Genomic DNA, 57,671 nt, shown 5'->3' on the forward strand with positions numbered 1-57,671 from the left:
CTTGGATTGTTGTACTTTGGCATTGAACACCTCATCTTTAGTTAGATTTTGGTGTCCGTTAAAGCGGGGTAAGATCAGGGACCGGTTCAATAGCTTTGTTAGTAACCGCAGTATGCAACGTATTTTAACCGAGCCAAGTCTTAACAAACACTTTATCCAAGTATTACGTGGGGAAAGTGATACTTTTGGCAATGATGATGTCTTGGTTTTTACGCTAAATGATCGCCGTTATTACTCAAAAGGCATTGAAACTAAGTTAACTTGGGATACCAGCATTGCTGCTGCGGAAGTGATTGTCGATAGTGGTATTCGTCTGCATCAAGACAATGTTAGGCGTAAACATACGGCCCGCTATTATGATATGACATCAGCAATTATGGTGCTTAACGGCAGGCCAAGTGAGGTTATTACCCATAACGATGATACGGCGACTGCCGTTGCTGCCTTTACCAATGTTAATGCGGTGATTGATAAGTTTCATCTTACCCTTGGCTTGCGTGTTGAGCACATTGAAGGTGAGGCCATTGATTATTTGCAAAATACCAACAAAGAAAATTCTAATACGGTTTTTTTACCTGGCGCGGGTTTGTTTTATCAGTTAACCGCAGAGCATGGTTTACTGGTTGGGGTTAATAAAGGTTATGTGCCGAATAGCCCAGGTCAAGCAGGTGATGTTGACCCAGAAGAAAGTTGGAATTATGAATTTGGCTGGCGTTACAGTACCGATGATATTCAAGGTGAAGTGATAGGTTTTTATAATGATTATAGTAACCTAAAAGGTGCGTGTACTTTTTCAAGCGGTTGTACTGAAAAACTTGATCAAGAGTTCAATGGCGGCGAAGTTGATGTTTACGGTATTGAAGCATCGACCAGCATTCGTTGGCAATTAACAAATAGCTTAACCGTGCCGGTAAAAATTGCTTATACCTATAGTCAGTCGGAATTTCAAAATAGCTTTGATTCAACTTTTTCCCAATGGGGCAGTGTTAAGGTCGGCGATGAATTACCGTATTTACCTGAGCAACAATTATCAATAGAAATGGGCTTACAAGCTGAGCATTGGCAAGCCTCATTGTTATTTAAGTATGTCACTGAGATGAGTGAAGCGGCTGGTAGTAATACTGAACTTGAAGGGTTGATGACCGATGAATTAGTGCAAGTAGACTTCTCTGCTTGGTATCAGCTTAATAACCAGATAAAACTATACGGTAAAATAGATAATATAACCGATGAAGAAGTGGTTGTTTCACGTCGTCCATTTGGCGCACGTCCAGGTAAGCCTAGGCAAGTAATCGTCGGTGTTAAATATAGTTTTTAGGGTGTAAGTTTAAATGCTTCTTGCGTTTTTTATCAAAAGTGAGGACGAGGGGGTTATCTAGTCAAGCTATGATATTTTCCACGCGCCTCGCTCAAAACGTATTTTAATAAACAAGAGCTTAATTCAAACAAGCGCTTAATTTGCAGTAAAAGAAGATAAGCATATGATCAGTCGTCGAAAATTTTTATTAGGCCTAGGTGCTGTCGGGGCTGTTAGCGCCATTGGCACTATGAGTGCGCTCAATACTTTAGCTTTTCCTTCATGGTTAAATGGCCAAAAAAATTGGCTAGTGAGTGGCTGTAGTGATAATAAAGGTAATTTTTTTGCTGCCGCTTTTGACTTAACAGGGCGATTAATTAGTAAAGTTGCCCTGCCTGCTCGTGGTCATGAGGTGATTGCCATAAAAAGCAAACCTGGCCATGGGTTGGTGTTTGCTCGTCGCCCGGGAAACTATGTGCTGGAGATAGACTTTAATCGTGGTGAAGTGATTAGTCAAATAGCCGTTAGTGCCGGTCGACGTTTTTATGGCCATGGTGTCTTGATAGCAAACGATAGTATTTTATTAACGACGGAAAATGATTACCACAGTGGCAAGGGGCTAATTGTTTTACGCGAGATAAAAACTCAACAAGTTATTGAACAATATGATTCGGGTGGTATTGGCCCGCATCAGTTAGCGATTATGCCACATTCCAATGAACAGCAGATTGTCATTGCCAATGGTGGTATTCAAACCCATCCAGAGCAAGCGCGTAAAAAATTAAACCTTAGCTCGATGGCACCCAACCTTGCTTATATGGCGTTAGGATCAGGTCACATTGACGGCAAGTTTGAGTTGGACAATAAGCAGCTCAGTATTCGTCATTTAGCGGTTAGTTCACAAGGTAAAGTGGTCGCAGGATTGCAATACCAAGGGGCTTCAACCGATGAAGTACCCCTTGCCCTGTCACATCATGGCGAAGAACAGTTAACCTTACTCAAGGCGGATATTAATACTTGGCGTAGCATGAAGCAATATACTGCCAGTGTCTGCATCAACAGTGACAGTAATACCGTGCTCATTACTTGCCCTAAAGCAGACTTACTGACGTTTTGGCAACTCGACTGCAATGAGTTTATTGCTAGCCATAAATTGAAAGATGCCGCAGGAGCGACCTTAATCGCCGATAATTTTATTGCCTCAACTGGGCGAGGCCGTGTTATTTCACAAAGCGAGCCACTCAAACCCTATCAAGTAAGCGGCGATTTTAACGATCTACGTTGGGATAATCATATGACGGCAATTGCAGCCTCAAGTTAGTGCTAAAGCTAACTTGAGGCTAAGCCTAAGGTAAGGCTAAGGTAAGGCTTAAAATAAAGCGTCACTAAGTGAATAAGTATTCACTTAGTGAGTAGCTATAGTGTAGAATCGACAAATACAATAATTATATGAAGAAGCTAAATGACTAGCAGCCGCAAAGAGAGAGAATCCTTATTAGTTCAGGCATTTAAACGTTTATTAAAAGAACAATGTTATGGCTCTCAAAGTCAGTTAGCACAAGCTCTTGCCCTACAGGGTTTTGATGATATGTCACAAGCGAAAATCTCGCGCTTATTATCTAAGCTTGGCGCAGTAAAAACGCGTAATACCAATAACGAAATGATTTATATTCTGCCCGATGAGCTAGCAGTACCTAAGTCTAAGCAATCCATTGAATCAGTGGTGTTGAGTGTTAAGCATAATAATATGCAAATCATTTTAAAGACCGGCATTGGCGCAGCGCCCTTAATTTCTCGTATGCTCGATAGTATGGGCGAGTCTGCCGGGATATTAGGCACACTTGCCGGCGATGACACTATTTTCATTGCTCCGGTTGATATTGCTAATATTGAACAAATAACCATTTCAATTCGTAATCTTTTAGCGGTAAAAGATTAGCCGTTAACTAATAGCTCTTACCTATGCAAGTTAAGTTATCCTCGCCCGTTATTACTAGTTTCGACGAGGATATCATAGCCAGGCGAGTATCATTCACGGCTTAGCTTTTAATTTCTTCTTTAGAATACGTGGTTGTATTGTGCTGAAACAAGGTAAGCATCGCCTTGTGACTCAAAGGTCCAATCTTGGTTAAAATCGTCAGTTTCAGTAAAGGTCTGAGTTTCACCTTTAACAATACTGACACCAAAATCTAATGATGATTTATTAGTGAAAGTGTAATTTAAACCACCACTTAACCAGATACGGTTGGTATCAGGAATTGAGATAGATAAGTGATTTGCATCGGCTGGTGATTGGTCATAAGCAATACCCGTTCTTAGCTTGAGATTACTGCTCAGTTGGTAGGTAGCACCTAGGGCATAACGCATGGAATTGGAAAAGTTCTCTTCTTTTGCAAAAACTGCTTCATCTTGTCCTTCAACATAACCCGCTAGTTCATCAAAACTACTCCAGCCGGTCCACATAGCAGAGTAATGCACAGCAACGGTATCACTCACTTGATGAAGACCAGAAATTTCCATAATAGCTGGTAAGGTAATATCCATAGCACCCGCAACAACTTTTCCAGCTAAACCACCAAGGTCAGCAGGTAAACCATTGCTATAGTCACCTGAAAGTGCCAGTTTTACTTCACTACGGTAACTAAAACCTAAACGATGGTTTTCATTAAAATCATATGATAGGCCCATATTCCAACCATAAGAGATATCATCACCGACTAAATTTGCCACCTCGGTATGAGCTGGTATATCAAAAGGGTTCTCACCAGCATTACGTATTAATGAGGCTTCGCCATAAATAACATTTACACCACCAGCAATGACAAAGTTATCATTCACTTTGTAAGAAAGGCTAGTATTAAAGTTAACTGTGGTAATTGATGTTTCCCCCGCCAGTTGCCCAGCAGCATAATCGTTATCAAATTCAGTGGCTAAACCAAAGTTAGAGAAGGTGGCAAAACCAAGAGCAAACTTGTCATTTAAGGGCACCACTAAATAGACTGCGGGAATAAAGGCGCTTGGCGCTATGCTGTTATTGTTTAATGCCGCAGGATCTGTACCGTTTGACGTTGCAATACCGGTTAAGCTGACGTCAGGCATAACATAAGTGCCGGTAACTGAGAATTCCATTTTATCAAATTGAGCCATCAGCGCAGGGTTACGGGCGACAACGGAAGCATCGTCGGCAATGGCTGCTTCACCAGCAAAGGCTCGACCTAAACCGGCGGCACTATGCTCAGCTAGCTGAAAAGCCGCGCCAACACTATAAAAAGATGAGCAGGTTAATGATAGTGCTAATAAAGTTTTCTTGAAAATCATAACTTTTGGACCATTTATAAAAGAATGAACTACTGAGCCTACCGTAAAGGTCAGACCAGAACTGTTATCAATGGTAAAAACTAGTAACTAACTTGTGCAGCAAATTATTATGCCACTGTTATTTGATCGTTAATGATAAAATCGACTTGTCCCATAGCGCGTAACTGATTATCATACCCGTAACCATTCAAGAGGCATGTTTCAGAGTGCTTGATCAATTTCAATTCAAGGCGCTGTGATGAAATAATGGTTGTTCAGGAGAATATTCTCAGGATAATTGCTCCTGCATTATCCGTATAAGGTACTTCCTGTACCGTCTGCATTCTCTAATAAGCTGCATCCATGCAGCGTCATTATGAGTTACAGCAACGATGAAGTGATGTTGCTCAAACGCTTCTTCGATGGGTTTAAAATGACTTTATACCGCGTTAAATAATTTAACCATAGAGTGACTATGCTTCCATTATTTCCCTTGCCTAAAGCCCTTTTAATTCCCACTGAAATTGAGCACTTTGAATGGTGACGGGTATATGCCCGCTAATACCCCCTAGTAAGCTCAATAGGTCTTTTATGAATACTGTTACCTTAGTTTCACTGGATAAATCATTACAACAGATAACACCCTCAAAAGTGCTTTGTATAGGTCGTAATTATGTCGATCATATTAAAGAGCTTGCTAATGAAGTACCGGATGAAATGCTGGTGTTTTTCAAGCCCAATTCCGCCATTAGTGCCACGCTTCATGCTATGCATAATGAAGACGCCTTACACTATGAAGCTGAACTCAGTTTTTTGTATCAAGGTGGCCAGTTTACTGCGGTGGCCCTAGGTCTAGATTTAACTAAACGTGTAATACAAGGCAAGTTGAAAAATAAAGGCCTGCCTTGGGAGCGCGCCAAGGCTTTTGATGGCTCGGTGGTATTTAGTGACTTTGTTGCTATACCTGCCGCAGGGGTTAGCCAGTTAAGTCTGTCTTTAACTATTAATAATGAATTAAAACAACAAGGTGGTGTAGCTTTGATGCTGGTTAAACCGGATGAAATATTAACAGAATTGCAGCGCTTTATTAGCCTAGAAGATGGTGATATTGTTATGACAGGCACACCTAAAGGTGTTGGTGTTATTGGTAAAAACGATAATTTTATTGGCCAAGTTTACTTGCGCCAAGAAGATAGTTTAGTTACTGACCGTGTCTTACTTGAATGCCAGTGGCAAGCGCAATAAGTTCTTTTAATTTCACTGAATTTGTCGCGAAAGCTAAGTAAAGCTTTGCTACACTTAATATAGGCTCTTTATACTGCCATTGATAGGAAATGCTATGGAATATGAATTTGTACACGACGCCATCACAGGCGAAGCCAGAGCGCTCTTTTCCTTAGAGCATGAGGTTATAGGTCCATGGATGGAAGTTGAAGTTGGACATGACGTCGCCAAACTTACCGAGTTACTCACCGCGATAGACAATATTGAAACCGGTAAGTCGCAAGAAATACTTATTACAGGCAGTGAATACTCGGTTACCTTAAATAGCGAAGATATCTCGATTCAAACCAATGTAAGTATGAATGGTTCATTAAATGGCAGTGGTGAGGGTTTACCTGAGATGTTAACAGATGAACATATTCACTTAGATCAAAATGAAATAGCGGCTTGTGGTTTAGATGATTTTAGAGCCTTACTTCTTTCTTGGGGCCAGTTCACTAACGGCTTGTCTTAACGCTAATGACCCTCAAAGCTAGCCTAAGGTGCTGATCGCTTTAGTCGTTAAGCTGAACTCGGGCTGCGGTACTTGCTCAACCTCCCCCCTTTATTCCATTCTCTGCGTTACAATGTCGATAAATAGCGGCACTTAGCGCAATAGCATTAACTAATAGTGTAAACATTTGTCTGTATTAGTCTATGACGCAAGGTAATGACTTTTTAATGAACAGTGTGTTGCTTAGCTTAAGTGTCACACTGTGTCGTTAACTCAGTGAGTTACATAAATCATCATCACGAAGAATCCAATAATGATAGTATTGAAGGCAATAATGTAGCTAAAACCCTTGATGCCTTGCCTTAAGGAAAAGTCATTAGCGTTAAGATACCAAGTCCAAATGGCGCACATAATAATGGGCATTAAAAAGAAAAATTTCATCATATAAATAACCTCTGCTGGGTTTAATAAATACTGCTATAGCGATCATTTTTACTGACTTCATCGTTAAGTTTTTGCAATAGGTTAACTATTGACAGATAAACTTGCCTTGAATTAAGCAAAAACACCTCACTATAAGCAGTTAAAGATAAATCATTGTATTTCAATTAGCCAACCATTGCTAAAACCGAGTTGAGGTTCATTAACTTGTACTCGATTTAATGGCGGTTTCATGCCACGGGGCAACTTTCACTAGCATTAACATGCCAGGGATAGCTAACGCCGTGCAAAGAAAATAGAAATTTGTCCAACCAATCTGCTCGATAATAACCCCAGTAGTTGCGTTGGCAAAAGTGCGCGGTACTACTGCCAACGCGGTAAATAAGGCAATTTGAGTCGCGGCAAAAGCTGGGTTTGTTGTTTTGGCAATAAATGCGGTAAAAGCCGCAGTGCCTAAACCAACACCTAAATACTCAAAACCCATGGCTACCGCTAAAGCATAGTTGTTATGTCCTATTTCAGCTAGAGCGGCAAAGCCTAAAATACTGAATATCTGCACAAAACCAAATAACCATAAGGCACGATTAATACTGAGCTTAATCATAACTAAGCCACCAACAACTATACCTATGGTCATGGCTATTAATGAGGACGTTTTGGCAATAACACCGATTTCAGTCATGCTAAAGCCCATATCAATGAAAAAGGGTGTTTGTAATGCCGTCGCCATATTGTCCCCTAACTTATAAAGCACCAGGAATAATAGCGTGTAAGCTGCGGACTTAAGCCCTTTGCGGGCAATAAAATCTTTAAAGGGTAAGACAATGGCTTCTTTTAGGGTTCTTGGCGCACTATGCTTGGACTCTAATTCCTTAATGAATAGTGTTAACAATACGCCTATTAACATGAACGCCGCGACTATGATAAAGACGGATTGCCAGCTCATCTGATCGGCCAAAATAAAGCCCAGTGAGCCAGGTACCAGTCCCGACAGTCGGTAGGCTTGTACATGAATGGAGTTGCCTAAGCCCAGTTCATTGTCGGGTAATAATTCTCGTCGATAGGCATCAAGCACTATATCTTGGCTAGCGCTAAAAAAGGCCACTGCTGCCGCTAAATAGGCAACAGACCATATATCCATTATTGGGTTAACGAAGCCAAAGCCGGCAATAGAGCCTAGCAGTAGTATTTGTGTTGTTAACATCCAGCTTCGGCGTCTACCAAGTATGCCGAGAGAGTAGCGGTCCATGAGCGGCGACCAGAGGAACTTCCACACATAAGGGATGCCGATGAGTGAAAATAGACCGATTTCAGCTAGGCTAACACCTTCATTACGTAGCCAGCCAGGTACCAGCTGATACAAAACAAACAGCGGTAAACCTGAACTAAAACCGGTAAAAATACAAATAAGCATACGCTTATTTAAAATGGCTTCTTTAAAAGTGCTGGTCTTTGCTGGATAGGTCGTTGGCATTAACAAGTAATTCAGGTGATAAAAGGTAATACTTTCAAGTCTATCAGAGGCTTGTCATTTGCAGAAGAGGCTGACGCTATTTGAGTGATTATTTAATCATTAGTTGTGCTTAGTTAAGCGATGGGACGCCAACCGATACAGTCAATAGGGTAACTACCTGAGCCGTTGAAAAAATCCAAACAGGTATTCATTTCACTTTTGAAAAAAAGATCTTGGTTTAGTGCTTGCGCGCCATGCAAGCTAACTTCATGCATCAAGTGCCAAAATACCCGCTCTTTAGCGCTATGCGGGGTTTCATCTACAACACTTAATAAGGTCCACTCTGACATGGTATCTAAAATAAAACGGTCTAACTCGGTATAATGAAGCTTTTGTTCGATGACTGCATTTACATAGGCATGCATTGCTAATATTTTTTGATCGATAAACTGCTCAATTATCATGACGTCCCCTTAAAGCACATACTACTTGGCACTACAAATGGCGGTGTTTAGCTAGGGTTATATTTATCACCGACAATGAATTAGCGCCTTATTATTGATTCACTTTTTTAATTTTTATTGGTGATTTTTTATTGGCTATCTTATTTATCGGTGATAATTGAATTTTTGTCAAAAAATAGTGCTATGTTTTTTGTTACTTTTTTGTAAAAAAACTGTTTAGTTAAGAGAAAACAAACTTGATCTAGTTATCCATGGGTAAAAGTGTTGCTTTGATTAACATGACTGGCTTTACCGGTACATCATTCCAAGCCATAGCTTCGTGGTAAGCTGTCGGCACCTTAGCAATGGCTTCTAGTACTTCCTCACCTTCAATAATAGCGCCAAAAACAGCGTAGCCCCATTTTCTACCAGGGTCTAATGTGGTGTTATCTGCTAGGTTAAAAAAGAATTGACGATTGGCAGTATGAGGTCGATTTTCTTTCGCCATGGCAATGGTACCCACTTCATTTTTTAAGCCATTGCCCGACTCATTAACAATGTTCTTACCTAACTTTTTGGCGGTAAACTCAGCGTCATAACCACCACCTTGCACAATAAAGTCATCAATAATACGGTGAAAAATGGTGTTGTTATACTCACCTTTTACTACATATTCTAGAAAATTATCCACGGTAATTGGGGCTTTAACTCTATCAAGTTCAACAATAATGACCCCCATAGAGGTTTGCAACTTTACTTTAGGATATATGTTAGTTGGATCAACCGCATAGCTAAAAGCACTACTGATTAGCAAGGTGGTGATGATGATATATGGCCATAGTTTTTTCAAAATTAGCTACCATTCATTGGTGGAAGCAACGTGGTACGCTGCTATAAAAAAGTTTTAATATCGTTACTGGATAAAATTTGTTTTAACAAGCTGCTTAAATGCTGATTAAACTCACGCTCTAACACCGCGATATCCGCATTAAGGGCACCTTCGCTATGGCCACGGGTTTTAAAGCGGCTGGTCAGGGTTTGTTTGCCATTGTCTATGCTAACCTTGATAATAATTTCACTTTGGGTGTTATAGCTAACAGTTTCCTGCTCAACACTGATAACCGCTTTTTCTATAGTGACCGTCATCTTGTTTTTTGCGCTATTGTTAAAAGCTAAACCTTGCTGTTGCCACTGTTTAGCTAAAAGAGCTTCAATAATTTCTTCAAGACGCTGTTTCGATGAAAGAATTATTGCTGCTTCATCTTGCTCGAGTATTTGAATGATATGGGTGCTGGTACGCATATCAATAACCGTGAGTTGTGCTTGTTTATGAGATAACTGGTTCGAGGGCGAAAGATACACTTGGGGTGAGACAATTAAATGAGTAGGCGCGGCACTACAGCCGACAATAGCTATAAGTAATGATGCTAGGGCGATAGACTTTAATTTGTTTTGGTTCATTGTTTTATCAAGCCTTTTTATTTTTTAATTGCTGAGTGCGTGACAAACTTATTATTACTGGCGATTAAGGTTTCATTACCAAAAAGGCGCTGTAATTTAATATGATAAGCTAACTGTCGGTTGCCAATAATCCGTAATTCTCCGCCTTTTTTGAGTACTCTGTGGCTATCTCTAAACATCTGCCAAGCAATATGATCTGTGGTAGCGGTATTTTGATGAAAAGGTGGATTACACAAAATTAAATCAACACTACCACCTTCTATATCGGTTAAAGAGTCGTTAAGGATAAACTGACAATTTTCAATCGATTCAGGTAGATTTGTTTTTATATTCTGTTCAGCAGAAGCGATGGCCATGGTTGATTCATCAATAAACTGAACATGCGCTTCAGGTTGGTTAGCCAATACGGTTAGCCCAATCACGCCATTACCACAGCCTAAATCAATTACTTTGCTGTTAGCGGCCACTTTAGGTAGATTTTCAATAAAGTAGCGAGCGCCAATATCTAACTTTTCTCTGGCATAAACATTGGCATGATTACTAACACTAAGTTCACGTGACGGCGAGTCATTGGTAGATTTATGCGTTATGGTCCATACCGTTGGAAAAGGCGAGTGATTTACTTGTTTATTGTTTATATGACAGTCAAACTGGCAAAATACTAAACGCGCTTTTTTTACCGCTAAAGAGGTCTTTGTGGTGCCTAAATATTTTTCAAACACTTTTAACGTTGCGCTGTGTATTTCTTTAGCGCGATCTGCGGCGATAAAAATACAGTTATCGCTAACCGATTGCTTAATTTGAATAAGCTGTTCAATTAACATTGCTTTGCTTTTTGGGATTTTATATAAAATGACATCAATGTCATTAGGTAAGGCATCAAGCGAGTTTAGCTGGGTAATATTGCTATCATCGAGGGAATTTTGCTCAATGTTATAGCTTATTCCTTGGCTACTGATATAAGAGTCATTAATACAAACCACTTCAGCATTCTCACTACCAGAATGGCAAAAATTCGTCGTCAATGCGCCAAAGGCATCATTAAAAATAGCCACCTTGGTATTAGCGTTAATTAAACCTTGTTCTTCAATATGGTTTATCAGGTATTCATCGGCTGAGTCCCATGCTTGTAAGCTACGGTTTACTTGCGCAGCAGGGAAGCGGCTGAGGAATAAGTTTCTATCATTAACAATAAAGGGGCTGATCATAAAAATGGCTAAAAGGGCAGGGAAAATTTGCCCGCTATTGTGGCATAATTGACAAGATATTGTTGGTCTATCCACTTAAATCGGCTAAAATATTTGCCAATATAAATACTTAATAAATTTACCTTCAGCGAGAGAATAATGACTGTAGCCTCTGTTATTGAACAAAAACTACGTGATGCCTTTCAGCCATCACACCTAGATGTGATCAATGAAAGCAATAACCATAATGTACCACCGGGCAGTGAGTCACACTTTAAAGTAGTGATAGTTGCTAAAGCGTTTGAAAATGAACGTTTAATAAAACGCCACCGTTTAGTGAATGCTGTGCTCTCAGAGGAGTTAGCCGAAAAAATTCATGCGCTGGCATTACATACTTATACAGAAAAAGAATGGCAAGAGCAGTACGCTAACAATACACCAAGCTCACCAAACTGCTTAGGTGGCGGAAAATAAACGAGAAAAAATCGCCTTCTGGTCGTACCTCTTTATGCCTAAGGCAGGGTACAATAGTAACAATTTTTTGAAAATGTCTTTCAAACCTTAGCTATGATTTATGCAAAATGGCATCACTCTAGCTGAGTCACTAATATAAATAAAAAGGTTTACTTATGGTTATCAAACCAAAAATTCGTGGTTTTATCTGTACTAATGCTCACCCAGTAGGTTGTGAAGCCCATGTAAATGAGCAAATTTCTTACGTTAAAGCGCAAACATCAGCGACTTCTGGTCCTAAAAATGTTTTAGTTATTGGTGCTTCTACTGGTTATGGTTTAGCTTCACGTATCACCGCTACTTTTGCTTATGATGCACAAACCTTAGGCATTTTCTTTGAAAAACCGCCGTCAGAAAGAAAAACAGCATCTGCTGGTTGGTATAACACAGTAGCATTTCAAAAAGCAGCTGATGCAGCCGGCATTTACTCTAAAAATATTAATGGTGATGCTTTCTCTCATGAAATAAAAGCCAAAGCGATTGCAGCCATTAAAGCTGATATGGGTAAAGTTGATTTAGTGGTTTATTCATTGGCATCGCCACGTAGAACTGATCCAGATACCGGTGAAGTATATGTATCAACGTTAAAGCCAATAGGTCAAAGTGTTACCACTAAGAACCTAAATACCTCAAAGCGTACTATTGATGAAATCTCTGTTGAAGCAGCAAATGAGGCTGAAATTCAAGGTACTATTGATGTCATGGGCGGCGCTGATTGGGAACTGTGGATGAACGCGCTTGCTGATGCCGGTGTCTTAGCCGAAGGTGTTAAAACCGTCGCTTACACCTACATTGGTAAAGAGTTAACGTGGCCAATTTACGGTAAAGCGACTATTGGTAAAGCGAAAGAAGATTTAGACCGAGCAGCAACGGCAATTAATGCCGCAACCGCTGATTTAAACGGTAAAGCCCGTGTTACTTCATTAAACGCTGTGGTGACTCAAGCAAGCTCAGCTATTCCAATTATGCCGCTATATATTTCAGCTATGTTCAAAGTGATGAAAGCTGATGGTACATATGAAGGTTGTATCGAACAAATTTCGAACTTATTCAAAGAGAATATTTATAGTGACTCTCCTCGTCTAGATGAGCAAGGTCGTTTCCGTCAAAACTATAAAGAATTAGAAGATAGTGTTCAGCAACGTGTTACCGATATTTGGAATCGTGTTGATACTGATAGCATTGATGAATTAACCGATTACGTCGCTTATCATCAAGAATTCTTAAAACTGTTTGGTTTTGGTATTGCTGGTGTTGATTATGACGCTGACGTGAATCAAGAAATAGCTATTAATAACTTAGTCTAGTTAAGTCTAGCTTAAATAAACTTTAGCTAAGTGTCATTGTTATTGCCTGGGGGCATTAACAGCTAAACATTAAAAAGCCGCACTCTTTATTACTAGTAATAAAGAGTGCGGCTTTTTTGTGATCTAGTGACCTTCCAAATAATATAAAACACTATTCAGATGAATAGTGTTCACTGCGTGCGCTAAGTGGAAACTAGCACTCGAAATAACAAAAATATCCAATCACGCTATTAACTAAATTACTCAGAAATTAACAACGCTAATAGGGCATAAAACTGAGAACCTTAGGTTGAAAGCAATTAATGGTTATATATCTATAAATTACAAGTAAGTATACTCAGGCTTGTCGCTAAAAAGACTACTTGATCGTGGTAATGTGTTTTATGAATTTAATTAGGTAATTCATATTTAAGTGTCAAGTATTTTTACACATTACTTTATAACAAAACACCTTCAATTTTCAGTACGTTGAAATACAACAGGTTTACTTCTTTGGTGTATAAATTGCTTAAATTAAATACACCCCTATTTTTAAAGGGTGTATTTAACTTTATTTCTAATGAAAACTATCAAAAGGAATATATTATGAAAAACAATGGCTTATTGTTTGTGTTGTTGTCTTCTGTGACGTTTATGTCTGTGCAAGCAAATGCAACTTTAATTACATTTGATGGTCAACTAGCCTCAGATGGTTCAGGTTTAACCAGTCAGCTTATCGACTCCTCAAATCAATTAGATTTATCGAGTGGTTTTTTCATTGAAACTTTCGATGCAAGCACTCAAATGACAGGTTTCCCTTTCCCTCCAAACCAAGATACAAGTTACAATTACAATAACGCGGCTACCAATAATGGTGGCTGTGGTATTAATACCTTGGGGGCACCAGGCATTGTAATATCAGAAACGGGTGGTGGTTTAGGTGTTATGAAGGGTAGTGTTAGCAATGTAGCAGCGCAACCTGGTGGCACAGATACTACAATAGGAGACACTACTTGTTATGGCTTTACCCCTAAAACAGGTAGCAGCGGTACAATAACCGTTGATTATTTTAATTTCCTCCCACAGGGAGTCACTCTTGATTATTTTGGTTTTTATTGGGGCTCAGTTGACACGTATAACGATTTTGAATTTTTTTTAGATAATCAAAGTATATTTCAAATTACAGGCTCTACATTGTTAAGCGAACTTCTTGGCTCTTCTGGCAATCAAAATAGTACTATGTCGAATACTTATGTAAATATATTCTTTGAGAACGGTGAAAGCTTTAATAAATTTACTGTAACCAGCAACGGAATTGCTGGCGAGTTTGATAACGTTGTGGTTCGTTCAAAAATACCCGAACCAATGTCGTTAACCATATTTGCTCTTGGTTTAATAGGTCTAGCCTATAGAACAAAAAAACATCAACTCTAATCTTTTGCCACTAACAGAAAGCGACGAGACCATTGGCCTATGCCAATGGTCATTTTATTTGTTGTTCTAAAAAATCAACAAATACTATTGATGAATAAACTTAATCTTTTAAAATATAGTGTATCTTCCTGTCTTATTTTGCATGGATATCCTTTACCATGTTAATGAATAAAGAAAAGTTGGGAAGTCGTTCTAACGGCTATTGTATTCAGTATGGAATCAGTTAGCATTATCAAATGATATCATTCAATCTCTTAGCGGAGGTTTATAATTAAAAACTAGTAGCTTTATTAATGAACGGATAACTTTTAGTTTTTAACCTGTAATATCAGCTTTTGTATCTATGCCAAAACCACATGGAGATGCAAATTTTAGCTAAATTTAGAAACGCCTTTACGCAAGGCATTGATTGGGGGAGTTGTTAAGGTGAATATTCCTCCTGTATTAATCTAAGTAAGCTACATCATTAAAGTGACCTTGTCGAAATTAATTGCGTAATTTAAAGTGTTTCTACCCCCCCCTACGGGGACTCTTGAGCAGTTTCAAGTGGCTTGGGTAATAATTGACCTAAATCAGATGGTTTTCAACAACAAATCCTGACCCCATACTCTCCCAGTGGAAACTGTCAAAAAATATGACGCTATCAAATGATTATTTTCGTTTAGCAAATACGTATCCTAAATTTAAACTCTGTAAAGTCCACTTTTATATCAAAAGTGAATGTTCGCTCGGGGATTTGGCTCGGAAGATAAGGGCGTTTTATTACAAAATTTAGTATTTGAAATGACGCCTCGTTAAATGCCTAATAGTTCCAAGGTAACTCGATTCATATGGTTGGATATTTTCTTTTTAATTAAACATACCAATAAATCATCAAAAAGTGACAGGTAGCGCCACCTAGAACAAAAAGATGCCAAATAGCATGAGTGTAAGCCACTGTTTTTTTGACATAGAAAAATACGCCCAGACAATAAATCAGCCCACCTAAGGCTAACAAATTAACGGCCTGCTCAGGTAATGCCTGATATAATTCAGCTAAAACTCCTAAGGAAATAAAGCCCATGGCTAAATAAGTGCATAAGGATACTTTCTTGTACTTATTGCCAAATTTTATTTTAAAAATAATCCCTGCAAGCGCAAATAGCCAAATCAATGCTAATAAGGTATAGCCAAGTGGGCCTGCTAAAGTGATGGCGAACAGTGGTGTATAGGTGCCAGCAATGAGTAAATAAATTGCGCAGTGATCGAGTAGTTTGAAGACACTTTTAGCGCGTTCATTGGTTAAACTATGGTAAAGGGTTGATGCTAAAAAGAGTAAAATACCACTGCTAGCAAAGACACTGAAGCTGATGATGCGGTTAATATCACCCTGACTGTTTTTTAATAATAAAAACAGTGCTAAGCAACTGAGTATTAGGCCAAAGGCATGGCTGATGGCATTTAGAGCTTCTTCACGACGGCTATAGGACGTGGGCTGACAATTGTCTGTAGGACTGTTTTTCTGGGAAGGCATAGTTAATCGCTGCAATTAATTGAGTGTACAAGTGTACGCTCAATTATAAAGCAAAGAAAGAGTTTTGTTTGAAGAGTAAGTTTAAGGCTAAAGCTCGTTTAGCCATGCAGTGCCAGCGCTATTTATTACAGGGCTAACTCAATAACCATGTCTCTTAATTCATCTTTAGAGATAGAGTTACTGTGATTTTTATCAAAGCGATTAAAGATGGTCTCACACATGCGAATACCTTTGTCTTGCAGTAATACATCAATCAACTCAACAAACTCAGTACGATTAATTACGCCATCTTTATCTTCATCAAACACTTCAAATAATTCATCTACCCACTGATTTAAGTCCATATGTAATCCTTAGCACCAATTTAAATAAGAGATGACTAAACCATATCCCTTATTTAGGTGTTTGGGAATGGCTATTTAATCTTTTTTATCCTTATGATGGATAAAGACACAATTTACTTGCTTGTTGTTAACTTTCGGGGGGATTAAGCATTAACTGGTCGGATTTCTTTATTGTTGATTTCATCTCTATAGCTAGCGATAAATACTCAATAGTGGTGTTTCTTGTTAGTTATTCTTTATATTTTATCTTGATGTTATCTTTATTTTGAGATTTTTTTATATTTTTTGTAATAAATTTGAAAAGGTGAAGACTAACTGTTGGATGCTTTATTAAGGAAAGATAAAATGAAAACGATGTGGGAAAGAACGTGGAAAAAACTTTTTACTCTCGGCTTGTTATCCATTAGCGCAACAAGCTGGGCGAGTGATAATAAATTAACATTAGAGAATTGCCATTTAGGCGAAATACGCTCACAAGTGAAATGTGGGACATTGCAAGTACCTGAAAATTACCAAAAACCGCAAGGTAGACAAATCTCAGTAAACTTTTCAATACTGCCAGCCATTAATAATAGTGATAATAAAGTTCCGTTAATGTTTCTTGCTGGTGGGCCAGGCCAAGGCGCAGTTGAGTTATCAGCGCATATATTTAGAAATTTCAATGAAATACGTAAATCTCGCGATATTATTTTAGTTGACCAACGCGGTACAGGTGCTTCTAGCCCCTTACAGTGTCAAGATAAGGTTGGCATTAACCCTTACACTAGCTTGATTGAAGACTTTACTAACGAAGAAGTAAAAGATTGTTTAGCGCAGTTAACCGCAGACGACAAGCTTGACTTAGCGCAGTTTACTTCTGAAAACGCTGTTCGTGATTTTGACGCGGTGCGCGCGGCTTTGGGTCATGAAAAAATTAATATTTACGGCGGCTCTTACGGTACTCGTGCAGCACTAGTGTATATGCGTTTGTTTCCACAATCGCTCAATAGTGTGGTACTAGACAGCGTTGCACCGGTAGAAGTGCCTATTGGTCTTTTTGGTCAAAGCGCCGCGAGATCGTTCAAACTGTTATTAGAAAATTGCCAAAAAGATAAAGCATGCCAGCAAGCCTACCCCAATTTAGCACAAGAATTTAAAAATGTGGTTGCCAAGTTAGCGCAAAGCCCTGCTAAGGTGATTATTAGCCATCCAAGGCTTGGCACGGCAACGGAATTTATTATTAACGACACTAAGTTTATTTCTACCTTGCAAATGCAGCTTTATTCGTTAACAGGTCGCTCACTGGTACCTTTAATCATTCATCAAGCCAGTATTGGCGATTTTAAACCACTCGCAGGGTTAATTGCGCAAACTGATACCGATGAAGGTATGGGTATTTATATTGGTTTGCATCTGAATATTGTTTGTAATGAAGACATGCCAAGAATGTCTGAGCAGATGCTTAAAGATGATGCCATTAATGATTTTGCTAAAGATCTTAGCAACAAAATTATGCAAGATGCTTGTGCAGTGTGGCCAACGTACTCGGTAAGTGATGATTTTTATATGCCGATAACGGCTAATATTCCAACGCTTATTTTATCAGGTGAGTTAGACCCTGTTACCCCGCCAAGCAATGGTGAAAAGTCAGCGGCAACCTTGCCCAATAGCCATCATATTGTTGTTAAAAATACTGCGCACATTGTGGCATCAACAAAATGTGCGGTTGGCCTTGTTAATGAATTTTTAAGCAGTTTAATGCCGAAGACATTAGATGAAAGTTGTTTAAGTGAATTGCCTGAGGAGTCCTTTATGACCGGCTTAAATGGCAGCGTGATTGTCACACCTCAGGCTGATAAGGAGTAATTGCCATGATTGAAGTAAAGAATTTACATAAAAGTTTTGTCTCAAAAAAGACTACAGTAAAAGCCTTAGACGGTTTATCTTTTACCGCTAAAGATGGTGAAATTACTGGCATACTCGGACCCAATGGCGCGGGTAAAACCACTTGTTTGCGTACCTTGTATGGTTTATTAAAAGCCGATGAAGGCTCAGTAATTGTTGATGGCATTAATGTTGCGGAAGATCCATTAGCAGTGCGAAAAAGTTTGGGCATATTCCCTGATAAATTTGGTTTGTACGAGCGCTTAACGGCGTATGAGCAAGTGGACTATTTTGCCAGTATTCATGGTATGCACGGCGCAGCTAAGCATCAGGCTATCGAAACCGTTTTTAAAGAATTAGAAATGACTGAACTAGCGCACCGTAGAACTACAGGTTTCTCACAAGGTCAACGTATGAAAGTTACTCTGGCACAAGCCTTGGTACATCAACCAAAAAACTTTGTCTTGGATGAGCCGACCCGTGGTTTAGATGTAATGAGTACCCGTATTTTGCGTAACTATTTAGCAGCGCATAAAGAAAAAGGCCACTGCATTTTATTTTCATCACATGTAATGCAAGAAGTAGCTGCTTTATGTGATCGGGTCATTATTGTTGCTAACGGCAAGTTGGCCGCAGAAGGTACACCACAAGAGCTGTGTGATTTAGCCGGTGAAAAATTATTAGAAGATGCCTTTGTTAAGTTAATTGGCTCAGATGAAGGAGTAGCAGCATAATGAATGCGAGCATAAGACAATTTAATGCCTTGTTAATAAAAGAATTTAAAGAAGCATATCGTGATAAACGTGCCTTGATGGTTGCGTTAAGTATGGCCTTTTTTGTACCCGTGCTGATGGTAATAGTGGTTAACATTCTGATCGCAAAGAATGTTGACAACCCAGCGATTTATGTACACTTTACTGGCACTGAATACGCGCCGAAGTTAATTAAATCACTACAAGATAAAAATATATTAGCATTTGCCGATGTGCCGAACGAGGATAAACGTCAGTGGCAACAGCAAAGCATTGAGCTGATCATCCCTGAGCATTACAGTGAACGCATGGCGCAGGGTAAAGTGATTGATATTATTTTACGAGCTGATTTTACCGAGCAATCATTAGCGCCGCCACTAAGGCGTATTGATGGTGTTATACAAAAGCATTCACTAGAAATTGGTTATAAACGTTTATTGGTGCGCGGTATTGATACCAAGTTATTACAGCCTATTGCGCTGCAAATACAAGATACTGCTCTGCCTAGCTCTAATGCTATGATGATCTCTATAATGTTAGGTATTTCCCTTTTACTGGTCGCTTTTATGTCAGGTTTATCTATTGCTATTGACTCAAGTGCCGGTGAACGTGAACGTAATATTTTAGAAATGTTACTTTGCCAACCGGTAAGCACCTTAAAAATAGTGTTAGCTAAAATGACCTGTGTTAGTTCTGTTAGTGTTTTGTCTATCGCTATTATGCTCAGCTTGACGTCGTTCGCCACGAACTTTATTGATTTAAGCAAACTAGGTATGTCTTTTAATATAGATTTAGCAACATTTTCTGTATTGATGTTATTGCTTATTCCAATATGTTTTTTCGCGGCAATTTTACAGTTGTTTTTTGCTTTTCAAGCCAAAAGCTTTAAAGAAGCGCAAGCAACGGTGAGCATGTTAATTGTGGTACCAACCACTATTCCTTACGCAATGATGTTTATGGACAGTAAACCTGCTTGGTTAAATTACGCACCGATCGCGGGGCATTCATTATTAATGGAAGATATCTTTAAAGGTTTACCTATTGACTGGTTTGCCTTTGCTGCAACAACTGCAATTACTGTCGCGCTTATCGCTGCGTTAGTTGTTATTTTGTCTGTGCGCTTGAAATCAGAAAAAGTGGTGATGGCGTTAAGCTAGTATTAGTATTGATGATTAAATGCAAGTAACTGAATAAGAGCTGAGCCAAAAGCAATTAATGTGTTAAATTCTAGTAAATTAATATTATCTAAAGCTCAATTCTCTTCCGCTACGGCTGAGGGGATTGAATACAAGGAAAGTAGTTTGGAATGCTCTTATTCAGAGGTTAAATATGTAGATAATCAAGCTGTATTTACCGAGTGGATGACGGAGCATGAAAAGCTGCTTCGTCATATTATTACCGGTTTTGAAGCAAAACTTGCTATACAAGATGAACTTTTTCAAGAGATAGCGTTAAACATTTGGCGTGCCTTGCCTAAGTTTCGTCAAGACGCTGCGGTTAAAACCTTTGTCGCGCGTATCGCTCATAATGTTTTAGCTACCCATGTTGCCAAAGCGGTGAAAACAGTTAAAACCTCGGATATAGAAAGTTGTGCTGAAGTTGAAAATATAGCAACAACACAGAAAACGCCTTATCAATCACTTAACCAGAGTCAGCGACAACAAAAATTAGCTAATGCAATTCGTCAGTTAAAACTTGAGCAACAACAAGTGATAACCCTGGCTTTAGAAGGTATGAGTTATCAAGAAATAGCGGATATTTTAGTGATAACTACCAATTTAGTGGGTGTGAGGTTACAACGTGCTAAAACATTATTAGCACAGTTGTTGGAGGGAGCAGAAAATGGATAAATCAGTATTGGAAAATGAAGATACATCATCGGTAGAGCCCAATAAACTAGAAACTACTGATGGAGTTATTGTTAAAACAAACCAGATTGATGTACTTTCATTACCTCGCCAAAAAAATGTACCTCGTTCAGAAAAAGATAAAAAATCTCCGCCAGCAGATGAGCCAGCATTAGATGAAAACTGGCTATTACTTGCTCGAGACTGGCAAAGTCAGCCTTATGAAAAAACTGATATTCAAGCTTTGCTTAAGCAAACAAAAAAGCGCACTTTTTGGGCTAAGTTTTTGTTAGGGCTTAATGTTGTTGCAACATTAGGGCTTAATGTTGTTGCAACATTAGGGCTTATTGGCTTTTTTCTTGTCGGCTTACTTCAAGGTGCGTTTGATAAAGCAACGATTATTTATTTAGGTGTAGGTAGTCTTTTATCGCCAGTGTTTGTTTATTATGAAATAAAAATTCGATTACGAACTTGGCAGCAAAGCTGTGATAGTCCTGATAGAGCTGTAAGTAATGCAATTGCAGCCTGTGAATCATCAATAAAATATTATCAGTTGAGTAAATATTCTGGAGTATTTAGCGTACCTTTTGTTAATGCTTATTTATTTGTTCTGGGTAGTGAGTCTGAAAAATCTCCATGGCCATATATTGCAGTCTTCAATCTATTTGTTTTGCTCATGTGGTTTGTTACTCACGCTATCCAACAAAAGCGAAAAAAAGAGTTAACACAGCTTTCTTCTGTATAGACTAAGTAACCAATCTCTCATAGGCAAAGATCAAAGTACTGACAAGTAACAAAGAACTCATGAACGGCGCTATCGTGTAAATATCGATAGCGCCGTTTCATTATTAATAAGGTAATGAATTTATCATGCAGCATGAAATATTTGCACTTTACTAATTTAGTTGTTTATTGTTCGGATTTTTATTGTTTAAGCTGTTTTATATTCGTTGTATCTTGGTTTTTTATTGGTTATAGTCTGTTTGCTTATTTTGGTGAAAGCTTTTATCGCACTTCTAAGTACTATGCTTAACAAATTACGCTATATAACAGTATAATTTGTACTAAAACTAGCCCGTTTTGCCGTGTACATACTGGCAAAAATCAGGCAGTATACTGCCACTAATTTTTGTATGTCCTCATTGCTTTATAAAGAAGTAGTAGGGCATAGTTTGCAGCCTTGGGCTGAAATACTTAAGGAATAAAACATGTTTACTCGTGATATGAATATTGCCGATTTTGATCCGGAACTTGCTCAAGCAATAAGCAATGAAGTTGTTCGTCAAGAAGAGCACATTGAGTTAATTGCTTCTGAAAACTACTGTAGCCCGCGTGTTCTTGAAGCACAAGGCTCTCAGCTTACTAACAAATACGCTGAAGGCTATCCGGGTAAACGTTATTACGGTGGTTGTGAGTATGTTGATGTTGTTGAGCAATTAGCCATTGACCGCGCAAAAGAATTATTTGGCGCTACTTATGCCAATGTTCAACCTCACGCGGGTTCACAAGCGAACGCTGCTGTTTTTCAAGCCTTAGTTACACCAGGCGGAAAAGTATTAGGTATGAGCTTGGCACATGGTGGTCACTTAACTCATGGTTCACATGTAAACTTCTCTGGTAAGTCATATGAAGCATTTCAATATGGCCTTCACCCAGAAACTGGCGATATTGATTACGAAGAATTAGAGCGTTTGGCGCTAGAGCACAAACCAGAAATGATTATCGGCGGCTTCTCAGCATTCTCAGGTGTTGTTGATTGGGCACGTATGCGTAAGATTGCTGATAAAATTGACGCTATCTTCTTCGTTGATATGGCTCATGTTGCCGGTTTAGTGGCGGCAGGTCTTTACCCTAGCCCATTACCACACGCTCATGTTGTTACCACAACTACCCATAAAACATTAGCTGGTCCACGTGGCGGTTTAATTGTTTCTGCTTGTGATGACGAAGCTATTTACAAAAAACTTAACAGCGCAGTTTTCCCTGGTGGCCAAGGTGGCCCATTAATGCACATCATTGCTGCGAAAGCGGTAGCATTTAAAGAAGCATTAGAGCCTGAATTTAAAGTTTACCAGCAAGGTGTTTTAGATAACGCTAAAGCTATGGTCGAGGTATTACAAGAACGTGGTTACAAAGTTGTTTCTAACGGTACTGAAAACCATTTATTACTGCTTGATTTAATCGATAAAGATATCACAGGTAAAGATGCTGATGCTGCTTTAGGTAAAGCAAACATCACGGTAAACAAAAACTCAGTACCAAACGATACTCGTTCTCCGTTTGTTACTTCAGGTTTACGTTTAGGTACACCAGCAATCACTCGTCGTGGTTTTGCTGTAGAAGAAACTAAAGCGTTAACTGGTTGGATTTGTGACATTCTTGATGACATCAACAATGAAGACGTTATTACCCGTGTTAAAGGTCAAGTTAAAGAGTTATGTAGCCGTTTCCCTGTTTACCAAAAATAGCTACTCGGGATAACTAAGTTAATAACAAACTACCGTCATTGCCGAAGTCTTTTGTCGGACGTGGCACGGATGCTACTTATTAGACAATGCAGGGAGCATATTGTCCTGAATCCAGTTTCTTTAGCTTAATCACATGTTTTATATTAAAATGGTCGCCTTGAGCGGCCATTTTTCGTTTTTCTCCATAAACTATCCGCTTGTATCTTTTAGTTTATAATTTTCGTAGGTAATCTATGTATTGTCCATTTTGTTCAGCTGTTGACACTAAAGTTATTGATTCACGCTTAGTTTCTGGCGGCCATCAAGTACGCCGTCGCCGAGAATGCTTAGCTTGTCATGAACGTTATACCACTTTTGAAAATGCAGAGTTAGTTATGCCACGCATAATTAAACGTGATGGCAGCAGAGAGCCCTTCAATGAAGATAAGATGCGCAGTGGTTTAAGCCGTGCGCTAGAAAAACGCCCGGTTAGCATGGAACAAATAGAGTTGGCGATTAATAAGTTAAAATCGCAAATGCGCGCTACCGGTGAGCGAGAAATAAGCAGTGAAATGTTAGGTGATTTAATCATGGCACAGCTTAAAAAATTAGATAAAGTTGCTTATTTACGTTTTGCCTCGGTGTATTTATCTTTTGAAGATATCAGTGAGTTTGCCGATGAAATAACGCGCTTAGGTAAAGAAAAAAACGGCAAGGCACAGAAAAACAAACAAGTTAAAGTGGTTAAATAATATGAATGTTAGTGTGGCTGATAGCCCTTTTACTGCGCAAGATCACCTGTTCATGTCTCAGGCGCTAGCGTTAGCGAAAAAAGGCCATTTTACTACCTCGCCCAATCCTAGGGTAGGTTGTGTATTAGTGAGCTATAAAGGCGGTGTTGGTAAAGTTATTGGTACAGGTTACCATGAAAAAGCAGGGCAGGGCCATGCAGAAGTGAATGCCTTAGCCGAGGCCAACGTTAACCATAGCGCTTTAATTAAAGGCGCTACGGCGTATGTTACTTTAGAGCCTTGCAGCCACTTTGGTCGCACGCCACCATGTGCACAAGCATTAATTGCTGCCGGTGTTGGCCATGTTATTGCTGCCATGGTTGACCCAAACCCACAAGTTTCCGGTAATGGTTTAACCCTGTTAGAACAAGCCGGCATCAAGGTCCAATCAGGTTTGTTAGCGCAAGGTGCAAAAGCACTTAACGTCGGCTTTATTCATCTGATGGAAAATAAACGTCCTTATGTGCGCTGTAAATTAGCAGCTAGCCTTGATGGAAAAACCGCCATGGCCAGTGGCGAAAGTCAATGGATAACGTCAAGTGCTGCTCGCCAAGATGTGCAACGTTTAAGGGCGCAGAGTTGCGCTATTATTAGCGGTGCCGATGCAATCATTTTTGATAATGCTAAAATGACGGTACGTTGGTCTGAGTTAGGTGAATTAAAAAATAGCTATGCAAAAGAGACGCTGCGTCAACCATTACGTGTTGTTATCGACAGTCAAAATAGGCTAACGCCGGATCTCGCTTTATTCGAACATGACTCGCCAATTTTGATTATTCATGCAAAAATTGAAAATAAATGTGCAACAAATCTTGAAAACTTACCAAAATGGCCTCATTTCGTAGAACAAGTGCAATTACCTGTGGTAAAAAACGCCCAGGGAAAATTTAAAATAGATTTGCCCGCTTTGTTAACACTACTAGCAAAGCGAGGACTCAATGATATTTTAATTGAGTCAGGCGCACAGTTAAGTGGTGCCTTTATTGAGCAAGATTTAGTTAATGAACTTATTCTTTATCAAGCCCCTAAGTTAATGGGGGGTGAGGGTAAAAATTTAGTGGCAATGCCAGTGATAACAAAGTTAAATCAAGCTAAGGCATTAACCATTAGTGATATTCGTATGGTCGGTGGCGATATTCGTATCACTAGCCAACTAACAGCTAATAAATAAACAAACAAAAAATTAAATAGAGAAGTCTATGTTTACAGGAATTATCGAAGCGGTTGGTGTTATAAAAACCATCAATGTTAATGCCCAAGGTGCTCGTTTAGTTATCGCTACCCATGATTTGGATATGAGTGATGTTAAACTGGGTGACTCCATAGCAACTAATGGTATTTGTCTTACTGTGGTTGAGGTTAATAACAGCAAAGGCAATGGTAGTTATAGCGCCGATGTTTCTAATGAAACCTTACAGCGCACCGGTTTTGTCAACTATCAAGTGGGTAGTAAAGTGAACCTAGAAAAAGCTATGTTAGCAAGCACACGTTTTGGCGGCCATATGGTTTCAGGTCATGTCGATGGTGTTAGTGAAATATTAGCGATTAATAACAATGGTAACAGTATTGAATACTGGTTAAGCATGCCAGGTGATTTAGCACATTATATTGCTGAAAAAGGTTCAGTAACTATTGATGGTACTAGCTTAACGGTAAATGCGTTGGCTGAGGATGGTTCAGTAGGTAAATTTCGACTGACCATAGTGCCGCACACAGTAAAATCAACCATCTTTGCCGACTATCAAGTGGGTACTAAGGTGAACATTGAAGTGGATTTAATTGCCCGCTACCTAGAACGCTTACTCACTAAAAGTGAGCAAAAAGAGTCAGCACCACGGTCAAACGTTAGTGAAGCTATGTTATTAAAAGCGGGCTTTATCAAATAGCCAGGTTTTAAAATAAAGCTAAGCAACTAATTAAAGTGAACAACTTAAGCTAAACAAACAAATGATGAGTGCATATAATGGATGAACTCACTAAAATATAACAAATACGCACAGTAAAATGGCGCTAACAATATAGCTAGCCATCAAAGAGGCCGAAATGAAATTAAATACCCCACAAGAAATCATCGCAGACATCGCCCTAGGTAAAATGGTTATTTTAATGGATGATGAAGATAGGGAAAATGAAGGTGACTTCATTATGGCCGCTGAACAAGTGACCTCTGCAGCGATTAACTTTATGGCAACCCATGGGCGTGGTTTAATTTGTATGCCAATGAGCCGTGAAAAATGTGAAGCATTAAAAATACCCTTGATGGTAGATAAAAATGATGCACAATTTAGCACCAACTTTACCGTGTCAATTGAAGCTGCAACGGGGGTTACTACGGGTATCTCTGCCGCTGATCGCGCTACGACGGTACTTGCTGCCGCCATTAAAGGCGCAACACATCTTGATATCGTGCAACCGGGTCATATTTTCCCCTTAATTGCAAAAGATGGCGGTGTGTTAAATCGTGCCGGGCATACTGAAGCAGGTGTTGATCTAGCACGCATGGCGGGTTTTGAACCTGCGGCTGTTATTGTCGAAATTTTAAATGAAGATGGCACCATGGCACGTCGTCCGGATTTAGAAATTATCGCACAAAAACATGATATTAAAATGGGCACCATAGCTGATTTAATTGAATTTAGAAATGCCACTGAAACGACTATCGAGCGTATATCGCAGTGTAAATTACCGACGGCTTTTGGTGAATTTGATTTAACCGTATTTAAAGACACCATCGATGGTCAAGCACACTTTGCTTTAACTAAGGGTGAAATTAAGGCCGATGAGCCGACACTTGTACGTGTGCATTTAGAAAATACTTTCCGTGACTTACTCTTTAGCCAGCGTGAAAGTGTGGCTACTTGGCCAATAGCAAGTGCTTTGGAAAAAATTGCTAAAGAAGGTGGTGTACTGGTATTACTAGGTAAACATGAATCACCAACTGAGTTAATTAATTTGGTAGAAAAATATGCCCAAATTGATGCCGGTGAAGTGGTAAAAGAAATTAACCGTCATGTTGGCTCACGTAATGTTGGTGTTGGTTCACAAATACTGGCTAACTTAGGTGTCAGTAAAATGCGCTTATTAAGTTCACAAACCAAGTACCACTCACTGTCTGGTTTTGGCCTAGAAGTTGTTGAATATATTGCGGATTAGCCACTTACATTGGTATTAATGATTAAAGTAAAGGGTGCTTGTAGTAAGTACCTTTACTTTTAAAAAGTATAGTGTCCTGATAACCCCAAAGAAAACTGCATCGCTTTCTCTATATCAATATCATCAATAGCAAACTTCAGAGCAAACCATGAGTTGCTATATTGAATTTCAGGAGATAGGTGTTCTAAATCTAGCAATAGTCTGATGTTACTTTGCTTATAAGTAAAACCTACACCGGCATAATAAAAGTTAACTTCACCTTGACGTTTATAACGAACAATATAGCGGCTAGCAATAGATTTAGTAGATATATGCTCTGCTTGATAATGGGCAAATAAGTTAACGTTTTCTGGCAGATCGAATTGATAATCTTTATAGCCAGCGACTCCTCTATATAAAGGTAAGTAAGACTTGCCCCCTAAACTATTAATAAAAGTGCCATCGGTATCCACCGTACCTTCACTATAACCTAATTTTTTCATGTTAAACCGTGAATATAAATCTTTTATATCAAGGGTAAATGCTAGGTCATTATTGACTTGCCAATGAACAAATAAATCAACTGTTACGCCATAACCATCAATGTCCCAGCTATCATTATTGCCACGTTTTAAAAAATTTTTATCACTGTAAAGCTCTCTTAGCTGAGCTGTGCCAGTAATATTATTATCTTCATCACCAAAAATTTCACCGGTAATTTGTGACTCTCTGGTGGCGCTAACATCCCAGTAGCCGACATTAATTTCAGTAGAAAAACTTTCAAACTGCCATTGATAACCTAGCCTAAATCCATTGCTACGTTGGTGATGTAATCTCAATGCAAGTTGATAACTATCTTGTGTGGTTAGTGCTTGGTCAGTGCGCTCTAAATAGAAAGCTTGCGCGGTATCGGGGTTGGTAAAAACAAAATAATCGACACGGTGAGCAATATTAAAAGATATATTTCCCCAATAAGCTTTTAAGCCAGTTTCATTTTGAGTAAAACCAATACTTGAATCTGTTGCGGGGGCTTGTTGCCACTCATCATCAATAAGTTGTTTTATCGGTAAAATATTACTAAATGACTCACTTAATACATAAGCTGAAACATGATCGTTATTGAGTTGTTTATTATTTGCGTAACCCTTATCTGCCCAAAGAGTGGTAAATAAAAAAGTTAAAGTAACAGCACAAAGTAAATTAATCTTCACTAATACTCCTTATTGGCAGAAAATGATCATTTGTTAGCTTATAAAAAATGCCAGTCATTACTGACTGGCATTTTAATTTAACTTAAATTGCTATTGTTTAGTAGTTAATAGCAACGTAAAAGTTATAAAGTTTCTTCTTCATGTATACCATCACCGTCAGTATCAGCATATACAATCATGATTATACCATCTCTATCTTCAATCGTTGCAGCTACTATCGCTGTTGGACCAACAAGTATATGCCCTAGTATTTGTATACCTGTCGCATCTTCATCTGGCTCATTAAGTACTAATACTACACCTTCAAAGTTATTGGCGGTTAATCTGCCTTCTTCTTCGGTATTGTAATGTACTGTGAATGAACGCTGTGCGTTTTCACCGGGTAAACGATAACTCATGGCAAGATCGAAAATACCTGCTTCAAGTGCTGTGCGCTCACCTGAAAGTTGTATCTTCACTTCATAATCCCCTAAGATAGCTTCTAAGGTTAATGCTGCATTAACGTTCAGGAAGGTATCTTCGTCTTCAAAAACGTTGTCAGAATCAGCTTCAGTGTTATAGCCATCAAACATGGTGGTGCTGTCGGCAACCAGCAAGTCAAGTTTGTCTTCATCAAAGTTAACTTCAACTTTACCAATGTCATCAATGTAGTCGCTGATGCTATTATCCCAATCATTCATGATTAAGGCTTTATAAACATCTAAGGCACTAGCTACTGTTAGTGGGTTAAAGGGTAGTGGATTCCACCCTATGTGACCCCATGATGCTTCAGTCCAAAAGAAGTTAGCGTAAGCATCATTAGGGACAGTATCGAATTGGGTGATCGGCCAACTTTGGTCGTTAAACGCATTAATATCACCATTGCCATCGATTAGCACGCCATCATCATTGAAGGTATTACCCCAACCACCAATATAATAAACTTCTATTCTATCGGCTATACCATCAGGGCCTGCTTCACCGTTTGCTTGTTGATCATCCACCGGCATGAATTTAAGTTGTATACTCAATTCATTCCATGGAAATTGGATCATGTGGCTGATAATTACTTGCGGAACATCTAAACCGTCAATGGGGGTTACCTTAGACCAGATTGATCTGTTATTACCATTGTCATTGTCTGAATTGAAGTTAAAGTCGCTACCTTTTCCACCGGTAAAAGTGAAGGTCTTTGTACTGGCATCATCAAAAGAGGTTGTTACTGTATTTGTATCAGCGCTAACTGCAATAGTTAAGGCGTCTTTGATTAAAGGTTGCGTTAGGTATGATATCGGGTTTAATTCAGTAAACTCTCCTGCAGCAATATCAGTCAATTCATCTTCGTTAAAGAAGAAAGTAACCTGACCAAGTTCATCAATCGTTAAGCTGCGTTGATCTTGCCACCAGTTAGTAATAGTTTGCGATAATAACTCGGCACCATTAGTTACTGTTAATGGGTTGGCAATAAGTTGATAAGAATTATTTTTCATAAAGGCTTCGATACTATCGAATTCATCTAGTGACCAAACAGTGTCCCAGTTATGTGGGTTACCATCACTGGTTAGTATATTGCCATTTGCATCCATTAAAGTAGCAAAGCTTGTACCATCATACTCTTTATCATCCCAAAAATTACTTATTGCTTCAAAATAATAAGCATCTGTTGTGCCATTACCGTCATGATCTACAGGAGTGATGCGAACTGATTTTACCCCATAACTACTTTCTTCTTCACCGGTGATATAAGCACGGGTATAAAGAATACCTTGCTCTTCTATACCAGAATCGAAACGTTTAGTAATTATCTTACGCTCAATACCTGTGCCCCAGTAATGTTTTTCAGGATTAGCGGTTACAACAGAGCTTGTCGCGCTCCACTCTCCAACTGTTTGTCCAGATGTAAATACTCGCGTTTCTACAGTTTGTTGTTCATCTGAAACCTTATCTGCTTCGGTGATCACTATAGTATTTAAGTCAGCGGAGAAAGTAATGCTAACCACGTCAGCAACTTCTTTACCTATATATTTAAACTCAGGCGCTTTATAAGTATCTAAGCCATTAATATTTACCGTTAAGGTGGCACTGATTAAATCACCTTTAAGTGAGCTAAAAGCGCCACTTAAGGTTAACATTTCAGGTAATACAAAGGTTTCTAGTTCAGGGCGGCCATAGCTGATTATATCTTGTTGGTTTTGGTTGTCCCAATCCCAGCGTTCATTAAGTACACGCTCTTCTACAAGTAGTAACTTAGTTTTTACCATACCTTCAAAGGTTACTGGGTTAGGTACTAAGTCTGTGGCTTTTTGTGCTAATGATAAGGTCAGCTCTAGTTCACCAGAGATGATTTTACCTTCATAAGTATCATTTTCTAATGCATCTCGAGACGTTGTTGTATCTAAATTAACCCGAGCGAAACTGCCTTCATGTAAAGTAAATACAGCACCGGCAGACTCAAGTAAACCCTCAATTGTTAAGGTAATACTTTTCTTGTCATCTGAGAATTCAGCAGATGCAGTTAATGTTGCCTTTTCATTACCGGCTACGGCATTAACTTTAAACAGAATGCCATTAGTTGCTGTGCGTTCATCAAAAGTGATAGTACCAACAGCCCCCGCAGTTGTTAGGTAACTAGCAATAGATACCCCTGCAGCTGCTGATGTAGGGCTTAGAGTTCCTGCATCGTATTGCAAGCTTAGATCGGCTAAGGCATTGCTAATTTGGGCAAGCAATTCAAAGTTTTCAATTTCTGCTTGGATCATGATGCCGGCATTATTGAGCAGAGCAACATACTCATCACCTTGGGTTTTTATGCCAGCACCTTCGCTTGTTTCGTCATTAAACAAATGGCTAAACAAGCGTATATCGCTGACCATAGCTTTCGCTTTAGCTACAGCATCACCTTCGGTAGGTACATCAATAACAACGGTGGCAAAGCCATCTTCACCGACATTTGCTTCTTGATAAGCTTGTTCATTGACAAGTTGTGTTTCGAGTTGTACCAAGTTCAAGGTAGTTGTTAAAGTATCGTCAGCTGCAATTGTATCTGCTGCTAGTTTGGCTGCATCGCTGGCACCGGCAAGCACATCTGACAAGGCTAATTCAAAACCATCATCTTCATCTTGGATAACTAAGAAAGCACCATCATTTGCTATTAAATCAGCAGCCACTTGCGCAAGCTTACTTGATAACACACCTGAGTCATCGGTTTCTCCGGAGAATAATGCTGCCATAATCCCCGCATTAATTAAACCATATCTTAACTCAGCCGCATTGTCTTCTGCAGCAACTGCGCTGGCATCATCGGTGACTGTTGGCTCTAATTGAGTTATATCTCCGTCAATACCAAATGTGCTGGCAATTAGTGCTGATTTCTCGGTTACTGTCTCGGCAGTAACACCGTCATCGCTTGCTTCGATTAATACTGAGGCTAGATGGGTTAAAGCGGAAATATTAACTTTAACTTTGCCATCACTGTTACTATCAACTATTGAAATAGCAGATAATTTGAAGTCAGGATCAACAGCCGTTAAATCAATTTCCTTGCCAAAAGCTGTATCACCACAGCCTGCAGGAGCATCACAAGTCATAGTGGTTGGATTAGCAGGATCAGTACTTGGAGATAGTTCGATTTTAATTGGGCCATCATAATCTAATACGGTAAAGGTATAGTTACCTTCCCCGTCGGTGCTTATATTAGCCTCTTTAAGTTCTGTCTCTGATAAGGCAATGGGGCTACCATCAACAAACTTGTACACTGTTACAACAGCATTGGTTAAGACACCCTTAATGCCTTTACCATTAATGGTGGTTTCAATTATAACAACAGGTTCAGGTATAATAATAGATTTAGGTATTGCATCAGAGCTATCTGAGCAAGCGCCAAGAGCAGAAGCAAGTGCTAGCGCTATTAGGTGTTTATTACAGTTCACAGTATATCCTTATGAGGTTAATAGTTCTCTTCAAGATAGTTAATGGCAGAGGAAAACTATGTTTTTTGTATAGATAATTCGTACACATACTAATTTGTTACATTTGTAAAGGCAATGTAATTCATTGGACGATTGGTATGTTTTTTGATCAATCTTGGTGGTTAGGTTTACATATATGCTGGTTAGTCATTGTAATTAAAGTTTAAACTTATAATAAAATAAAGTTTTATATTTTTTAATTTATATAGGTCCTTTATATAGCTACAATCGATAAAACTTTAGTGCTAGCCTAAGTGGTATTTACATACCAGTTACAAGGTATGCTTAATAGATGTTTACAATTGGCTCTGTTGTAGCTTGGTGTTGTTGAGTAAACGAGCGAGACGCATAAACCTCCATGGGGCTCCACACAAGCATCAGGACAGTGTGCTCCTGCACTGTCTAATAAGGGTATATCCATATACCGTCATGCTGGTGAAGCTCGATCTTATCACATCAGCAACACCTTCTTTTAAATCAGTGTGTTACATTATAGACAACAGTGTTCTACAACAGAGCCTTACAATTACATTTTTAACCTTGATATATTGGAGCCTTATGAGACTTTTGACCGTATTTTTATTTTCACTATCGACCGCTAGTCTAAGTGCAGTAGCTCTAGCATCTGTTGATAATCATTCAGATAGTAGCACCCAAATTACCTTAACCATTGAAGAGCAGCGTGTAGCAAAAGCGCAACTGGCTATGCCGGAGCTAACTGATTACTTTGACTGGTCTGCTTTTAAGGGGAATTGGTTAAAAGTTACCGGTTATGCTGTTGCTCAACGCGCGGTGAATCAACTGGGTGATGAACTTTGGCAATACAGCAAGGTTCAAGCTCAAAGTGGCAAGCTAGTAGATGACAGGCCTTTATACTGGACCAGGTTAGCTATGCTTTCCTTTATCAAAACTTCGCTTAGCAGCTTTACTACATCTGAGTTGGCTGTTTTATTGGAAGTTTTTGAAAATAGCTCTCGTGGCCGTAGTGATTTAGCTTATAGCAAGGCTACGGATAAGCGTATTTTATTAACCGGCTTCGACCCTTTTTTTCTTGATATAAATATTAAACAGTCTAATTCATCGGGTTTAGCCGCTTTATTACTTGATGGTACCGTTATCGAATATCAGGGCATCATAGCTGGGGTTAAAAAAACAATCACCGCAGAAATTAATACCGCTATGATACCGGTGCGTTATGGCGATTTTGATCAAGGAGAAATTGAAAGCCTACTGGCGCCTTTTTATGCCCTTAATAGTGTTGACTTGATTGCTACCATCTCAATGGGGCGTAGTGATTTTGATTTAGAGCACTTTCCAGGGCTAAGACGCAGTGCAACCGCACCTGATAATGTCAATGTTTATACTGGCGCTAATAAAACTAATCCCTTAGTACCAAGCTTACTTAGAGTGCCACTAAGGGGAGATGAATTTGTCTTGTTTAGTCTACCTTATCAAGCCATGATGAAAGCTAACGGCAAGTATAAAATTAATGATAATCGTGGCGTAACAATACTCGAATCAGGTAAAGCGAAAGATATTAGCGCCAATAGCTTAAGGGAACTTAGCGATAAAGTGTCAGTGCAGGGCGGCGGCGGTGGCTACCTTTCTAATGAAATTTCTTATCGTAGTATTGTGCTGCGTAATAAGCTTGATTCAACTATTCCCACCGGCCATATCCATACCCCGCGTATAAGTGATTTTGATGGTAAAACAAATCAAGCTATTATTGAACAAATAAAGGCAATGTTAGTTAATGCTTTAAGCGAAATTTAGGCGTTTATCCTCAGTGACATTACATCGTAACAGTCGGAAATATCATAAATGGTTGATGTTATTTGTTGGCCTGCAATTTATCGTTTGGTCCGCTTCCGGGACTTATATGGTGTTAATGGATATTGATTATATTCATGGTGATTCCTTTGTTGCAGCAAAAAAACAAAGCTTAAAGCCAGAGAAAGTTCAATATAGCTTTCGGCAGTTATTGGCAGAGCATGCTCAGGCCAAAAATATCGAACTTGGTTTTATGTTAAAGCAAGCGGTCTACCGTTTTAGCCTTAATAAAGAAAAAGTGATCATCTCTGCCAAAGATGGTCAGCAACTTTCGCCGATCAATAAGAGCCTAGCGACTGAAATTGCCAAGCAAAACTATGCGCATAAAAATGCAGTGATCAGTAGCGTGCAGTTAATTACAGCAGAGCCACCCAGAGAGCTAAGTACTCGCCACCTGCCGGTGTGGCGTATCGATTTTGATCACTTTGCTAGCCCAAGTTTTTATATTAGTGCCAACTCTGCTCAGCTAGTGACCAAGCGGCATAGCTTTTGGCGAATATTCGACTGGATGTTTGCTTTTCACGTGATGGACTATATTGATGAATCGCCAGACAATAAACTATTACTTATTGTCTCTGTATTGGCTTTTATCGCCAGTATATTTGGCCTAGTACTGACTTACTATCGTCTTGCTCCTGCACAGAACAAGCGTAATAAAGGCAAGTCTCGTCGAGTTAAGCTAAGTCAAAGCAAATCTAGGGAGAGGGCAGCTAATGAAAAAACCGAATAACAAACGTTCTAAATTATTCACGCTTTCGACAATCAAGTCACTGCATAAGTGGTTATCCTTACTGGTCTTTATGCAGTTATTTATTTGGCTTGGCACTGGGTTATTTTTTAACTTGATGGATCATGATAAAGCGGGTGGGAATCAATATAGGCAAGCATTAGTTAGCCAGGATATAGATCATCACCGCTTGCTTAACCCTCAACGGGTGTTAAGAGCCAGTAATTCACCTGCTAGCGAGATAACCTTGGTGCAGCGACTTGGACAGCCATATTATTTACTAACCCATGATAAAGGTTTATATAGTCATTTTGACAGTCACTTTAGCTTAGTTGATGCTTATACGGGCACAGTTAAGGAAATAGATATTGACATGGCATCAGCGCTGGCACAATCGAGTTACCGTGGCTCAGGAAAAATAGCTGAGGTATTGCTGGTTATGCCACCCATTGCTGATTTTTTAAAGGAGCAGAATAATTTATGGCGAGTAAACTTTATTGATGAACTGGATACCAGTGTCTATATAAATGCTAGCTCCGGTCGTTTAGTGGGCCACAGTAATGAAGATAAACGTTTTGTTGATTTTTTCTTTATGCTGCACTTTATGGATTACCCAATTCTTTGGGGAAAGCCTAGTGGCGGTTTTAATCATTGGCTGATCAGCTTTTTTGCCATATTAACTTTTTTGTTCTGTTTAACCGGTTTGATTTGGACTGTGCAGTTATTAATAAAAGGACGGTATAAGGTGAGCTAGAGTCGTCAAGGAGTCTTTGGCGGTAAGGGGATTGATTGTTGAGGCAGTAGAACTTTACACAGCAATCACGGTAGGTAAGCTAATGAGCTAAAGTCGCCGAGGTAATACAGAAACATTTAAGTAGAGCAGGAAGGGAGAAATAAAGCAACAGACACAAAAAAACGAAGGACGAGTTAAACTCATACTTCGTTTTTTTAGATTAGCTTAATAAGTTAAACTTATACAGCTAGTACGTTTTCTGCTTCAGGGCCTTTTTGACCTTGTTTAACAGTAAAAGTAACTGCTTGACCGTCAGCTAGAGTACGGAAACCGTCTCCAGAGATAGCGCTGAAGTGAACAAACACGTCAGGACCATTTTCTTGCTCTATAAAACCGAAACCTTTAGTTTCGTTGAAAAATTTAACTTTACCAGTAACTGTATCAGACATACTAACATTTTCCCGTAGTCATAAAATAATAATGTGGCTCTAGTCCAAAATGGCTAGAATCCGTTTTTACCCGAGTAAATGCCCTCTACCAAAAAGTACAGGAAGAGGAAGGAAACAAACCAATATTCGACACAATCATTGTTTCAAACAATAGTTTGCATTGTTTAAATCCGCCTGTGTAGAATATTCAAGTATATCAGTACACTTTAGTGCATCAGATAGAAAACCTACAACAAAAGTCAGTATAAACCTTCATCTGCAACGCAAGAACTCAACGCAAAAGTAGTCTAGCATAGTTATTTTTAATATGCTTTATAAAAAACTGGATTAGTTCAACATTTCTTAGTTTTAAATGAGAGTAGTTATCAAAGTTACTGGCAATACAGTGATGGGATATCTGAGCAGGGGGGGGGGGAATAAAAAAGTGACAACTCGTTAGACCAGTTGTCACTTTTTAAACTTGAGTACTGTTATAAATTAGAGTGCGGCTATTTGCTCTTTTTGCTCAAGCATTTTGGCAAGAGCCGATTCAGCTTCGGCCAATTTTGTCTTTTCTTTTTCAATAACCGCTGCTGGTGCTTTACCAACAAAGTTCTCATTACTAAGCTTACCACGTGTTCTCGCCGCATCTTTTTCAAGCTTATCCATGGCTTTATCTAAACGAGCTAGCTCAGCTTCTTTATCGATTAAACCTGCCATTGGTATAAGTACCGTTAGCTCACCGATAACCGCTGATGCTGACGCTGGACCTTGTTCGTTGTCAGCTAATAGAGTAATACTGTCAAGTTTGGCTAGTGTTAATAAAAATTGCTCGTTGTTGCTTAAACGACGTTGATCCTCTTCGCTAACGTTTTTAAGCAATACCGGTAATGCTTTACTGGGTGATATATCCATTTCGCCACGGATATTTCGAATGGCAACAATAAATTGTTTGACCCACTCTAAGTCATCAATAGCTTGTTGATCGCACTTACTCTCATCAAACTGAGGGAATGCTTGAATCATAATAGAATCACCAACCTTGGCAAAGTCGCTTAATGGCTGTACACGCTGCCAAATAGTTTCCGTGATAAAGGGCATAATGGGATGCATTAAGCGTAATAAGCTTTCCAATATATTGACTAAGGTATGACGAGTACCACGTTGCTGTGCTTCATTACCTTTGAATAATACCGGCTTGGTTAACTCTAAATACCAGTCACAAAATTGATTCCAAGTGAATTCGTAAAGCGCTTGTGAAGCTAAGTCAAAGCGGAATGAGTCAAAGGCTTCATGAACAGTTTTAACTGTTTGCTCAAATTGGCCGATGATCCAACGATCAGCCAGTGATAATTCCATTGCTCCCCTAGCTCCATTCTCTGAAGCTTGACCGCAATCGAATTCCTCGGTATTCATCATGACATAACGACTAGCATTCCATAATTTATTGGTAAAGTTACGGTAACCTTCAAGACGCTTCATATCCCAGCTAATATCACGGCCAGTGGTGGCAACTGAGGTTAAGGTGAAACGTAGCGCATCAGTACCGTGCGCTTCAATACCGTTTGGATATTCTTTTTTCGTTAGTTTTTCAATTTTAGCGGCCATTTTTGGCTGCATCATATTGCCGGTACGTTTTTTTAATAGATCTTCAAGAGAAATACCATCAATCATGTCTAATGGATCAACCACATTGCCTTTAGATTTACTCATTTTATCGCCATTTTCATCGCGAATAAGACCGGTCATATAGATTTTTTTAAATGGAATTAGTGCTTTACCGTTTTCATCTTTGTTAAAGTGCATGGTCATCATGATCATACGGGCAACCCAGAAGAAAATAATGTCAAAACCTGTTACCAGTACATCGGTAGGGTGGAAAGTTTTTAAGTCTTCAGTCTCTTTTGGCCAACCTAGGGTTGAGAAGGTCCACAGTGCAGATGAGAACCAGGTATCAAGTACATCCTCATCTTGGCGTAGTTTCATGTCGTCGCTAATGGGGTTATTAGCACGTACTTCTGCTTCATTACGACCAACATACACTTTACCGTTCTCGTCATACCAAGCTGGGATTCGATGTCCCCACCACAGTTGGCGTGAAATACACCAATCTTGAATGTTGTTCATCCACGCGAAATACATGTTTTCGTATTGTTTTGGTACAAATTCAATTCGACCATCTTTCACGGCATCAACGGCAGGACCTGCTAGCTTTTCTACCCGCACATACCATTGGTCTGTTAATAATGGCTCAATAATAACACCAGAGCGATCGCCGTAAGGGGCAACTAAATCATGATCTTTAACTTCAACCAATAAACCGAGTTCATCAAATTTAGCAACAATGGCTTTACGGGCAACAAAGCGGTCCATACCGGCAAATTCGCTAGGTAATTCAGTGCTGTAAACATCAGAAATTTCGCCTTTGGTATCATATACTTCAGCGTTGGCTAAAATAGCGGCATTTTTATCTAGAATATTGATTTGTGGTAGCGCATGACGTTTACCCACTTCATTATCGTTAAAGTCATGAGCGGGAGTGATTTTCACACAACCTGTACCCTTGTCCATATCGGCATGGTCATCACCAACAATGGGAATTAAGCGATTCACTAAAGGCAACAATATTTTTTTACCGATAAGATCTTTATAACGTGGATCTTTAGGGTTAACGGCAACGCCAGTATCACCTAACATGGTTTCTGGACGGGTAGTGGCAACCACTAAGTAATCAAGGCCTTCGGCAGTTTTTTCGCCATCAGCTAATGGATAGCGCAAGTGCCACATGTGACCCTTTTTATCTTTGTTTTCTACTTCTAAATCTGAAATAGCGGTATGTAATTTAGGATCCCAGTTAACTAAACGTTTACCACGATAAATTAAATCATCTTCGAATAAACGCACAAATACTTCTTGTACCGCTTCTGACATACCCTCGTCCATGGTAAAACGTTCACGGCTCCAATCAATGGAGTTACCTAAGCGACGCATTTGTTTACTTATGGTGCCACCAGACTCTTCTTTCCACTGCCAAATTTTATCGATAAAACCTTCACGACCATAATCATGGCGAGTTTTGCCTTCTTCGGCGGCAATTTTACGTTCAACTACCATTTGTGTCGCTATACCGGCATGGTCGCAACCTGTTTGCCATAAGGTGTTTTTACCTTGCATACGTTGGTAGCGAATCAGGGTATCCATGATGGTTTGCTGAAAAGCATGACCCATATGTAAGCTACCCGTCACATTGGGTGGCGGAATCGCAATGCTGTAACTGTCACCTTTACCTGTAGGGCTAAAGTAACCTTGCTCTTCCCAGCTAGTATAAAGGGACTGTTCAATGTCGGTCGGGTTAAAGGTTTTTTCCATCATAGTTTCCGCTAATAGGTTTAATAGTTGTTCGTTGTTTTGCTGTCGTACTCTTTATCAGTAAAAGCTTATCAGTTAAGCTCAACAAGGCAAAAGTGCAGCAAAGTAAAATTCATTGTTTATGGTATTTGTGTAAGCTTTCGAGCTGGTCTTGGTGTTTATCTTTGTGCAAGGTGGCAGCTACTTAGTGGCTTCGCTTGAGACATCGCTTGGCACGGTTACCGCTTGGTTATCTACTTGAAAACCCCATTGTCGGCAAGTTTTAAAGCGTTCTCTCGCTTGTTGCTTAAGTGTTTCATCACTAGGTACAAAATCAACGATAAATTGAAATTGATTAGCAAAGTTAGGCACAGTACTGGTCAAGTTAATAAGCACAGAGCGACGCCCTTGCGGTGCTTGAAAACCTATTTCAACAGCTGCGCCTTGTTTTGGACCTTCACCAACGAGGTTGTGCGGGACAAAACTGTCGCTATCAAATGCCCACAGCATTTCATCAATTTGTTCAGCATGTTGCTGGTCTTGTGTATAGATATAGACCCGCTGCTTTTGCCGATAAAAATAGCTGGCTTGCAAACAGGCATGATAGAGCGCAGAACGAGACTCTTGGTCCGAGTCGTCTGTTACCTCATCTTTAAGTAGATAAAACATTACTTGGGTTTGCATGTCATTAGCCTAAGTTAATTTGTAGTAGTGGCTTTAACCGCGATTAAGCTCATACTTGTGTATGAGCGTGACAATCGGGAATAAATTCCCTGCTACAATTACTCGCCTTGTTCTTGACCGGCACGGTTAAGCAAAAATTGCGTTAACATGCTTACCGGGCGACCTGTTGCACCTTTGTTTTTACCACTGCGCCATGCGGTGCCAGCAATATCTAGATGTGCCCAGTTATATTTTTTAGTGAATTTTGATAAGAAACAAGCGGCGGTAATGGCGCCGGCCTCTTTGCCACCTAGATTGGTAAAGTCAGCAAATGGGCTATCAAGTTGATCTTGATAATCATCCCATAACGGCATGCGCCATGCTCTGTCACCACTTTGCTCTGAAGCATTTAAAAGCTCATGGGCAAGCGGGTTATGACTAGTGAATAAGGCAGTAGCGTGTGCACCAAGTGCAACAACACAAGCACCGGTTAAGGTAGCCACATCAATTACTATATCAGGGTCAAAACGCTCAACATAGGTAAGCGCGTCACATAATACTAAGCGGCCTTCGGCGTCGGTATTCAATACTTCAACCGTTTGACCCGACATAGTGGTTAATATATCACCTGGGCGGTAAGCGTTACTGCTTGGCATGTTTTCACATCCGGCTAAAATACCGATAACATTGATTGGTAGGTTAAGCTCGGCTAATGCATGCATAGCACCCAATACACTGGCAGCACCACCCATATCATATTTCATTTCATCCATGCCAAGGCCTGGTTTTAATGAAATACCGCCACTGTCAAAGGTTAAACCTTTACCGATTAAAACTAATGGTTTCGAGTCATCCTTTGCGCCATCATATTTAATAATACTCATCAATGATTCATTCGCTGAACCACGACCAACGGCAAGGTATGAGCCCATACCAAGTTCTTCCATTTCTTTTTCGTCAACAATGGTGGTGGTTATCTTGTCATAATCAGTATCAAGAATCTTCGCTTGCTCAGCCAGATAAGCTGGATTACAAATGTTTGGTGGCATGTTAGCAACATTTTTACAGGTAGTAATACCTTCAGCAATGGCTAATGCATGGGTAACGGCACGTTCGCCAATAGGCAGTTCACGGCGAGTTGGCACATTAAAAACAATTTTACGTAAAGGGCGTCGTGGCTCGGCAATGCGAGTTTTTAAACTATCAAAGCTGTATAAGGCATCTTGTGCCGCTTCTACTGCTTGACGTACTTTCCAGTAAATATCACGGCCTTTAACATGTAACTCGGATAGGAAACATACCGCTTCCATAGAACCTGTTTCATTTAAGGTATTAATTGTTTTGGTAATTATTTGACGATATTGACGTTCATCAAGCTCGCGTTCTTTACCACAACCGACTAATAACACCCGTTCACTTAAGATATTAGGCACATGATGTAATAATAACATCTGTCCTGCTTTACCTTCTAAATCACCCTTACGTAAAAGGTTGCTAATGTAGCCTTCACTTATTTCATCAAGCTGCTCTGCGGTACCGCTAAGTCTGCGTGGCTCAAAAACACCAACAACAATACAAGCGCTACGTTGTTTTTCGGGACTGCCGCTTTTTACACTGAACTCCATGACTTTTCCTTTTACAATTTTATAGGGTAATTATTTAGCTTAACTTGCTAAAATAAGTAAAAAATAGCACTCTTGTCTATTCAATTGATATCGCTAAGGGCTATAATTATAGTCGCACTCATCAATATTAGTTACTCACTGACTATATAGTTTACTTATGAAAACGACAAGTTTACTCAATATTTGCCAATATGTCAGAAAAAAACTAAGTTTTTACGGGATCTTTTTGTGATCATTTTTCGTTATTTATTAAAAGAAGTCGCCAAAACACAATTAGCAGTATTTTTTGTGTTAATGACTATTTTTATCAGTCAAAAATTTGTCCGTGTGCTCGGTGATGCGTCAGAAGGCAGTATACCAGGGCAACTAGTGATGACTTTTATCGCTTTGAAAATCCCCGACCTTGCTGGTTTTATTCTGCCACTAAGCTTATTCTTAGGGGTGTTACTTGCTTATGGCCGGATTTATGCGGACAGTGAAATGACAGTGTTACACGCCTGTGGTGTCAGCGAGTGGTATGTCGTCCGAGTGACGTTAGTACTGGCAGTTATTACCGCCATTGTTACCGGTATTTTCACTTTATACCTTGCGCCCCTGGCCTCTGAATATCAATATCAAGTAAAAGAAGAACTTGCCGCCGACTCTGGCTTAAGTGCCCTAGTTTCAGGACGTTTTCAGCAAACGGGTAATCAAGATGCCGTGGTATTTATTCATGATAAAGATCGAGAGACCAATAGCTTTAATAAAGTTTTTGTCGCCCAGTTACCCAAGGGTGAGCATAGTGGCGCAAGCATTATCAATTCAAGTTTAGTGTACGCTAGAACAGGCCGAGTATATGAAGATGAATCGGGCTCACAACAGCTAGTACTAGGTGATGGTATTCGTTATCACAGAGATGCTGATAGCGGTGAATTCCAGTCAGTGGCCTTCGACAAATACTATATTCAAATTAAAGATCAAGAAGTTGAACATCAACATCGTAAGTTAAGTGCGTTAACCACGCTGGAGTTATATAACAATGATAACCCAGAGTTAGAGTCAGCTTACCGCGCTACTATTCAATGGCGAATGTCTTTTCCTTTAATTTGTATCATTCTCATTTTTATTGCCGTGCCATTAAGTGTAGTCAACCCTAGGCAGGGTAAATTTGGTAAGTTGCTGCCCGCTTTAATGTTATTTTTAGGATATTTATTATTGTTAACGTCAATGCGTTCAGCCATAGAAAAAAATGCCATTCCTAGTGTTATTGGCTTATGGCCAGTACATATTAGTGCCTTATTTATCGGTATAATGCTGTTAATGAAGGAGCGTAGTACTGGGCGAATTATCAAAGCAAAACTACCTAGCTTTAAACTACCTAGCTTTAAACGTAAAACTAAAGCTAAAAGCAGTCAAGGTAAGGGTAATTAATGCGTATTCTTGCTTTATATATTGGTCGTTTTACTCATAATAGTGCTGCTACTATTTTTATTCCCCTAGCCGTATTTATTAGCGTCAGTGGCATCATTAAATTTGTCTTACAAGGTAAGGGTAATTAATGCGTATTCTTGCTTTATATATTGGACGTTTTACTCATAATAGTGCTGCTACTATTTTTATTCCCTTAGCCGTATTTATTAGCGTCAGTGGCATCATTAAATTTGTCGAACAAGGTAAGGGTAATTAATGCGTATTCTTGATTTATATATTGGACGCATCATAGCTTCTACTACTTTTACTACCTTAGCCGTATTTGTTAGCGTCAGTGGCATCATTAAATTTGTCGAACAAATGCGCGCTATCGGACGTGGTGATTACGATCTTGCCCACGCCGCCTTATATGTACTTCATATGGTACCACGTGATGTGGAAGTGTTTTTTCCTATGTCAGCGCTTATTGGCGGCTTAATTGGCATGGGCATGTTAGCCAGTAATAGTGAGCTGGTGGTGATGCAAGCAGCAGGTTTATCAAAGTTAGATATTATTAAGTCAGTAATGAAAACAGCCATTTTATTGATTATTGTTAGTATGGCTATTGGCGAGTGGTTAGCGCCAAGTGGTGAAGCTAAAGCCCGAGAAATTCGTGCACAAGCTATTTCTGGCGGCAGTTTAATTTCAGCTAAAAATGGTGTCTGGGCAAAAGACGGTGATTACTTCGTCAATATAGGTGAAGTAATGGATAAAGGTCGATTAAAAAATATTCAAATATATGGTTTTAATGAGCAATTAAGAATTGATAGTTGGATTGCGGCTAAAAGTGCCATTTATCAAAATGATGCTTGGCTGCTCTCGGATGTTGAGGAGTTTATATTGCTTGAAGATGAAATTATTACGAAGAACTACAGTCAAAAAGTTTGGAAATCGTCGTTAACACCGAAAAAGCTAGGGGTGGTGACCGTTACTCCCGAGTCACTTTCTTTACGAGGTTTGATTGATTATTTAGATTATTTAGAGGCTAATGAACAAGACACTAGCCGCTATGAACTCGCTTTTTGGCGAAAACTAATGCAACCATTGACGGTAGCGGTAATGCTGCTGGTGGCACTGTCGTTTGTTTTTGGTCCGCTTCGCTCAGTTTCTATGGGGGCGCGCATTATGATGGGGGTTTTTACCGGTATTCTATTTTTCATTAGTAATGAAGTATTGGGCTCGATGAGTTTGGTCTATCAACTTCCGCCAATACTGGGGGCAACGATGCCGAGTTTGCTCTTCATTAGCGCTGCTTGGTACTTTATCAGTAAGAAACCCAGCTAACAGCTCAGCGCTTAATTTTTCGCTATTAACCGGTTAATCAATTAGGGTTAATAGCGAAAATGTCGATAAAGATAACTTACCTTAGACTAGTTAGGTTAAAGGAAAAGCCCCGCTAAGCTGTTATAAACGACCTCGGTTAGCCTCTAGCGATAACACCACAACTTCTGTGTTAGTTAATCTATCTTGTAAGCTCAGTTTGTTTTTTCTATCAAAAGCAACCAAAATAGTACCTAAACCGAATAACGTTGGTACTAGTCGTTTAATGCCAGTGTTTATACTTAACAGTGAACCATCAAGGTTTTGTACGCGTAAACGCCATGCTTTCATCCCTAATGTTTGGCCACTCTTACTCCAGAAATAAACAAAGAAAAAACTGACCCAAGCCATTTTCCATAATTCATTAGGCCACTTTAACCAAGCCGTATTGGCTATGGTATCGGAAAAATGTTGTTGGCCTTGCATATCAAATAAGCCAAAATGATGCCCAATAAACATTAATAAAAAACTAAAGGCTCCAGCTGCCATATAAACAGCAAAAGCGATAAGAAAGTCATAGACCCATGAGCCGAAGCGACGTCTAAAGCCAGCGCGAGGAAAAATTACAGGTGTGGTATCAGTCATTGAACCTTCTATATATTAAGTTATTGCAAATTTAAACAGCGGAAAATAATTTTTGTAGTTTAACAAAATTTATCTTAATTGAGTATCCCTATGAGCTAGGGTAGAGTCGGGAAGTATTCAACCCGCTAGGTTTATCTGTGGTGTCATTGTATTAAACGTCAAGGAGCAAGTACTGGCCTAGTTAATTAATGAGTAATAAAAGCAACTAAGCTCGGACATTTTGTAAATATAGTGTTACTAATTGGTTGTCTTATGCGTTTTAGTTATATACGACTCTGCTCACATTGATGTCGGCCGCTACTTGATTAGTATATAATCTGCGCAAACTATAGCTGTTGCCATTTAGCGACAGATACAAACATACAATCATAGAAAGTAGCTATCAAAGAAAAGGGCTAGCATGAGTAGTAAATTTTTATCTGGAAGTGCATTTATTGTTGCCGTACTTATAACCGTGCCAACATTAGCCGAGCAAATCGGCGTTACCCGAGCAGACGCTGACACTCTAAGCCGTGTGGCCGTTGGCGGAGACATCGTTATAGCTGGCAATGTTAGCATAATTGATAATGCTAGCCTCAATGTTACTAAAACTGTCCAAGAGCAACCTACTCGTGCCCGGGAATTGGTTTCCCTAGATAAAGTGATGAATAGTGGTGGCGAAATCACCTCTGCGGTAAATGGTCAAGTTGCAGCTCAGCTCAGTCAAGTAAAGAAGACGCAAATACTTACTCCCATTAGTATCTGGTTATTTGTTTTAGCTATGACCTTAGTTTATGTCAATAGAAAAACGCTGTTGCCAAAACAGCTTACAATGTTGAAAAAGCCTGCTAAAAAGTAAGTTTTAGATAGCGAACGACTTAATTAAAAAGCCACTTTTTTTGTCAGGTATTCCTGGTCAAAGAAGGTGGCTTTTTTGTTGGTATAGTATTTTGCTTGCTAATTCCTTAGCAAGCCAGGCTATTTAGGCTGAACTTGGCTGAGTCGCCTTAATTTTATAAAAGCCACAATACAGTGCTGGTACTACCGCTAAGGTTAAAATGGTACCTATGCCTAAGCCAAACGCAATCACATTTGCCATACCGTAAAACAAGGGATCTTTACCGATAATTAACGGCAATAATCCCATCACGGTAGTGATAGTGGTCATGGCTATGGGGCGTAACCTAGTTAAACAGGCATCAATCACAGCCTGATAGTCAGACTTACCTGCCGCGGTTTCTATTTGAATTCTATCAATCAATACTATGGCGTTATTAATAATGATACCGGCTAGGCTGTACAGCCCTAGGGTAACCATAAAGCCAAAGGGTGCCTGCATCAGAAATAAACCTAATACTGCACCAATAAACGCTAATGGAATGGTAAGGGTGATCACTGCTGCTTGTCTAAAAGAATTAAATTGTGCCACTAGCAACATCAAAACAAGTCCTAATACTATCGGCATACTTGCCCCTAAGGCCTTTTGAGCCTCTCGAGAGTCTTTAATTACCCCATCATATTCAATAATATGGTTAACCGGTAAGTCGAGTTTTAGCGCTTGAATTCTAGCATCGATTAGCGATTTTAAGTCTTCTGCTGCCATCTCTGTATTTCGAGCTTGAATACTCACGGTTCTAAATAAATCTTCATGTTGAATAATAGAAAATTGATTATTGGGTGCCAGTTCAGCCACTTGAAATAACGGTACACTTTTTCCTGTTTTTTCAGAATAGATGGTGAGGGTCCTTAACCGGTCTAAGTTTTCTCGTTCAGCTTGCTCGGCTCTGAGGATCACTGGAATAATTTCATCACCTTCACGGTACTCAGTGATTTGTGTACCGGAAAAATAGGTTTCCAGTGCTTGCGCTATTTCAGATGAAGTGAGTCCTGAGCGTTTTGCTCTGTGTTGATCAATTTTCACATCAATTTTAACAATCAGGTTTTCCCAGTCGGTTCTGATATCTATGGTGTTTGGTGTGTCATGGAGTACATCCATGATCTGTTGGGCTTTTCTATAGATGACATTTTTGTCTGGGCCCTTTACCTGAATCTTAATGGTATTGGAATCTGATGGCCCTAAAAACATCTTACTTACCCGAGCCGATACATTAGGGAAGTCATGCTCTATATCACGGCCTAACATGAGAACCTTAGCGGAAATATCGGTTTCATCTTTTACATTGAGTACAATAAAACCTTTATTTTTCGCAGGGTCTTCCGGCGCTAATGACATCACGAAACGTGGACCACTAAAACCAACATAACCAGAGTAGCTGTCGATAAAGGCAAAACGTGTTTTGTTATCTAACCATGAGAATATCTCTTTCATCTGGCGGTTAGTTTCTTTTGAAGACGTGCCATTAGGTAAGTCGATATTGATAATAATTTGTGTACGATCAGAGTCGGGGAAAAACTGCTTTGAAACCGAGCCCATGGCTATTATAGAAATAACAAATAACATCAGCATAGCGCTGATAAACAGTGCTTTATGTCTTAATAACCAATGTAAAAACATTTCGTAGTAGCGATAAAATTTTCCGGAAATAGCATCTTTATTGTTGGTCAGTAAAGCCTTACCATCAGATTTTTTTGGTGGCTTAATGAAAAAATAACATAATAATGGCGTGACACATAAGGCTAATATCCAGCTGGTTAATAAGGTAATTAAGATCACCAAAGAAATAGAGCGGGTATATTCACCAGCAACATGCTCAGCCAGCATTAGGGGTAAGAAAAATAAAATTGTGGTGACAGATGAACTCAGTAGGGGAATGGCTAATTCTTGACTGCCTTGTAACATAGCATCATAACGGGCAATGCCTTTTTCGATACGACGCTTAAAATCTTCTGCGATAACAATGCCGTTGTCTACCAATAAACCTAAGGAAATAATTAAAGTCGCTAAGCTCATACGCTCTAATTTCATATCGGCAAATTGCATTATGGTGAGTGTAGTAAGCATAACAAAGGGCACAATAGCGCCAACAATAAGTCCTACTCGCAGTCCTAAAAATAAAATAACCACCACCAATACAATCGCCAGTGTTTGCAATACATTAACCGAGACACCTCTAATGGTTTTCTCTACCTGCTTGGCTTGGTAAGTGGCAACATTGATGGTATATCCTACCGGTAAGGTGCTGGCTACTTCATCCGATTTCTTCATCATTCGCGGGGCAAATTCTAATAAGTTAAATTCGGGTAACTTTGAAATCGCAAAAAATATTGCCGGTTGGCCATTAAAGTAGGCAAGTTTATCAGGGGGATCAATATAGTCTCTGCGCAGGGTGACAATATCTTTTAGCGCGATAAAATTTTCGCTATCAGGGATGTTGATATAGGTATTGCCAATATCTACTATGCTATCAAAGTTACCGGAAGGCTCTACGATAAAACTGATGGCTCCCGTGTCTATTTGCCCGCCTGAGCTAATAATATTTTGATTTTTCAGCTCCATTATTAACGCCTTGGGCGAGATGCCCAGTTGCGCTAACTTGGCATTAGACACTTCTAGGAAAATTCGCTCTTCTTGACGGCCAAGAATTTCAATTTTTTTAGTGCCTGGCACGCCATATAAACTATCACGTATATGTTGGGCAATATCATACATTTCACCCATGCCAAAACCGTCGGCGGTTAAGGCTAGAGTGATAACCGAGACATCACCAAATTCATCATTAACATGAGGAGTATGTGTTCCTGAGGGCATTCTTTGATGGGCTGCCGTGGTTTTATTACGTACGTTTTGCCATATATCGTCAAGGTTAAAATAACGGTCATAAACTTTGACATGAATAATGGATAAACCTATGGTGGAGGTTGATTTAATTTCCTCAACTTCAGGGATTTTTCGTAGCTCTTCTTCCAGTTTTTTGGTGATAAGTTGTTCAATTCTGTCAGGAGACATACCGGGGAAAGAGGTACTGATAATAGCTTCACGTATGGTGATAGTGGGATCTTCTTGCGCAGGCAAGGTGAAGTAGGCAAACACACCATTAACTAACATAACACCAAGCAGTAAAAAAACACTTTTACGATACTTAAAGGCGATTTTGGTTAAATTCATTATTATTCCTTAGGCTCGGCTTAGTTAAATCGCTTAGTTTTAGCGTCTAGCAAGCTAACTTTTTGGCCATCTCTAAGGAAGGCAACTCCGGCTGTGGCGATTATGTCACCCGACTGTAATCCAGCAGAGATATATACTTGGTTGTTTAAGATGTTTTCTGTTTTTATTTCTATACGATGAACTACTTTTTCATCGGTGTTATAGACAAAGACAAAAACCTTTTGCTCTAGTCCGGCGCTAATGGCGGTAAGTGGTATCTTGATTGCAGGACCTTTATGTCCTGATCTGCCTATACCCTCAAAAATAAACTCTACTTCAGCGGTCATGCCGGCGCGTAATAAAGGGTTATTACCTTGCAATACTACGGTGACTGGAAAGGCGTTGGCAGACTCTGCTCTGGTACCTATTTCGGTGATACGACCCTTCATTTTGATATTAGGCAATACCGGAAATCTTATTGGTAAAATGGCATTTTGGGTTAATTCTTGAATTAAGGTTTCGGGCACCATAATCTGAATTTCTAGGCCATGTTTACCTTCAATTTCAAAGACCGATTGGCCGGAAGTAATCTGCTGAGACGGCTCAAATAATCGTCGGGTAATAATGCCATCATAAGGCGCACGTAAAATGCTGTCTTGTAGGTTTTTATTGGCAATATCTAATTGTGCCTGTGCAACAGCGACGGCACTATTATTGGCATCATAATTTGCTTTAGCATTATCAAAACCTGATTGTGAAACAACGCCCTGTTTTAGTAAGGTTTGATAACGAGCATAAGTATTTTTAGCATCGGCTAAACTCACTTTTGACTGTTGATATTTTGCCTTAGCGGATTGCAGCTCTAAGTTAAAACTACGTTTATGTAAATGTGCTAAGGGCTGACCTTTACTGACATGTGCACCCAAGTTAACGTTAACCTGCTCAATTTTACCGCTAACTTCAAAGCTAAGTGTAGTGGCTTCAACGGGAGCAACAATACCGGATAATACCCGTATTTGTTCTAGTGTGGAAAGACTTACTTGTGTCCATTTAATGGGGCGAATGGCTGTTTCAATTTGCTTAGTTTGTTCATTACACCCTAGGAGAAATAGGGCGATAAAAAGTAGCGATATGGTGCGCATGGTTGTTCCTTCATTCACTCTTGTCTTGATAGCATTATAGGCAAAAGTATATTGTTCAAAGTATTATCAAAAGTATTGTTGTAACCCAGTAGGTTAGCTTGATAATGCCAGCAGATTGACAAATGGTACTGCTCAGTACCGAAATAGTTTGGTACTATGTAGTACCAATGTCAACCCTATTTAATGTTTACGGTAAAAATAATGGCAAAACCTGTTAGCGAAGAAAATGAAACCTTAAGTGATCGAGGCCTGTTAATACGGGACGCGGCTGAGCAGTTGTTTTTCCAACACGGTTTTGATGAAACCTCTCTAGAAATGATCATCAACGAAACTGGAGGTTCGCGTCGTTCTATTTATAATGAATTTGGTAATAAACAAGGATTATTACTCGCGGTTGTTAATAGGCAAGTATACAAACAAGCCCATACATTAACCGATATTCACCGTGAATTGTCAGCCAAAGCTGCGCTTAATGATGTGTGTTTTCGCTTTGCCCAAGGCATGTTATCACCAACAATGATGTCGCTATTTCGCTTAGTGGTACAACAGGTGGTTAAATTTCCAGAGTTGGGTGAGGTCATTAATCAAAGAGGGCGGATAATGGGGATTTTACCTTTAGCCGATTACTTGTACTGGTTAACTGAGCAGCAAGTATTAACCATAGAGGATTGTCATTTTTCTGCGCAAATGTTGATAGAAATGACCAAAGGGCCATTACATACCCAGGCCTTATTGTTACCAAACACAGTAATCACCGATGATGAAATAAGACAACAAGTGCATAGCGCAGTGGATATTTTTTTCAAGGCACATCAAATATAAAAGAGTATTAGAGGACCATGGCGGCACAAAGGTTAATGAAAGACGGCTTAAATACGGCCTCGGCACAGCGAATTGCCCAGGCAATAAATCAGGTTTATCCTGAATTTAATGTCGAGCAATTTATAGCGCAAATTGACTCGGGCTTAGCGGCCCTAGAATTAAAGCAGCGGGTAAACCATTTTATTGCGGTATTAGCCAAGCACTTGCCGCAAGACTTTATCGCCTGCCATAAAATTTTAACTCAACTTAAACCCCATTGGGATCACGGCGACCCTGATGATGCCCTACGTTCATTTGCCGCTTGGCCAGTAACCGACTTTGTCGCCAAATATGGCCTAGACTTTCCCGAGCTGGCATTTGACTGTTTACATTATCTAACCAGCTTATTTTCGGCTGAATTTGCCATAAGGCCGCTGATTGAAAAGTACCCTGATTTATCGGCTAAATATTTACGCCAGTGGGTAACAGATGATGATTACCATGTCAGGCGCTTAGCCTCTGAAGGAACACGACCTCGTTTACCTTGGGGCATAAGGTTACAGCGTTTTTGTCAGGATCCCAGCCCCAATTTATGGTTATTAGAGCAATTAAAAGATGATGACAGTGAATATGTGCGCCGCTCGGTCGCCAACCACTTAAACGATATTGCCAAAGATAACCCTGATATTGTTATTGATATGTGTAAACGTTGGCAACAAGACGCCTCCACTAAGACCCAATGGGTAATTAAACACGCTTGTCGCAGCTTAATTAAATCAGGCAACCCCGAGGTATTTCCACTGCTTGGCTTTACTGAGTTTCCTAACGTTATTCTAGAAAAGTTTTCTCTAATAAATACAGAGCTAACACTGGGTGATGTTTTATCTTTTAGTGTGCAGCTAACTTCAAGCTCAAACAGTACGCAAAAACTGGCCATTGATTTTGTTATTTACCATATGAAAGCGAATGGTAAATTATCAGCCAAAGTATTTAAATTGAAAGAAATAACACTAAATAGCAAAGAGAGCATTAGCTTAACCAAACATCACACCATTAAGGCCATCACCACACGCAAGTATTATTCGGGTGCTCATAAAATTGCCATTCAGGTCAATGGTCGAGAAGAAGTCATAAAAGACTTTAAACTTACTGTTCCTGACTAGTCATGGCCGAACAATGGCTAGTAACATCCGCATTGATGTTATGCCAGGCAATCGGTGCAATTGGCTTTATGTTAGGGCATAACCTCATGAATTGCTGAGCTGTTGAGCTAAGTAAATGTCTAAATAGCATAAATAAACAACAGTCAGTGATAATGCTGAGAAAACTAGTTGCTTACTGAACTCATTTTCGTATAATGCCAGCCTCTTTAGCCGCAATGTTAAAGTTACTGTGTCGCCGGAGTTATAGAATTGGTAGATACGGCGGGAATTCAAAATCCTTTGCTTGCAAGCATCAATTTTGAAGTTATAGAAAAGAAATGCCAGCGTGATGAAATTGGTATACATGGGGGATTCAAAAAGCACAGCGTCTTCGATGTGAGGTTTGATAAGTCTTTGAAAATCAAGCGTATAGTGGTAACATCATTACCGCGATTTACTTGCAAAGTTTTGCAAAGTTATTTGGAACGATTCAGAAAACTTTGCAAAGCTTAAACAGCTTGAATTCCTTTGCCCGAGTGGTGGAATTGGTAGACACGCCGGATTCAAAATCCGGTTTCGAAAGAAGTGACGGTTCAAGTCCGTCTTCGGGTACCAAAATTTAAAAGCCCTGTTCTTAATTGAACGGGGCTTTTATTTTTATAATTCAATATATTAGTCTTACATTTTACCTATTTGTTTTAAGCTCACAAAGTCGCTATCTCCAATAATAATGTGATCTAGTACATCAATACCAAGCAGTTTGCCGCACTCTACAATTTTACTAGTAATAGCTATGTCACTTTTGCTAGGGTCTGGATACCCTGATGGGTGGTTATGTACAAGTATCACTGCGGGCGCATTTAATAACACGGCAGTTCGTAGTACCTCGCATGGGCGAAGTTTAATACTGTTCACTGTGCCAGTTGCCACAGTTTCATAGTTCATAATACCATGTTGATTATTCAAGTTGATAACTATGAATTTCTCTTTAGCTTCATACTTTAAGAAGTTAAAGGCGGCGTAAACAAGTTCAGGTGACTCTAATTTTTGACCTGTTATGTCACAGCTAACTTCTGTGAATTTATACCGCACTTCAATTTCTCTAAGGATTGCCATTTACGGCAAATCCTTTTTCTTACCAGTTTTACAAACACTACATATATTAGGATTAGAACAGCGTACGCATTCAACTGTGTAGCAACGTTCGCATTTTTTGAGGTTCGCCCACTCGTTACACATCGGGCATCTGCCTAGGCGAGCCATTATTTTTTACCTACACGTTTAATTGTTGCCAATTGAGTATCCAACTCTCCGGCTTCAACAGCACCTATTAGGCTTTGTATAACGCTCGTTAAGCGTCTTTTTTCACCAACTACTACCGTTGCTTTACCTTTTGAAGCTTCAAGAGGTTTACTACCGTATTTTAGATCGAAATAATAAATATCGCTTATCGAATAAAACCAAGATCGGATTCGCTTTGGTATTTTTACTTTATCTTTAATTCCTGTTTCTTGGTCAGTAACCCATTGCTCTTTGTAGGCGGTAAAAACTTCATTTTCTATTAAGCACTTTGCCATTTCGAGTTGAATATTTAGTCTTGAAACTAACTTTCCTCTACGTTGTAAAATAGGGTCTGTATGTTTTTTTATAGGTCTGATGGTGAATTCTAATGTACTCAAAACCGATTTATTTCTAGATGTTGCCATTTGTACTTCCTTTGGTTGATTTTTATACAAACTGTAAAGTCAGTCGTTCGTGAAGAGCAACCGATTAAGAAAATCTTATGCATCATTTATTGAGTTTTAAATACAGGTAATCTAAGATGAAAACCTTATATAGGGCTGTTACTTATCCAAGGGAGGTTCAGCCTAAAATAATCAATAAAAATACAGTAGCTAATCGATCTAATCAAAAGCGACAATTAAAAGGATATATAAAGTGCCACTTAGCTGGAATGAAATACGAGAACGAGCAGTAGAATTCTCAAGAGAATGGAAGTCCGCAAAGAGAGAAAATGCCGAATCACAGACATTTTGGAATGAATTTTTCAAAGTTTTTGGTATTTCTAGACGGCGTATTGCGACTTTTGAAGAGCCTGTAAAGAAGTTAAGTGGTAAGCATGGGTTTATTGATTTATTTTGGAAAGGCGTTTTACTTGTAGAGCACAAATCAAGAGGTAAAAATCTCGACAAAGCTTACTCTCAAGCTCTTGAGTACTTTGACAGCTTAAAAGAATACGAATTACCGAAATTTGTACTTGTTTCAGACTTTGAAAATTTTCGATTACATGATTTAGATGAAAATAAAGAGTATGAATTCAAATTATCAGAATTAGAAGAAAACATTCATTTGCTTGGTTTTATTGCCGGATATACGCAAAAAACACACAGAGATGAGGTCCCTGTAAATATAGTTGCAGCTGAAAAAATGGGAAAACTGCATGACGATCTTTTGAATGCTGGATTTCAAGGACATGAGCTAGAAGTTTTTCTTATGCGTTTGCTATTTTGCTTATTTTCAGATGATACGGGACTATTCGAAAAAAATATATTTGCTGATTACCTGAGAGATAACACAAAAGAGGATGGATCTGATCTTGGCGAGAGACTAGCATCAATCTTTCAAACTTTAGATAAGGAAGTTGATAAAAGACAACAAAATATAGATGTTTTATTAAACGAATTTCCTTATGTGAATGGTTCTTTATTCAAAGAAAGGTTAGAAACAGTACATTTTAATAGTAAACAGCGGGAAACTTTGTTGGAATGTACAGGATTCAACTGGAGCAGTATCTCGCCTGCTATTTTCGGTTCAATGTTTCAGTCTGCTATGGATCCAAGTAAACGTAGGGAACTGTCGGCTCATTACACTTCTGAATCAAACATTCTAAAAGTCATAAATTCGCTTTTTTTAGATGAACTCGAAACTGAGTTTGCTCAAATAAAACTAATAAAAAGTGGAAAAATTAAACACCTTAAGAATTTCCAGTTAAAAATTGCCAATCTTAAGTTTTTTGATCCTGCATGTGGTTGTGGTAGTTTTTTAATCATGACTTACAGAGAGTTACGAAAGCTAGAAATTAATATTTTGTTAGAAGCTCAAAAAACACGAGGCTTTGAAGATGACATGTCTTCTATAGTAAGTATTGGGCAGTTTTATGGTATTGAGAAAGAAGAGTTTCCAGCAAAAATAGCAGAAACTGCATTGTGGCTGACAGATCATCAAATGAATAATGAATTGTCAAAAGTATGTTCTATTCAGAGAAGCTCCTTACCGCTTAATCGAACAATGTCTATTAAACATGACAACGCTTTAACAGTCGAATGGGAAAGTATAATTCCAAAAAATGAAGTGAATTTCATTTTTGGAAACCCACCATTTAAAGGTGCTGGGGATAGACAAAAATCACAACAAAGAACAGAAATAAAAAATATTTACCCAGGTAAGACAGGTGCAGGTAAGCTTAATTATGTAGCTGGATGGTTTTTACTCGCTTCTCAATATATTCAAGGAACAAATATAAAAGTTGCCTTTGTAGCAATTAATTCAGTAACCAAAGGAGAGCAGGTAGGCATACTTTGGAACACACTACTAAATCTATACAATATTAAAATCAACTTTGCCCATCGCTCATTCAAATGGAAAAATGAAGCACGTAAAAATGCAGGAGTTCATGTTGTAATTATTGGGTTTTCATTAAATCACTGCTCCAATAAATTTATTTTTGATTATCCGGATCCTAGTGGATTACCTCAAAAAATAAAAGTAAAGAAAATTAGTCCTTATCTTATTGAAAGTAACAACACCCTAATTATAAGCAGAACAGCACCAATTTGCCCTGTTCCAACAATAAGGAAAGGAAACCAACCAACAGATGGTGGTAATCTCATATTTTCTGACAAAGAAAAAATAGAAATAATTATAAATGAACCTAATGTAAAACCTTACATAAAAAGGTTAATGGGATCTGAAGAACTATTGCATGATGTTAAACTTTGGTGCTTATGGCTAGTGGATGCATCACCAAAAGAATTGAAATCACTTAAGATAGTACAAAAGCGATTGAAAATCGTAAAGGCATTAAGAGAATCGAGTTCAGACAAGGCAACCATTAAAAGAGCTGCTACTCCCGGATTATTTAGGGAACAAAATAACCCCGCAAGTTATCTTGCAATACCTACAACGACAAGTGAAAAAAGAAAATATTTAACAGTGAAATTTTTAAATGGTACTATCATTCCTAATAATAATTTGTTTATTATGCCTAATGCTGAATGGTGGCATTTTGGGATAATAAGTTCCACTATGAAAAGAGTTTGGACTGAACACGTTTGTGGTAGAACAGATAATAGAAATCGGTATTCGAAGAATATAGGTTTTAACAATTTTCCATGGCCAGAAAATGTTGCTGCTAAATTAAAAGAGGAAGTGGAAAAAGCAGCTAAAGAAGTTTGCAAAACTAGAAGCAACTACCCAAACGATAGTTTAGCTGACCTTTATAATCCAGTGCTTATGCCGAAAAAACTTGTGGATGCACATAGAGAGCTAGATAAATTAGTAGAGAAATGTTATCAAAAATCTACGTTTAAAGATGACTTTGATAGACTTGAACTACTGTTTGAACTTTATGAAGAATACACAAAATAACAATTCATATTAAACTGACTGTTATCGAGGAATATATGTAACATTCAGTTTAATAAAAATTATATTATAAGTTCTGCGTTAATTTTAATCTGAATTTTTTGAAAGCTCTGACTTATATTCTAATATGCAATTGGCTACATATTCAGCTAACTTTACAGGAACAGCATTTCCGATTACTTGTTCAAGCTGTGATTTGTTATTCCCATTAAGCTTAAAGTTTTTAGGAAATGTTTGTATCAAACTCCGTTCTTTTGTCGTCAATGATCTAACATTATCAGTTATATCTGCTTTATCAGCAGGATGTCGTTTATAATTAGCTGGGATTGGTCTGTTCGTTCCTCTGATAGTAGAGCTAGGTTCATGGATGCTAAATACGGCTCTTCTGGCATAACTTCTCGGGTGCATATAATAATGCTGGATACCTAAAGACTCTTTAAAATAATCGTAAACAGTTGTCTGTTTTTCCGAAAGGTTTTTTAAAAGGATACTCTTTAGAAAGTCATCTTTAGAGCTGACATGTCCAACTAAAAAATACCTTTTTCTAGCTTGCGGGACACCTACATAACTAGCATTAAGAACATGAGAGGTTAGACCGTATCCTGCACGTTTGAAAATATCTAATACCTTAGGGAGAACGGTACTCTTTTCAATATTATAAACATTCTCCATTACAAAAAATTCGGGCATTAACTTAGTAACGATATTCGCAAAATCAATAGTTAGGTTAGCTCTTTTTGAATCTTTATTATTGTGTCCTGCAATAGAGAAATCTTGACATGGAGGTCCTCCTACAATGACGTCTGGTGAGTGCGCTTGAATATGTTTAATAGC

Annotated in this window: 49 protein-coding genes and 1 tRNA gene (1 of these 50 running past the window's edge); 30 read left to right on the forward strand and 20 right to left on the reverse strand. The window is 39.0% G+C overall.

Features of this window, described 5'->3' with window-relative positions:
- From MTCD1_RS11095 to argR, 3 genes are all read left to right on the forward strand, one after another.
- Positions 1 to 1,318: TonB-dependent receptor family protein (locus MTCD1_RS11095; protein ID WP_235013367.1), on the forward strand; the 1,318-nt coding region annotated here is incomplete at its 5' end.
- A gap of 163 nt (positions 1,319 to 1,481) precedes the next feature.
- Positions 1,482 to 2,618 carry a DUF1513 domain-containing protein gene (locus MTCD1_RS11100; protein WP_057179646.1) on the forward strand — a complete coding sequence of 379 codons (1,137 nt, stop codon included), beginning with the start codon at positions 1,482 to 1,484 and terminating at the stop codon, positions 2,616 to 2,618.
- Positions 2,619 to 2,759: 141 nt separating this feature from the next.
- On the forward strand, positions 2,760 to 3,236 hold the full coding sequence (gene argR, locus MTCD1_RS11105; RefSeq protein ID WP_057179647.1) for a transcriptional regulator ArgR: 477 nt from the start codon (positions 2,760 to 2,762) through the stop codon (positions 3,234 to 3,236).
- A 119-nt stretch (positions 3,237 to 3,355) separates the two neighbouring features.
- Here argR and MTCD1_RS11110 read toward each other — a convergent pair whose 3' ends face one another.
- On the reverse strand, positions 3,356 to 4,615 hold the full coding sequence (locus MTCD1_RS11110) for an outer membrane protein transport protein (protein ID WP_057179648.1): 1,260 nt from the start codon (positions 4,613 to 4,615) through the stop codon (positions 3,356 to 3,358).
- 570 nt (positions 4,616 to 5,185) lie between these two features.
- Between MTCD1_RS11110 and MTCD1_RS11115 the strand changes: the two genes are divergently transcribed.
- Together MTCD1_RS11115 and MTCD1_RS11120 are read left to right on the forward strand one after the other, a co-directional pair.
- Positions 5,186 to 5,839, forward strand: coding sequence for a fumarylacetoacetate hydrolase family protein (locus tag MTCD1_RS11115; RefSeq protein WP_057179649.1), 654 nt, complete (start codon positions 5,186 to 5,188; stop codon positions 5,837 to 5,839).
- A 94-nt stretch (positions 5,840 to 5,933) separates the two neighbouring features.
- On the forward strand, positions 5,934 to 6,332 hold the full coding sequence (locus MTCD1_RS11120; RefSeq protein ID WP_057179650.1) for a YacL family protein: 399 nt from the start codon (positions 5,934 to 5,936) through the stop codon (positions 6,330 to 6,332).
- A 622-nt stretch (positions 6,333 to 6,954) separates the two neighbouring features.
- On the opposite strand, the gene MTCD1_RS11125 is transcribed toward MTCD1_RS11120, so the two are convergent.
- From MTCD1_RS11125 to MTCD1_RS11145, 5 genes are all read right to left on the reverse strand, one after another.
- Positions 6,955 to 8,226 (reverse strand): AmpG family muropeptide MFS transporter, encoded by a 1,272-nt coding sequence (locus tag MTCD1_RS11125; protein WP_057179651.1) that lies wholly within the window; start codon positions 8,224 to 8,226, stop codon positions 6,955 to 6,957.
- Between the two features lie 113 nt (positions 8,227 to 8,339).
- Positions 8,340 to 8,669, reverse strand: coding sequence for a hypothetical protein (locus tag MTCD1_RS11130; RefSeq protein ID WP_057179652.1), 330 nt, complete (start codon positions 8,667 to 8,669; stop codon positions 8,340 to 8,342).
- Between the two features lie 241 nt (positions 8,670 to 8,910).
- Positions 8,911 to 9,501: a peptidylprolyl isomerase gene (locus MTCD1_RS11135; RefSeq protein WP_438819285.1), complete on the reverse strand. Its 591-nt coding sequence runs from the start codon at positions 9,499 to 9,501 to the stop codon at positions 8,911 to 8,913.
- Positions 9,502 to 9,539: 38 nt separating this feature from the next.
- A complete protein-coding gene (locus MTCD1_RS11140) occupies positions 9,540 to 10,109 on the reverse strand; it encodes a YajG family lipoprotein (protein WP_057179653.1) in 570 nt (189 codons plus the stop codon).
- A gap of 17 nt (positions 10,110 to 10,126) precedes the next feature.
- Positions 10,127 to 11,317 (reverse strand): methyltransferase, encoded by a 1,191-nt coding sequence (locus tag MTCD1_RS11145; protein ID WP_057179654.1) that lies wholly within the window; start codon positions 11,315 to 11,317, stop codon positions 10,127 to 10,129.
- A gap of 138 nt (positions 11,318 to 11,455) precedes the next feature.
- On the opposite strand from MTCD1_RS11145, the gene bolA reads away from it, so the two are divergent.
- The 3 genes from bolA (at position 11,456) to MTCD1_RS11160 (ending at position 14,529) form a co-directional block, all read left to right on the forward strand.
- Positions 11,456 to 11,770 carry a transcriptional regulator BolA gene (bolA, locus tag MTCD1_RS11150; protein ID WP_057179655.1) on the forward strand — a complete coding sequence of 105 codons (315 nt, stop codon included), beginning with the start codon at positions 11,456 to 11,458 and terminating at the stop codon, positions 11,768 to 11,770.
- Between the two features lie 155 nt (positions 11,771 to 11,925).
- Complete coding sequence (gene fabV, locus MTCD1_RS11155) at positions 11,926 to 13,116, forward strand: enoyl-ACP reductase FabV (protein WP_057179656.1); 1,191 nt, start codon at positions 11,926 to 11,928, stop codon at positions 13,114 to 13,116.
- Positions 13,117 to 13,620: 504 nt separating this feature from the next.
- The gene (locus tag MTCD1_RS11160) at positions 13,621 to 14,529 is read left to right on the forward strand and encodes an Npun_F0296 family exosortase-dependent surface protein (protein WP_231732955.1); all 909 of its coding nucleotides are present in this window, start codon (positions 13,621 to 13,623) and stop codon (positions 14,527 to 14,529) included.
- Positions 14,530 to 15,382: 853 nt separating this feature from the next.
- Here MTCD1_RS11160 and trhA read toward each other — a convergent pair.
- Positions 15,383 to 16,042 (reverse strand): PAQR family membrane homeostasis protein TrhA, encoded by a 660-nt coding sequence (trhA, locus tag MTCD1_RS11165; RefSeq protein WP_057179658.1) that lies wholly within the window; start codon positions 16,040 to 16,042, stop codon positions 15,383 to 15,385.
- Between the two features lie 125 nt (positions 16,043 to 16,167).
- On the reverse strand, positions 16,168 to 16,386 hold the full coding sequence (locus tag MTCD1_RS11170; RefSeq protein ID WP_057179659.1) for an EF-hand domain-containing protein: 219 nt from the start codon (positions 16,384 to 16,386) through the stop codon (positions 16,168 to 16,170).
- A 345-nt stretch (positions 16,387 to 16,731) separates the two neighbouring features.
- Here MTCD1_RS11170 and MTCD1_RS11175 point away from each other — a divergent pair, with 345 nt between their 5' ends.
- The 10 genes from MTCD1_RS11175 to ribB all read left to right on the forward strand — a co-directional run bounded on the left by MTCD1_RS11175 (position 16,732) and on the right by ribB (position 27,239).
- On the forward strand, positions 16,732 to 18,231 hold the full coding sequence (locus MTCD1_RS11175) for an alpha/beta hydrolase (protein ID WP_057179660.1): 1,500 nt from the start codon (positions 16,732 to 16,734) through the stop codon (positions 18,229 to 18,231).
- A gap of 5 nt (positions 18,232 to 18,236) precedes the next feature.
- A complete protein-coding gene (locus MTCD1_RS11180; RefSeq protein ID WP_057179661.1) occupies positions 18,237 to 18,983 on the forward strand; it encodes an ABC transporter ATP-binding protein in 747 nt (248 codons plus the stop codon).
- Positions 18,983 to 20,158 (forward strand): ABC transporter permease, encoded by a 1,176-nt coding sequence (locus MTCD1_RS11185; protein WP_057179662.1) that lies wholly within the window; start codon positions 18,983 to 18,985, stop codon positions 20,156 to 20,158. Before MTCD1_RS11180 ends, MTCD1_RS11185 begins: the two co-directional genes overlap by 1 nt.
- Before the next feature lie 60 nt (positions 20,159 to 20,218).
- Positions 20,219 to 20,851, forward strand: a complete 633-nt coding sequence (locus tag MTCD1_RS11190; RefSeq protein WP_057179663.1) for an RNA polymerase sigma factor — start codon at positions 20,219 to 20,221, stop codon at positions 20,849 to 20,851.
- The gene (locus MTCD1_RS11195) at positions 20,844 to 21,593 is read left to right on the forward strand and encodes a hypothetical protein (protein WP_057179664.1); all 750 of its coding nucleotides are present in this window, start codon (positions 20,844 to 20,846) and stop codon (positions 21,591 to 21,593) included. Before MTCD1_RS11190 ends, MTCD1_RS11195 begins: the two co-directional genes overlap by 8 nt.
- A gap of 463 nt (positions 21,594 to 22,056) precedes the next feature.
- Positions 22,057 to 23,316, forward strand: coding sequence for a serine hydroxymethyltransferase (gene glyA, locus MTCD1_RS11200; protein WP_057179665.1), 1,260 nt, complete (start codon positions 22,057 to 22,059; stop codon positions 23,314 to 23,316).
- A 233-nt stretch (positions 23,317 to 23,549) separates the two neighbouring features.
- On the forward strand, positions 23,550 to 24,047 hold the full coding sequence (gene nrdR / locus MTCD1_RS11205) for a transcriptional regulator NrdR (protein ID WP_057179666.1): 498 nt from the start codon (positions 23,550 to 23,552) through the stop codon (positions 24,045 to 24,047).
- A gap of 1 nt (position 24,048) precedes the next feature.
- Complete coding sequence (gene ribD / locus MTCD1_RS11210; protein ID WP_057179667.1) at positions 24,049 to 25,257, forward strand: bifunctional diaminohydroxyphosphoribosylaminopyrimidine deaminase/5-amino-6-(5-phosphoribosylamino)uracil reductase RibD; 1,209 nt, start codon at positions 24,049 to 24,051, stop codon at positions 25,255 to 25,257.
- A gap of 28 nt (positions 25,258 to 25,285) precedes the next feature.
- The gene (locus MTCD1_RS11215; protein WP_057179668.1) at positions 25,286 to 25,972 is read left to right on the forward strand and encodes a riboflavin synthase; all 687 of its coding nucleotides are present in this window, start codon (positions 25,286 to 25,288) and stop codon (positions 25,970 to 25,972) included.
- 157 nt (positions 25,973 to 26,129) lie between these two features.
- Entirely contained in the window at positions 26,130 to 27,239 is a 1,110-nt protein-coding gene (gene ribB, locus MTCD1_RS11220) for a 3,4-dihydroxy-2-butanone-4-phosphate synthase (protein ID WP_057179669.1), read from the forward strand.
- Between the two features lie 59 nt (positions 27,240 to 27,298).
- On the opposite strand, the gene MTCD1_RS11225 is transcribed toward ribB, so the two are convergent.
- The gene (locus MTCD1_RS11225) at positions 27,299 to 28,429 is read right to left on the reverse strand and encodes a hypothetical protein (RefSeq protein WP_057179670.1); all 1,131 of its coding nucleotides are present in this window, start codon (positions 28,427 to 28,429) and stop codon (positions 27,299 to 27,301) included.
- Positions 28,430 to 28,551: 122 nt separating this feature from the next.
- On the reverse strand, positions 28,552 to 32,337 hold the full coding sequence (locus MTCD1_RS11230) for a hypothetical protein (protein WP_057179671.1): 3,786 nt from the start codon (positions 32,335 to 32,337) through the stop codon (positions 28,552 to 28,554).
- 597 nt (positions 32,338 to 32,934) lie between these two features.
- Between MTCD1_RS11230 and MTCD1_RS11235 the strand changes: the two genes are divergently transcribed.
- From MTCD1_RS11235 to MTCD1_RS11245, 3 genes are read left to right on the forward strand one after another with little or no spacing between them, the layout of a single operon-like run.
- Entirely contained in the window at positions 32,935 to 34,149 is a 1,215-nt protein-coding gene (locus MTCD1_RS11235) for a PA0049 C-terminal domain-containing protein (protein WP_057179672.1), read from the forward strand.
- Positions 34,150 to 34,162: 13 nt separating this feature from the next.
- Positions 34,163 to 34,936 carry a PepSY domain-containing protein gene (locus tag MTCD1_RS11240; RefSeq protein WP_231732956.1) on the forward strand — a complete coding sequence of 258 codons (774 nt, stop codon included), beginning with the start codon at positions 34,163 to 34,165 and terminating at the stop codon, positions 34,934 to 34,936.
- Entirely contained in the window at positions 34,920 to 35,687 is a 768-nt protein-coding gene (locus MTCD1_RS11245; RefSeq protein WP_057179674.1) for a PepSY domain-containing protein, read from the forward strand. Before MTCD1_RS11240 ends, MTCD1_RS11245 begins: the two co-directional genes overlap by 17 nt.
- Before the next feature lie 218 nt (positions 35,688 to 35,905).
- On the opposite strand, the gene MTCD1_RS11250 is transcribed toward MTCD1_RS11245, so the two are convergent.
- The 4 genes from MTCD1_RS11250 to pepA all read right to left on the reverse strand — a co-directional run bounded on the left by MTCD1_RS11250 (position 35,906) and on the right by pepA (position 41,730).
- Positions 35,906 to 36,115: a cold-shock protein gene (locus tag MTCD1_RS11250; protein WP_011041587.1), complete on the reverse strand. Its 210-nt coding sequence runs from the start codon at positions 36,113 to 36,115 to the stop codon at positions 35,906 to 35,908.
- A gap of 477 nt (positions 36,116 to 36,592) precedes the next feature.
- On the reverse strand, positions 36,593 to 39,463 hold the full coding sequence (locus tag MTCD1_RS11255; RefSeq protein ID WP_057179708.1) for a valine--tRNA ligase: 2,871 nt from the start codon (positions 39,461 to 39,463) through the stop codon (positions 36,593 to 36,595).
- A 180-nt stretch (positions 39,464 to 39,643) separates the two neighbouring features.
- On the reverse strand, positions 39,644 to 40,126 hold the full coding sequence (locus MTCD1_RS11260; RefSeq protein ID WP_057179675.1) for a DNA polymerase III subunit chi: 483 nt from the start codon (positions 40,124 to 40,126) through the stop codon (positions 39,644 to 39,646).
- 98 nt (positions 40,127 to 40,224) lie between these two features.
- Positions 40,225 to 41,730, reverse strand: coding sequence for a leucyl aminopeptidase (pepA, locus tag MTCD1_RS11265; RefSeq protein WP_057179676.1), 1,506 nt, complete (start codon positions 41,728 to 41,730; stop codon positions 40,225 to 40,227).
- A 228-nt stretch (positions 41,731 to 41,958) separates the two neighbouring features.
- Between pepA and lptF the strand changes: the two genes are divergently transcribed.
- Genes lptF through lptG form a run of 4 tightly spaced genes read left to right on the forward strand, consistent with a single transcriptional unit; the run spans position 41,959 to position 44,463 of the window.
- Positions 41,959 to 43,140: an LPS export ABC transporter permease LptF gene (gene lptF, locus MTCD1_RS11270; protein WP_057179677.1), complete on the forward strand. Its 1,182-nt coding sequence runs from the start codon at positions 41,959 to 41,961 to the stop codon at positions 43,138 to 43,140.
- A complete protein-coding gene (locus MTCD1_RS22130; RefSeq protein ID WP_268807355.1) occupies positions 43,140 to 43,268 on the forward strand; it encodes a hypothetical protein in 129 nt (42 codons plus the stop codon). Before lptF ends, MTCD1_RS22130 begins: the two co-directional genes overlap by 1 nt.
- Positions 43,268 to 43,396: a hypothetical protein gene (locus MTCD1_RS22135; RefSeq protein ID WP_257721032.1), complete on the forward strand. Its 129-nt coding sequence runs from the start codon at positions 43,268 to 43,270 to the stop codon at positions 43,394 to 43,396. Before MTCD1_RS22130 ends, MTCD1_RS22135 begins: the two co-directional genes overlap by 1 nt.
- Positions 43,396 to 44,463: an LPS export ABC transporter permease LptG gene (gene lptG / locus MTCD1_RS11275; protein ID WP_057179678.1), complete on the forward strand. Its 1,068-nt coding sequence runs from the start codon at positions 43,396 to 43,398 to the stop codon at positions 44,461 to 44,463. The genes MTCD1_RS22135 and lptG overlap by 1 nt, the downstream gene beginning before the upstream one ends.
- A 120-nt stretch (positions 44,464 to 44,583) precedes the next feature.
- Here lptG and MTCD1_RS11280 read toward each other — a convergent pair whose 3' ends face one another.
- Positions 44,584 to 45,084, reverse strand: coding sequence for an RDD family protein (locus MTCD1_RS11280; RefSeq protein WP_057179679.1), 501 nt, complete (start codon positions 45,082 to 45,084; stop codon positions 44,584 to 44,586).
- Positions 45,085 to 45,484: 400 nt separating this feature from the next.
- Between MTCD1_RS11280 and MTCD1_RS11285 the strand changes: the two genes are divergently transcribed.
- Positions 45,485 to 45,922 (forward strand): hypothetical protein, encoded by a 438-nt coding sequence (locus MTCD1_RS11285; protein WP_057179680.1) that lies wholly within the window; start codon positions 45,485 to 45,487, stop codon positions 45,920 to 45,922.
- Between the two features lie 123 nt (positions 45,923 to 46,045).
- On the opposite strand, the gene MTCD1_RS11290 is transcribed toward MTCD1_RS11285, so the two are convergent.
- Together MTCD1_RS11290 and MTCD1_RS11295 are read right to left on the reverse strand one after the other, a co-directional pair.
- Positions 46,046 to 49,129 carry an efflux RND transporter permease subunit gene (locus tag MTCD1_RS11290; RefSeq protein ID WP_057179681.1) on the reverse strand — a complete coding sequence of 1,028 codons (3,084 nt, stop codon included), beginning with the start codon at positions 49,127 to 49,129 and terminating at the stop codon, positions 46,046 to 46,048.
- 20 nt (positions 49,130 to 49,149) lie between these two features.
- Positions 49,150 to 50,250, reverse strand: coding sequence for an efflux RND transporter periplasmic adaptor subunit (locus MTCD1_RS11295; RefSeq protein WP_057179682.1), 1,101 nt, complete (start codon positions 50,248 to 50,250; stop codon positions 49,150 to 49,152).
- 201 nt (positions 50,251 to 50,451) lie between these two features.
- Here MTCD1_RS11295 and MTCD1_RS11300 point away from each other — a divergent pair, with 201 nt between their 5' ends.
- From MTCD1_RS11300 to MTCD1_RS11310, 3 genes are all read left to right on the forward strand, one after another.
- Positions 50,452 to 51,072: a TetR/AcrR family transcriptional regulator gene (locus MTCD1_RS11300; protein WP_057179683.1), complete on the forward strand. Its 621-nt coding sequence runs from the start codon at positions 50,452 to 50,454 to the stop codon at positions 51,070 to 51,072.
- 17 nt (positions 51,073 to 51,089) lie between these two features.
- Complete coding sequence (locus MTCD1_RS11305; RefSeq protein WP_057179684.1) at positions 51,090 to 52,214, forward strand: DNA alkylation repair protein; 1,125 nt, start codon at positions 51,090 to 51,092, stop codon at positions 52,212 to 52,214.
- 509 nt (positions 52,215 to 52,723) lie between these two features.
- Positions 52,724 to 52,808 (forward strand) — tRNA-Leu (locus MTCD1_RS11310).
- 63 nt (positions 52,809 to 52,871) lie between these two features.
- Here the strand turns inward: MTCD1_RS11310 and MTCD1_RS11315 are convergent.
- Together MTCD1_RS11315 and MTCD1_RS11320 are read right to left on the reverse strand one after the other, a co-directional pair.
- Positions 52,872 to 53,309, reverse strand: coding sequence for a JAB domain-containing protein (locus MTCD1_RS11315; RefSeq protein ID WP_057179685.1), 438 nt, complete (start codon positions 53,307 to 53,309; stop codon positions 52,872 to 52,874).
- Between the two features lie 146 nt (positions 53,310 to 53,455).
- The gene (locus MTCD1_RS11320) at positions 53,456 to 53,899 is read right to left on the reverse strand and encodes a DUF6641 family protein (protein ID WP_057179686.1); all 444 of its coding nucleotides are present in this window, start codon (positions 53,897 to 53,899) and stop codon (positions 53,456 to 53,458) included.
- A gap of 232 nt (positions 53,900 to 54,131) precedes the next feature.
- Between MTCD1_RS11320 and MTCD1_RS11325 the strand changes: the two genes are divergently transcribed.
- Complete coding sequence (locus MTCD1_RS11325) at positions 54,132 to 56,840, forward strand: class I SAM-dependent DNA methyltransferase (protein ID WP_057179687.1); 2,709 nt, start codon at positions 54,132 to 54,134, stop codon at positions 56,838 to 56,840.
- Positions 56,841 to 56,924: 84 nt separating this feature from the next.
- On the opposite strand, the gene MTCD1_RS11330 is transcribed toward MTCD1_RS11325, so the two are convergent.
- A protein-coding gene (locus MTCD1_RS11330) for a DNA cytosine methyltransferase (RefSeq protein WP_057179688.1) crosses the window boundary here: on the reverse strand, positions 56,925 to 57,671 show its 3' portion. 165 nt of this gene lie beyond the right edge of the window; the window shows 747 of its 912 coding nt (coding positions 166-912); the start codon falls outside the window, past its right edge; the stop codon is at positions 56,925 to 56,927.

Origin of the sequence: Colwellia marinimaniae (genome assembly GCF_002207865.1) — a bacterium.
GTDB lineage: Bacteria > Pseudomonadota > Gammaproteobacteria > Enterobacterales > Alteromonadaceae > Colwellia > Colwellia marinimaniae.

Bases quoted from the DNA above. Each gene is read 5' to 3' on its own strand.
- MTCD1_RS11320 (WP_057179686.1), bottom strand. From the start codon at position 53,899: ATGGCAACATCTAGAAATAAATCGGTTTTGAGTACATTAGAATTCACC.
- fabV (WP_057179656.1), top strand. From the start codon at position 11,926: ATGGTTATCAAACCAAAAATTCGTGGTTTTATCTGTACTAATGCTCAC.
- MTCD1_RS11180 (WP_057179661.1), top strand. From the start codon at position 18,237: ATGATTGAAGTAAAGAATTTACATAAAAGTTTTGTCTCAAAAAAGACT.
- ribB (WP_057179669.1), top strand. From the start codon at position 26,130: ATGAAATTAAATACCCCACAAGAAATCATCGCAGACATCGCCCTAGGT.
- bolA (WP_057179655.1), top strand. From the start codon at position 11,456: ATGACTGTAGCCTCTGTTATTGAACAAAAACTACGTGATGCCTTTCAG.
- pepA (WP_057179676.1), bottom strand. From the start codon at position 41,730: ATGGAGTTCAGTGTAAAAAGCGGCAGTCCCGAAAAACAACGTAGCGCT.
- MTCD1_RS11295 (WP_057179682.1), bottom strand. From the start codon at position 50,250: ATGCGCACCATATCGCTACTTTTTATCGCCCTATTTCTCCTAGGGTGT.
- MTCD1_RS11185 (WP_057179662.1), top strand. From the start codon at position 18,983: ATGAATGCGAGCATAAGACAATTTAATGCCTTGTTAATAAAAGAATTT.
- glyA (WP_057179665.1), top strand. From the start codon at position 22,057: ATGTTTACTCGTGATATGAATATTGCCGATTTTGATCCGGAACTTGCT.
- MTCD1_RS11125 (WP_057179651.1), bottom strand. From the start codon at position 8,226: ATGCCAACGACCTATCCAGCAAAGACCAGCACTTTTAAAGAAGCCATT.
- MTCD1_RS11315 (WP_057179685.1), bottom strand. From the start codon at position 53,309: ATGGCAATCCTTAGAGAAATTGAAGTGCGGTATAAATTCACAGAAGTT.
- MTCD1_RS11285 (WP_057179680.1), top strand. From the start codon at position 45,485: ATGAGTAGTAAATTTTTATCTGGAAGTGCATTTATTGTTGCCGTACTT.
- MTCD1_RS11170 (WP_057179659.1), bottom strand. From the start codon at position 16,386: ATGGACTTAAATCAGTGGGTAGATGAATTATTTGAAGTGTTTGATGAA.
- MTCD1_RS11145 (WP_057179654.1), bottom strand. From the start codon at position 11,317: ATGATCAGCCCCTTTATTGTTAATGATAGAAACTTATTCCTCAGCCGC.
- MTCD1_RS11100 (WP_057179646.1), top strand. From the start codon at position 1,482: ATGATCAGTCGTCGAAAATTTTTATTAGGCCTAGGTGCTGTCGGGGCT.
- MTCD1_RS11305 (WP_057179684.1), top strand. From the start codon at position 51,090: ATGGCGGCACAAAGGTTAATGAAAGACGGCTTAAATACGGCCTCGGCA.
- trhA (WP_057179658.1), bottom strand. From the start codon at position 16,042: ATGCCTTCCCAGAAAAACAGTCCTACAGACAATTGTCAGCCCACGTCC.
- MTCD1_RS11120 (WP_057179650.1), top strand. From the start codon at position 5,934: ATGGAATATGAATTTGTACACGACGCCATCACAGGCGAAGCCAGAGCG.
- MTCD1_RS11175 (WP_057179660.1), top strand. From the start codon at position 16,732: ATGAAAACGATGTGGGAAAGAACGTGGAAAAAACTTTTTACTCTCGGC.
- ribD (WP_057179667.1), top strand. From the start codon at position 24,049: ATGAATGTTAGTGTGGCTGATAGCCCTTTTACTGCGCAAGATCACCTG.
- MTCD1_RS11250 (WP_011041587.1), bottom strand. From the start codon at position 36,115: ATGTCTGATACAGTTACTGGTAAAGTTAAATTTTTCAACGAAACTAAA.
- MTCD1_RS11195 (WP_057179664.1), top strand. From the start codon at position 20,844: ATGGATAAATCAGTATTGGAAAATGAAGATACATCATCGGTAGAGCCC.
- MTCD1_RS11215 (WP_057179668.1), top strand. From the start codon at position 25,286: ATGTTTACAGGAATTATCGAAGCGGTTGGTGTTATAAAAACCATCAAT.
- MTCD1_RS22135 (WP_257721032.1), top strand. From the start codon at position 43,268: ATGCGTATTCTTGCTTTATATATTGGACGTTTTACTCATAATAGTGCT.
- MTCD1_RS11130 (WP_057179652.1), bottom strand. From the start codon at position 8,669: ATGATAATTGAGCAGTTTATCGATCAAAAAATATTAGCAATGCATGCC.
- nrdR (WP_057179666.1), top strand. From the start codon at position 23,550: ATGTATTGTCCATTTTGTTCAGCTGTTGACACTAAAGTTATTGATTCA.
- MTCD1_RS11140 (WP_057179653.1), bottom strand. From the start codon at position 10,109: ATGAACCAAAACAAATTAAAGTCTATCGCCCTAGCATCATTACTTATA.
- argR (WP_057179647.1), top strand. From the start codon at position 2,760: ATGACTAGCAGCCGCAAAGAGAGAGAATCCTTATTAGTTCAGGCATTT.
- MTCD1_RS22130 (WP_268807355.1), top strand. From the start codon at position 43,140: ATGCGTATTCTTGCTTTATATATTGGTCGTTTTACTCATAATAGTGCT.
- MTCD1_RS11300 (WP_057179683.1), top strand. From the start codon at position 50,452: ATGGCAAAACCTGTTAGCGAAGAAAATGAAACCTTAAGTGATCGAGGC.
- MTCD1_RS11290 (WP_057179681.1), bottom strand. From the start codon at position 49,129: ATGAATTTAACCAAAATCGCCTTTAAGTATCGTAAAAGTGTTTTTTTA.
- MTCD1_RS11255 (WP_057179708.1), bottom strand. From the start codon at position 39,463: ATGGAAAAAACCTTTAACCCGACCGACATTGAACAGTCCCTTTATACT.
- MTCD1_RS11245 (WP_057179674.1), top strand. From the start codon at position 34,920: ATGAAAAAACCGAATAACAAACGTTCTAAATTATTCACGCTTTCGACA.
- MTCD1_RS11110 (WP_057179648.1), bottom strand. From the start codon at position 4,615: ATGATTTTCAAGAAAACTTTATTAGCACTATCATTAACCTGCTCATCT.
- lptG (WP_057179678.1), top strand. From the start codon at position 43,396: ATGCGTATTCTTGATTTATATATTGGACGCATCATAGCTTCTACTACT.
- MTCD1_RS11235 (WP_057179672.1), top strand. From the start codon at position 32,935: ATGAGACTTTTGACCGTATTTTTATTTTCACTATCGACCGCTAGTCTA.
- MTCD1_RS11280 (WP_057179679.1), bottom strand. From the start codon at position 45,084: ATGACTGATACCACACCTGTAATTTTTCCTCGCGCTGGCTTTAGACGT.
- MTCD1_RS11115 (WP_057179649.1), top strand. From the start codon at position 5,186: ATGAATACTGTTACCTTAGTTTCACTGGATAAATCATTACAACAGATA.
- MTCD1_RS11260 (WP_057179675.1), bottom strand. From the start codon at position 40,126: ATGCAAACCCAAGTAATGTTTTATCTACTTAAAGATGAGGTAACAGAC.